The organism is Halanaerobium salsuginis, from assembly GCF_900114545.1.
GTDB lineage: Bacteria > Bacillota > Halanaerobiia > Halanaerobiales > Halanaerobiaceae > Halanaerobium > Halanaerobium salsuginis.
In genome coordinates, this window is the sequence record NZ_FOTI01000020.1 from 1 (window position 1) to 53,651 (window position 53,651).

A 53,651-nucleotide genomic window follows, 5' to 3' on the forward strand; every position below is an offset into this window, starting at 1 on the left:
GAAACAGGAAAACTCAGAAAAACAATGGGTGAAAAAGAATACATCAAAGAATGCAATCAGCGTGCTGGTGTAGAAGGAATACCTTCTGTATTCAGACGCAAATATGATGTCGATGAGATGCCGGTCAGGGGTGAAGTATGTCAAAAAATCTGGTTTGGCTTAAAAGTTGCAGCAGCAAACTTCAAAAAGCTGCTGAAAGGATTAGAACTGGCCACCTCCTGAACAAGGTAGATCTTTTTCACACTATATAATATTATTTTTACTTATAAATGAGAAATTTATTGCTTACAACCTTAAATATTTTTTTATTTAAGGATATTTATTTAGTCTTTTTGGGGGCAAACCATGCTATTATTTTGTTGATGTAGTTGTAAGTGCAATTAAGTAGAGGTGAGTTTATTAATGTATATAGAAGCCCCAATTGGCAAATGGATAGCAAAATTATATAAAGATCATGATCAGTTTGTAGATCAACTACTGGAAAAATATAATTTAAATCATAGTGAAGGCAATATTTTGATTTATCTTTTTCGAGATGGAGATGGGATTAATCAGAAAACGCTTCAAGAAAATTTGGGTGTTGATAAGGCTACTATTTCTAGAGCTATTCGCAGTCTATTGTTAAAGGAATATTTGAAAAAAGAAACTTCTCCCACTGATGGTAGAGTGAATTTAATTTATTTAACTGATAAGGCCAGGAGCAGGAAGCCTTTAATCAATAATATATATCAAGAATGGTTTAGAAAATTTTTAGATGATATTTCTGAAGAAGATGCTAGAACTGTTCTTAAAACCCTGCAGAAAATGTATCAAGTTGTTCAGAATTAATAAGTTTAGTGGAGGTGCAAGATGGAAAGAATATTAAAACACAATAAAGCAATAGTAATAATAATTTTTTTAATAACTATTTTTTTCTTATTTCAAATTCCGAAAGTCCAGATAAATAATGATATTGAAGTTTTTCTGCCAGACACTCATCCTGCCAAAGTTAGTAATGAAGAAATGAAAGATATTTTTGGAGAAAGTGATGGTATAGTAGCTGCTTTAAAAGTTGATCGGGGAACTATACTTGAACCTGAGAATCTAAAATATTTAAAAGAATTAACTGCTGGAATTGAAAAGATTAGTTATGTTGATGATGTTACTTCATTAACTAATGCTGATTTTATTGAAGGAACTCCAGATGGAATGATTGTGGATGACCTTGTTAAGGATTTACCACAAAATGATTCGGATAAATATGCAATTAAAGAAAAAATATTGAGTTGGGATATGTATAAAAATAATCTCTACTCTAGTGATTTTAAGTCAACTGAAATTTTAATAAAACTCAAAAAAGGTCTAAGTAATGATGATAAAGATGCAGCTTATTATCAAATTAAAAATTTGACTGATCAATATAAAAGTAAAGGTTTTGAAACATATATATCTGGCTCTACTGCTATTAATGTTTTAATGGGAGATAATATGCTGCAGGATGTTAAGTTTTTAATTCCCTTTATTGTAGCAGTCTTAATCATAGCGTTATATCTTTTCTTTAATAATATACTGGCAGTAGTATTGATTTTACTTACAGTAAGTATTAGCAGTATCTGGGCAGTTGGATTAATGGCTGCACTTGGTATAAGTTTGACTCTTGTTTCAACAGTTATTCCTGTTCTTTTAATAGCTGTTGGTAGTGCTTACGGAATTCATATTTTAAGTCATTATTATGATTATATTAGTGAGCATCCAGGAGAATTAACTCCAGAAGATCAGCAAAAAATTGTCTATCGAACTGTTAATAGACTGGGGAAAGCTGTTTTTCTGGCTGCATTAACCACTGTAGCTGGTTTTGGTTCACTTGCTTCAAGTGAAATAATTCCAATTAAAACTTTTGGGATTTTTACAGCAATTGGAATAGCAGCCGCTTTTTTAGTAGCATTATTCTTAATTCCGTCTTTGCTAATAATTATTTATGCATATCGTCATGATAAGTTAAAAGATAAATATCAAGCTCAAGATCATTTTAACAAAATGATTAATAAATTACACGAGTTCTATGCGGGACGCAGGATCGGAATTATTGTGACAGCTTTAGTTATTATTATTTTTTCGCTAATGGGCTTTAGTAAAATTGTAGTTGATACCCCTCTTATTGAAATGTTTAAAGAAAATACAGAAATCAGACAAGCTGATGACTTTATTAATCAGAATTTCTCAGGAACCAATATTATGAAAGTTATGGTTTCTGGTCAAAAATCAGGTGATTTAAATAATCCTGCTGTTTTAGCAGCTATGGATAAATTAGAGAAACATTTAAATAGTAAATTTCCTGAAGTAGGCAAAGCAACTTCGATTTCCGATTATATTAAGCGCATGAATCAGGTTATGCATTATCCAGCTGTAGAGAGCGATTCTGCTAGTCAAAATACTGCTTTAAGTAGTGAACAGGATGAAATTGAAGATAACAGCAGCAGTTTCTATCAGGGGACAGCAGAAAACTCTAGTTCTGATGATGGTTCAATTGCAGATCAAAGTTCTAGCTTTTATAGTGATTCTAGTTCTACTTCAGCAGAAGATAGTGGTTCTGATTATGATCTTGATCATAGTTCTAGTTTTTATCAGGAAGATGATTCATCTGCAGGTGAACAATCTAATAATTCTGGTCAGTTAGAACTTATTCCTGGTCCAGATAGAGAAAAAGAATTATCAGAGTATGACTTTATTAGCCTGCTTAACTCAGCGTTTATTAGAGCAGAAAATCTTAATCTGACAACTGATGAAATGCTTGCTCTTTTAAAGCAAGAATTGAATTATAAGGCAGCTGCTTATTATGAAATACCTACAGATTTGAATAAATATAATGCTGCTAGTCCACAGAATCTTAAAAACTTAATTTCTCAATACCTACTTTTATATTCAGGTAATGTTGATGATTTTATTAATGACCAGTTAGAACCAGATAAGGCACAAATATTAATTCAGCTAAATGACCCGAGTAATTTAACAGCTGCTAAAGTGCGAGAGGATATTTCAAATTATACAGCTGCTAATTTCCCTGCTAACTATCAAGTTGAAGTGTCGGGAAATGCAACTATGGCTCTGGAAGCCAACAATTTAATTGTCAGCAGCCAGACTAGAAGTATAGTAATCTCCTTTATTATTGTCTTTTTGTTGGTAGCAATCTCTTTTCGATCTTTACTGGCTGGTATTTATGGAATTATTCCGCTTGCCTTTTCATTAATTATTAATTTTGGTTTGATGGGACATCTAGGAATTAAGCTTGATGTAGGTACAGCTATGGTAGCCTCAATTGCGATTGGGATTGGAGTAGATTATACAATTCATTTTCTCCAGACTTATTATACAGAGCGTCAGGAGGAAGAAGATTTATTTATTGTAACGAAAAAAACTTTAGCTTCGACTGGAAAGGCAATTGTTTTTAATGCAATTTCTGTTGCAGCAGGTTTTTTAGTATTATTATTTTCAAACTTTTATCCTCTTGTCTATTTGGGCTTTTTAATTGCAGTGACAATGTTTACTTCTTCACTTGCTTCACTGACTATTTTGCCACTGCTGCTTAACTTATTTAAGCCTAAATTTATTAGTAAATAGACTTTACAAATTATTTAATTATATATCACTAAATTATTTAGCTTAATCTAAAGGAGGAATTTAAAATGAAAAAAAGAAATTTAACTTTGCTAATTACAGTTGTTTTGGCTGCTCTTTTATTAGGAACAGTTAGTAGTGCTGTTTTAGCAATTAGTGGTCGGGAAGTTATGGAAAATGTTGATAATCGTGATGATGGTCAGACTAGACATGCTTTAATGGGCATGGATTTAATTGATAGTAGTGGTCAAGTTAGAGATCGAGTTGTAGAAGCCTGGTCAAAAAAGATTGCTGGTGAAGATGATTTAAATCAAACTGTTATGGTCTTTCATGAACCAGAATCTGTTAAAAACACTCGGTTCCTGCAGATTGAAAACCAAGATACTGATGATGATCAGTGGATTTATTTACCTGACTTAGGCAGAGTAAGAAGAATTTCTGGTGGTCAAGGTGGAGATTCTTTTATGGGAACTGATTTCACATATGATGATATGAAATCAAGAGAAATAGATGATTTCACCTATAAATTATTAAAGGAAGAAAGCTTTAATAATTATGACTGTTATGTCGTAGAAGCAACTCCTAAAAATCCAGCTGATGAGCAGTATGCTAAAACAGTTTCCTGGGTAACAAAAGAGCATTTTATTCCTGTTAAAATAGAAATGTATGATAAAAGTACTGGCAAATTGTATAAAAGGATGATTGTTGATAGTAAGATAGAAAAAGTTGATGGAGTCTGGACTGTTTATTCTACTGTAATGAAAAATTTAGATTCTGGTCATCAAACTCATCTCTATGTAAAAGATAGAAATGGTAACTATCTACTTGAGTATAACAAAGATATTAGTGACAAAAGATTTACCCAGCAGTTTCTTAAAACAGGTAATTAAAGCTGATTAACTTAAACCATTACTGAGCAGAAAAGCTGTCTGCTTTTCTGCTCAGATTAATTGTTAAAAGTTTAAAACTTAAATTAATAATGGGGTGTAATTAATGTTAAAGAAAAAAAGTTTAATTTTTTGTTTGTTATTTGGACTGCTGCTAACTTTATCTTTACCAGGTATAGCATTTGATAATGGTAGTTTTTATGGTAGTGAAAAAACAGAGACTGAAATTAGTGGCTCGATTTCGCCTGAGTTAAGAATTATGTCTGATGATGGTGATATAGAGGAAAATTTAGGTGGTGAATTAGAATTTAATTATCCTGGTTCAACTAATCAATTTAAAGTTCTGATTGACTATCAATTAGGTGCAGCAGATGAAATTGACTTTAATGAATTATATTATAAGTATTCAGCTTCTAGTTATGATGTTTTAATTGGGAGACATCGTGTTATCTGGGGAAAAGGAGATAAAGTTCATGTTGTTGATAATCTTAATCCAGAAGATTTAAGTGATTTTATTAATCCTGATTATAAAGAACGTCAAATTGGAGAAGAAATGCTTAAGATAGACAAATATTTTAGAGGTGGTAATGCTGATCTGGAGTTTGTTTATACTCCTGATTTTGAAGGCAACAGGCTTGCTGATGATCCTGATAGTTCATTAGGGAATTGGGTTATTAATCCTTTTGCTTCTTTAATTAGCTTAAGAGAGTTATCAGCGGCTACTGGTTTAAGTCAGACTGATTTAATTAATGAAGTTGAAGATGCTATCGATGAGGAAAATAATCAATTTGGTTTAAGATTTACTGACAGCAGAGGGAGTATTGATTATGGATTTAGTTATTATAAAGGCTATTTACGTGATCCCAGCTACAATGTAGCTGCAGTTGCCAGTTCAGCTGCTTCCTGGTCAGGAGGATCTATCAGTAAATCTGAACTAAAAGAAGCTTTAAATAATGCCGATCTTCATTATGATTCGGTTGATATTTTTGGCTTTGAGATGGCTAAAGTCATTGCCTCCATTAATAGTCGTTTTGAATTAGCTTATTATAGAACCGATGATACAGATGGTGATAATCCACTAGTTAGAAACAATAAAATAGCCTGGGTTATCGGTGGAGATCGTGATCTGCCAATTAGCAATCTAAACTTAAATATTCAGTTTGCTGGAGAAAAAATACTTGATCATAGTGGTCTTTCACAGTTTGATATTGACTATGATGCTGATGATGATTATACAACAAATCGAGCTATTGTTAAATTGAAAGATAGCTATAATAATGAAAAAATAGAGCCAGAATTGACCTGGATTTATAACTTGGCTGGTCATGATTACAGTCTAGAAGCAGCAGTTAATTATGAGTTGAAACAAGATCTTGAGTTAGAACTTTCTCATAAGATTTTTAATGGTGATAATGATACTACATTCGGCCAATTTTCAGACAATGATTTTACTTCAATTGCTCTAAAATACAGCTTTTAATCTTACCCGGGGGAGGGGCCGGTTTTTAAAAATGTCTTTTAAAACTATTTATTAAACAAGTTGACATTTTAATGCTGGCTGGATATAATAGTTTTGTGAACTTTTTACAAAATAAATTATAATAAAGCTGAATAGCAGGAGGTGAATCATAAGATGGCTCATGTAATTTCAGATGAATGTATTATGTGTGGTTCCTGTGAACCAGAATGTCCTGTTGAATGTATCAGTGAAGGCGATACACAATACGAAATTGAAGCTGATGTTTGTATTGATTGTGGTGCTTGTGCTGCAGTTTGTCCAGTTGATGCAATCAGCCAGGCATAAATTTATATTTTGAAAAAACCGGGAGTCTTGCTTCCGGTCTTTTTCATTTTAATTAATGAGGTTTGGCTAAAATTTACATAATTAACTTTGTTCTGCTAAAAATTATTTTAATGTTATTTATAATAAATTTTATAAGAATATTTTTGCTTTAATTTAAAAGTAAAAAGAGCTAATTAAAGTAGTCGAGCAAATAAGCAGGAATTAATTTCAAGTTAAAGAATTTATAAAATAAGTAAGAGTTTAATAATTTAAACTGAGGAGATGAACTTTGGATGCAGGAATTAAAAAAGGTTGATCCTGAAATAGCTGCTATTATAGCAGAAGAAGAACAGAGACAGGCCCATAATATTGAGTTAATTGCTTCTGAGAATTTTGTTAGTCCAGCTGTTATGGAAGCTGCTGGTTCAGTTTTAACCAATAAATATGCAGAAGGCTATCCGGATAAAAGATATTACGGCGGCTGTGAAGTGATTGATCAGGCTGAAAAATTAGCAATTCAAAGAGCTAGAGAGATTTATCAGGCTGAACATGTTAATGTACAACCTCATTCAGGATCACAGGCAAATCAGGCTGTTTATTTTTCGCAGGTATCTGAAGGAGGAACAATTTTGGGTATGGACTTGACTCATGGCGGTCATTTAAGCCACGGCAGTCCAGTTAATATTTCAGGTAAATATTATAACTTTGTTCATTATGGCGTAACCAGAGAAAAAGAAATAATAGACTACGAACAGGTAAGAAGGTTAGCTGAAGAGCATCAACCAGAATTAATTGTCGCTGGGGCCAGTGCTTATCCTAGAGTTATAAACTTTAAGACCTTTAAAGAAATTGCTGACTCAGTAGGTGCTTTATTAATGGTTGATATGGCTCATATAGCCGGCCTTGTTGCAGCGGGTCTTCATCCCAGTCCAGTTCCTTATGCTGATTTTGTAACTACAACTACTCACAAAACACTTAGAGGCACTAGAGGAGGAATGATTCTCTGTAAGCAAAAATATGCTAAAGCAATTGATAAAGCAATTTTTCCTGGAATTCAGGGAGGGCCTTTAATGCATATAGTTGCAGCTAAAGCTGTGACATTTAAAGAAGCTTTAACTCCTGACTTTAAAAAATATCAAAAACAGATAATTAATAATGCCCGTAGTTTAGCAAACGCTTTAAGCAGTTATGGACTTAGATTAGTCTCCGGTGGAACTGATAACCACATGATGTTGGTTGACCTGACAAATATGAATTTGACAGGTAAAGAAGTAGAAGAAGCACTAGATAAGGTTGGGATTACTGTGAATAAGAATACAATACCTTTTGAAACCAGAAGTCCATTTGTAACCAGTGGAATTAGAATCGGTACCCCTGCTGTAACTACCCGGGGAATGAAAGAAAATGATATGGAACAGATTGCGAAATTTATTTTTGCAGTTTTAAAGAATATTGAAGCTGAACAGAAATTGGCTCAGTTAAAAGAAGAAGTATATGCATTCTCAGAACGGTTTGTAAAATAGCAAGTTAATTATAACTATAATATTAATGAGCCGGGCTATCCCGGCCATTTTTATAAGTAAAGGATGGTTAATATAATGAAGACTAAATTAATTGCATTTGATCTAGATGGAACTTTGTTGAATCAAGAACACCAGTTAGCAGCTAAAACAATTGAAGCAGTAAAAAAAGTTAGGGAAAAAGGGATAATTACGCTTGTAGCAACAGGTAGAATGTTTATTTCTGCTCTTCCCCACCTAGAAAAACTAGCTGTAAAAAGTCCTGTTATAACTTACAATGGTGCTTTAGTAATGGACCCTCAGAAAAAAGAAATAATTTATCATCAGCCAATTCCACTTGCAGTTGCTCGTCAGATTACAGAAATGGTAGAAGAAAATAATTATCATTTAAATATTTATCTTGATGATAAACTTTATGTAAAGGAGTTAAATAAATTTAGTGATGATTATGAAAAAATCTCTGGCATAAAATCAGAGCCTGTTGGCAATTTAGTTGATTTTATTGATCAGGATCCTACTAAAATGTTAATTGTTGAAGAAGACGAGCAGAAGCAGCAAGAAATAAATAAATTCTTAATTGATAATTTTGCCGATCAAATAGAAATTTCAGCTTCATTTAATTCTTTTATTGAAATGACTAAAAAAGGTATTTCTAAAGATGTTCCTCTGCAAAAAATAGCTGCTGATTTTGGAATAAAACAGGAAGAAGTAATGGCATTTGGTGATGGATTAAATGATTTAAAGATGATTGAGTGGGCTGGGCGTGGAGTAGCAATGGCTAATGCCAATCCTGTGCTGCAGGAAGCTGCCGATGATATTGCTCCTAATCATGATAAGCTGGGGATAGCTCGCTACTTAAAAAAAGAATTTAACCTTGATTTAGAGCTTGATTTAGCTTAATTAAAAATCATTCTTGCTATTTCCTATACATAACAAAAATAATTATGTTATAATTAATTGTAACCTGGCTTAATAAACGGAAGGTTTTTGGAGGGATTTAGTTGGAAATTTTTTCTGTGTTAAAATTTACTTTTAAAAAATATTATGAACATTTATTTAAATTAGTTTTTGTTGGTTTAAGCTGGTTTATTCTAACTTCTATATTATTATTTGTTGGATTTTTTGCTCTTTCAACAGGAGCTTATCCATTTTTGATTTTGCCAATTGTTTTAATTGGACCTCTACTTCTAACTGGCTTAGAAGCTGTTCATCTTGTTATAAATCAGGAGAGCGCCGGCTTTAAGAAGTTAATTAGTTATTTTAAGTCTAAATTTTGGCGGGGCTTTTTAGTTTTTTTAGTTACAGCTTTGATTTATCTAATTTTTATTGTTGATCTGAGATTTTTCTTAGTTAGAGGACAGGAAAATACCTGGTTATTGGCTTTTGCTTTTTTATTTGCTTATTTAGTAATTTACTTTTCTATTTATCAAGCTTATCTCTGGGGATTATTGATCGTTCAGTCTGAGCAATCGATAAAAAATATTTTAAAAAATGCGCTGGTTATCAGTCTGGATAATCTTTTATTTTCACTGCTCTGGTTGTTAGCTTTAGTTATTTTAGCTGGACTGTTAATTGTGACAGGAATTGGTTTGCCGCTTGCATTTATGGGAATATTAGGTATTCTACTTATCAAAGGATGCCAGGAAATGCTGGCCAAGTATTAAAATAAAGATAATGAATTTGAAAGGGGTTTGTAATGAAAGAATATTATTTAGGACTTGACTTAGGCGGAACAAAAATTTTAACCGGATTGGCTGATCAAGAGGGGAATATTATTGCTCGTTCTCGTAGAGATACAGAAGCAGCTGCTGGTGAAGAAACTATTATAAAAAACATGATTCTAACTATTGAAGATGTGTTGGCTAAGGCTGAAGTAAACAAAGATCAGATTGTTAGCCTTGGTATTGGTAGTCCTGGTCCCCTCGATGCTACTAAAGGAATTATAATTGAAAATGCTAATCTTCCCTGGAAAAATGTTCCCCTGGTTAAAAAGATGGAAGCAGCTCTTGGTATAAAAACTTTACTTAAAAATGATGCTAATGCAGCAGCTTTAGGTGAAAAATGGTTTGGGGCTGGACGAAAAGTTGATAATATGGTCTATATTACTATTTCAACTGGAATTGGGGGAGGAGCAATTATTGAGCGGGAGCTATTTAATGGTACAAATGATAATGCCTGTGAAATCGGTCATACTGTAATTGATCCTGATGGACCCCTTTGTGGCTGTGGCAAACATGGTTGTCTCGAATCATTTGCTTCTGGTACTGCAATTGGTAAAAGAGCAAGAGAAGCAGCAGCAAAAGGATTAAGTAAAGAAATGCTTGAATTAGCAGATCAAATAGTTGAAGATATTAATGCAGTAATTTGTGCTCAAGCTGCCTATCAAGGTGATGAAGTAGCTCAAGAAATATTTAAAAAAGCTGGTTATTATTTAGGTATTGGCCTGGGAAATGTAATTAATATTTTTAACCCAGAAATGATAATTTTAGGGGGAGGAGTAATGAAAGCCTCTGATTTATTTCTGGCTGAAGCACTTGCTACAATGAAGAAGACAGCTCTTTCTGGACCATTAGAAATAGTCAGTGTCAAGGAGGCAGAATTAGGTTCAGATATTGGTTTAATGGGAGCCGTTGCAGTTGCTATGGAAGATAGGCTAGTTAAAAATGGCTAATTATGATAAAGTATTAGTATTAGATATTTTTAATCGTTTTGATCTGGAAATTAAAGCGGGTCGTTCTGGAATTAAACGCGAAATAACAGTTAGTGATATTAAGCGTCCTGGTATAGAGTTGGCTGGCTTCTGGAAACACTTTGTTCCCGAAAGAGCTAATTTAATTGGACGAACAGAGATGTCTTTTTTGCGGGCTCTGGAAGCAGATCTTCTAAAAAAAAGAATTGATGAATATGTTGCTTATAATCCGGTTTGTATTATAGTTGCCCGGGGAGAAAAGATCCCCGACTATTTGCTTAAACGAGCAGACGAAAGTGGAATTCCAGTTTTATTAACTAATATCTCTACAACTAGATTTAGCAGTATGCTGCTTAACTATCTGGAAGAAAAATTAGCACCAGTTCGAGTAATCCATGGTGTATTGGTTGATATTTATGGAATTGGAGTTTTAATTCGTGGAGAAAGCGGGATTGGTAAAAGTGAAACCGCTATCGAATTAGTTAAAAGAGGGCATCGCCTGGTAGCTGATGATATAATTGAGATTAAAAAAATTGGTGAGCTGCGTCTTGCAGGCAGTGCTCCGGAAAATTCTCGTTATTTTTTAGAAATGCGGGGAATAGGAATTATTAATGTTAAGACGCTTTTTGGAGCAGGAGCTGTTAAAAATGAATCGCCAATTAATTTAACAATAAAGTTAGAACGTTGGGATGAAAATAATGAATACGAGCGGTTGGGAATTGATACAAGAAAAACAACGATTATGGATCTTGATATTGATGAGATAATAATTCCTGTTAAGCCAGGTCGTAATTTGGCCCTTGTTTTAGAGGTAGCTGCCATGAATTACCGCATGAAATCAATGGGATATAATGCTGCAGTTGATTTTACTGAAAATATAATGAGAAGATAATTAACTGCTTATTTTGAGGTGAAAAAATGACTTTTAGCAGCAGAAATTCAATCAGATTAACTTTGCTGTTTTTAATACTTTTATATTTTTTGTCGTGTCTATCTATAGCAGCAGCTGCTGAAAATAAAGTTATTTTTAATCAGCTGGATGGAGTTGGTGATGACTATGGCCCGGGAAAATATCAATATCCACGGAACCATATTTTCCAGAATAAAGGGCATCTATTTGATATAAAAAGTTTAACCATTCTGGAATCAGCAGATAACTTTTTGTTTCAAATTAATTTTTCAAAGTTGACTGATCCCTGGCAGGGAGAATTTGCTTTTTCTTTACCTTTAATCGAAATTTATCTTGATAATCAGCCTGGTGGTACAAATAAATTATTTCATACAGGAGCCAATGTTACTTTACCGGCTGATTTTAATTGGAATAAATTTTTAAAAATAAGTGGCTGGTGGGTTAGAATTTTTTCTCCTGATAGTCAGAAAGAGAATTTGATGGATATTAGTAAATTATCGTTTATTGATCCTTATTCAGCAGAAGATGTTAATCTTATTAGAAACGGTAATCAGCTTAATTTAACTATTCCTAAGACTGAACTTAAATCACTTGATAATAGCAAATTGATTTTATTGGTAGGTAGTTTTGACCCTTTTGGTTATGATCATTTTCGTTCGCTGGCTCCAGTGCAAAGATCCTGGCAAATTTATACTGGTGGTGAACTTAAAGTTGAAAAGGCGCCACGGGTAATGGATATTTTGTTACCAGAATCTTTAAATCAAAAAGCTATTTTAAATAAAGAAATGCCGGTAGTTCCATATCTTAAAATTAAGCCAACTTTTCAGCTTAAAGCAGATAAATTAATCGATTTTTTTGCTTATCAAAATTTGCTAGTTTTATTTTTATTATTAATCTATTTAATATTGATGACTATTATTTTCTTGAAGTACAGCAGTAAATAATATATTTCTGCTAATTATTATGAGGTGAAATCATGAAATCTGATCAAATGAACTTTGCCAGAGATATTCTGGCAGAAGTTTCGCGAAGTTTTGCTTTGACAATACCTATGCTTGATGAAGAAATAAAAGATGAAGTCTTATTGGCCTATTTGCAAGATAGAATATTAGATAATTTTGAAGATGAAGTACAAAAAATTGAGCTTGATCTGCAAAAAAAGTTAATGGATACAGTTAGCAGAATTTTTTCGCCAGAGAACTATGATAGGGCTTCTGATTTTAAACTAATTAAAGATAAGGCAGCTTTAATTGCAGATCAAAGTCTGCAGCGTTTAACAGTTAATATTGATCAGCTTTATCAGCTTTATAAAAATATGTCAGCAGAAATCCAGATTATTTCTCATAAATGGCTGGCTGAAATGAATCAAGGTATGCAAAAGTTTTTAACTAAAAAAGTTGCTACTTTTGCTGATCTTAATGAATACTGCTACTATGTAGCTGGTACTGTTGGTGGGTTTTTAACTGAAACTATTATTGAAAAATTCGCTATCACTGGCCAGCAAAGAGAAGTCCTGCTTGCTAATTTTAATGAAGCTGGTCTTTTTTTGCAAAAAATTAATTTGATTAGAGATATTAGAGAAGACTTAATAAACAGAGATAAACATTTCTGGCCTTTAGAAGAATTATCTGTTTCGGAAGCTGATTTAAGAGATCCTGCTCAAAAAGAAAAAGCACTGCAAAGTTTAAATTTAATGTTAGATGATTTAACAGATCACATTCCTGCTCTGCATAAATATTATTTAGCTCTGCCAGCAGAGCTGAGTGGTTATAAAAAGTTTTTTGCTGTTAATAATGGACTTGGACTGGCAACAGTTGATAAATTAAGAGATAATCCAGCTGTATTTTATGGGAAGAAACCTGTTAAGGTAGCTAAATTATCATTTTTAAATATTATTCGTAAGCCAGAAAAATATTTTTTACGCCATTGTGCACCTTATCTTAATTAAGCAGCTAAAAAGCCAGAAAGGGGTTAGTTTTTACTATGGAGTTTCTGTTAATTACCGGAATGTCTGGAGCAGGGAAGTCGCTTGCTTTAAATTATTTTGAGGATCGAGGCTATTTTTGTGTTGATAACTTACCGCCAGCTTTAATTTCAAAATTTGCTGAACTATGTTTGCAATCTGATTTGACAAAGATTGCTCTGGTTAGTGATATTAGAGGTAGGGAATTTTTTAATGAATTATTTAGAGAACTTTCTCAATTAGAAGAATTGGGATTAAATTATAATATATTATTTTTAGAAGCCTCTGATGATATTTTAATCAGACGTTATAAAGAGAGCAGACGGCGCCACCCCCTCGATAATGAAGGACGTATTTTAGAAGCGATTGCTCGTGAAAGAAAACTTCTGGAGGAACTGCGGGGAAAAGCAAGTAAAATAATTGATACAGGGGAATTGAAAAAGGCTGAGTTGGAAGAAGAACTTAATCAGCTTTATTTTTCTGATCAGGATAATAATCTATTGCATATTAGTTTAATCTCTTTTGGTTTTAAATATGGAATACCACGTGATGCTGATCTGGTGATAGATGTTCGTTTTCTGCCTAATCCTTATTATGTAGAATCACTGCGTTATCAGACTGGTAATGACCAGGAAGTTCAGGATTATGTTTTGAAATGGCCGGTTACTGAAAAATTTTATCAAAAATTTTTTAATTTAGTTAATTTTCTCTTGCCTGAATATCAAAAAGAAGGCAAGAGTCATTTAGCAATTGCAATTGGTTGTACAGGTGGAAAACATCGCTCAGTAACAACTGTAAATAAGTTGGCTGAATTTTTGGATAAAAAAAGTTATAATTTGAGTATTGAGCACCGAGATATTAATAAATAACTATAAGGAAGTGTAAATATGAATCTGCCCAAATGGTTTTTTCCAGGCCTGGGTGTTAAAAGATGGTTTTTTTTAATCATTTTTTCTTTTTTATTAATTAGTATGGGGATTACTCCTCTGCTAGGATTTGATTTAAGTAATTTTTTAGTCAGTCAGCTGGCTATGTTATTAGCACTTTTTTTTGGTACATATACTGCTTTAATTTTAAAAATAAGTGGAATTATGCTAATTATTGTTGGTTTAGTTTTAATTTATTATTCTTTACGTAAAATTAAAGTAGAACTTAATACTCATATTACTCCTAACCAGGAAATTTTTGATTTATTATATGAAAAAAGAAAATCTAATAAAGGTCCAGAGATAGTCGCTTTTGGTGGTGGAACAGGTTTATCTAATTTGCTGCGGGGTTTAAAAAATTACAGTGATAATTTAACAGCAGTTGTAACAGTTGCTGATGATGGAGGGAGTTCCGGACGGTTAAGAGATGAAATGGGAATTCTTCCTCCGGGTGATATTCGTAATTGTTTGGTGGCTTTAGCTGATCGAGAGCCATTAATGGAAAAATTATTTCAGCATCGTTTTCAGGCAGAAGGAGAATTAGCTGGTCATAGTTTTGGCAATCTTTATATTGCTGCTATGACTGAAGTTCTGGGTGACTTTGAAGAAGCAATTAGAGCTTCCAGTAAAGTTTTAGCAATTAGAGGTAAAGTGTTACCTGCTACAAATGAAGACATTAAATTAGGGGCCATTTATCATGATCAAGAAAAAAGAATTGGTGAGTCTGCAATCCCTGTCTATGATAAAGAAATTAAAAAGGTTTTTCTTTATCCGGAAAATGCCAGCACAACTCCTGAAGTGAAAATATCAATTCAGCAGGCAGATGTAATTATTATAGGACCGGGCAGTCTTTATACAAGTATTTTGCCTAATTTGTTAGTTAAAGGAATAGTTAAGGCAATAAAACAAAGCCAGGCTCTTAAAGTTTATATTTGTAATGTAATGACTCAACCTGGTGAAACCGATAATTATACAGCTGCAGATCATGTGCAGGCTTTAATAGATCATTGCGGACCTGACCTTTTTGATTATATTATCGTTAATAATCAATCTGGCTCTGCTGAACTAAGGAAAAAATATGAAGCTGAAGGTGCTTTTCCAATTGTAATTGATCGTGATCGTTTACAAGAGCAGGGAGTTAAGGTTATCGAAGCTGATCTCTTAAAAAAAGATAGTTATTTACGCCATGATCCACTTGAATTGGCAAAATTGATTTTTGAATTAAGTAAAAAAATTAATTAGTAATTTTTAAAAGGGTGGTAGAATGTCTTTTACTGATCAAGTTAAAGAGGAATTAACTAGGAAAGATAAACGTAGTTATTTAGAACAATTAGCGGAGCTGGCAGCTTTAATTAGGGTAGATGGCTCAATTCAAATTTTAAATAAACATCTTGCTGTTAAAATTATGCTTTATCATGGTAATCTGGCCCGGAGAATTTATTCACTTATAAAAGACCGTTTTGGTTTTAATATGGAGATCAGGGTAAGAAGAGATAGAAGGTTTAATTTAAGCAACCGCTATGAGATTATTGTTACTCCTCAGCCTGGAGTTAGAGAATTTCTGCTGGAACTTGGCTTTTTAACGCCAGCCAATAAATTAGTTTTTCATATAAAAGAAGATTATCTTGCTTCTCGTAAGCTGGTGCAGGCTTATTTGAGAGGGCTCTTTTTAGGAAGTGGTTCAGTTAATAGTCCTCAAAGTGAGTATCATTTAGAATTTCGCTGTGAAAGATCTAGTTTAGCTGCCGATTTAAAAGAATTGCTGGCTCGTTTTAATTTAGCAGCTCATCAGACTGAACATCGTGGTAATTATGTAATTTATTTTAAAAGCTATGCCGAGGTTGTTAAAGTTTTAAATATTATTGGAGCTCATCAAGCGATGCTAAAAATGGAAAATGATCATATTGTCAAGGAATTAAAGAATAATGTAAATCGCCGAGTTAATTTTGAAACTGCTAATCTAGAAAAATCAGTTGCTGCTGCCATGGATCAATTGGAATATATAGATATTATAGAAAGAGAACAAGGGCTGGAATCATTAACTGCTGGTTTACAGGAAATAGCTATTTTGCGTCGGGAAAACCCTTACGCTTCCCTGAAAGAACTTGGCGAATTGATAAACTTGAGCAAATCAGCTGTTAATCATCGACTGCGTAGAATTAAAAAAATTGCTCAAAAATTAACTTGAAATTTTCCCTGAAAATGATATAATACATGTGGAAGTAAAAAGTTTGCAATTAAATTAAAGATATTTTGATAATAATTTGTACAGTTGCTGATTTTATGGGTTAATCAGCTTTGTTTTTGGCTTTATCGGGACAATATTGTTCCGATTGGACAAAAACGTTCCAGCTGGGAGGTTAAACATGAATAAATTGTTTAAAATTCAGCAAAAAATTGTACCTGAGATTGTTAAAGTAGCTCAACAGAGGTATAATATTCTAAGAGGTATTTATTATAACCAGCCAATAGGGAGAAGAGCTCTGGCCAGGATACTTGATCTCAGTGAACGAAAAATTAGAAATGATCTTGAGTTTTTTGAAAAAAATGCTTTAATAAAAATTACTCCTGCTGGTACCCAGATTACTAGAATTGGGGAAGAATTTTTGATAGAATTAGATGAGTACATTAAAGAACTGCGCGATATTAATCAGCTTGAGAAACAATTAGAGAATATTCTGGATATAAAAAAAGTTAGATTAGTTAATGGAGCAGTTCCTAAATCTGACTTAAAGGCAGAAATTGGCAGGTTAGCTTCTCAGTTATTAAAGCAGGAAATAAATGATAATGATATTCTTGCTGTAACTGGAGGAACTACCCTGGCTTTAGTAGCTGCAGAAATGAGTTATAGTTCTTCAGCCAGAAATGTAACAGTTGTTCCAGGACGTGGTGGTCTGGGAGAAGATGTTGAAATTCAGGCTAATACTATAGCAGCTAAAATTGCCAAGAAGCTAGGTGGTAATTATCATCTGCTTCATCTACCAGATAACATGGCTGAAGAGAATATTTATCACATAGCTAAAGAGCCAGCAATCAAAAAAACACTTGAAATGCTAAAAAAAGCTAATATTTTAATTCACGGAGTAGGAACAGCCCGTGATATGGCAAGGCGACGCGGCATGAAAGCAGTAGAAATTGCTGATTTGATTGGATCTGGCGCAGTAGGAGAAGCTTTTGGTTTTTATTTTAACTCAGCCGGAGAAATTATATATTCTACAACCAGTGTTGGTTTAAATCTAGAAGATTTAAAAACTATTAATAAGGTAATAGTGGTTGCTGGCGGGGAAAATAAGGCTGAGGCTATTATAGCTGCTGTGTCTTCAAAATACCAGGATATTTTAATTACAGATGAAGTAACAGCCCGCAGAATTATCTCACTTAAAGGGGGGTGAGGCCAGAGACAGGCTGCAGAACCAAAATCAGCAAAATATCTTTAGTAAAACTTCTTAAAATCTTTGTTTAGTAAATTAATTTAAATGTTTCAATTTAAAATGTTTCGTTATATTACTAAGGAGGAATTAATAATGGGTAAAAAAGTAGCAATTAATGGATTTGGAAGAATTGGAAGAGCATTTCTACGTTTAGTTGAAAAAAGAAATGAAGATTTAGAAATTGTAGCAATTAATGACCTGGTAAGTGTAGAAAATCTTGCTTACTTACTTAAATTTGATTCTGTGCATGGTCGCTTTGATGGTACTGTAGAAATTGAAAATAACAATCTGGTTGTTAATGGCAAAGAAATTAAAGTTTCTGCTGTTAAAAATCCTGTTGAATTACCATGGGACGAAATGGGAATTGATATTGTTGTTGAATCTACAGGTGTTTTCCGTAAAAGAGAACAGTTAATGCAACATATTGAAGCTGGTGCTAAAAAAGTTTTATTAACAGTTCCTGCTAAAGATAAAATTGATAACACAATTGTATTAGGTGTAAATGATGATGATTTATCTGATGATGATCTGATCGTTTCTAATGCATCATGTACTACTAATTGCCTGGCTCCACTGGCTAAAGCTTTAAATGATGCTTTTGGCATTGAAAAAGGTTTAATCACTACAGTACACGGTTATACTTCCAGTCAAGGTATTTTAGATCTACCTTCCGGAAAAATTAGAAGAGGTAGAGCTGCTGCTGAAAATATTATTCCTACTACTACTGGTGCAGCAATTGCAACAACAAAAGTATTACCTGAATTAGATGGTAAAATTGATGGTATGGCTATTAGAGTTCCAGTACCTGATGGCTCCTGCGTTGATGGAGTATTTACTTTAAATAAAGATGTAACTGTTGAAGAAGTAAATGCTGCTTTAAAAGAAAAAGCAGAAGGAGAAATGAAAGGTATTCTTGGCTATACTGAAGAAGAATTAGTTTCCAGAGATATCCTTGGTCAGAGAGAATCATCTATGGTTGATGGTCTTTCCACAATGGTTGTTAATGGTAATATGGTTAAAGTTATTTCCTGGTATGATAATGAATTAAGTTATACTAACCGGGTTGTAGATTTAGCATTAAAACTGTAATAGATTATTAATTAATTTTCAGGGACAGGTCAATGACCTGCCCCTGGAATTATGTCTGCTTATTTAAAATTTTTTTGCTTATTTAATTTTAAAATACTGCTTAACAATACTAATTAGTAATCACTAATTAATTAACGGGGGTATCTGAAATGAAAAAAACATTAAAAGATATGGATTTTAAAGGTAAAAAAGTATTAGTTAGAGTTGACTTTAATGTCCCTTTAAAAGATAGAGAAGTGACTGATACAACTAGAATTGAAGCTGCTTTACCTACCATTGAATATTTAATTAAAGAAGGAGCAAAATTATTATTAATTTCTCATCTTGGTCGTCCAGGTGGGGAAGCTAAAGACGAACTAAGAATGGATCCAGTTGCTAAAAAACTGGCTAATTTATTAAACAAAGAAGTTAAAAAAGTTGATGATTGTATTGGGGAAGATGTAGAAAAAGCTGTGGCAGATTTAAAAGATGGTGATGTTCTAGTTCTCGAAAATAGCCGCTTTTATCCAGGTGAAAAGAAAAATGATCCTGAGTTTGCTAAACAGCTGGCTTCCTTAGCTGATATTTATGTAAATGATGCATTCGGAGCTGCTCATAGAGCACATGCAACTACAGTTGGTGTAACTGAATATTTACCTTCTGCTGCTGGATTTCTAATGCAGAGAGAGCTTAATGCTCTGGGTGAAGTAATGGAAAATCCTGCTAGTCCTTTTGTTGCAATTATGGGTGGGGCTAAAGTTTCTGATAAAATTGATGTAATTAAAAATTTAATTACTAAGGTTGACTCTTTAATTGTTGGAGGAGGTATTGCAAATACTTTCTTATTAGCTAAAGGCTATGAGCTTGGTGATTCTTTAGTTGAGGCTGATAAAGTAGATCTAGCTAAAGAACTAATGGCTGAAGCAGAGGCTAAAGGAGTGAAAATTGTACTGCCAATTGATGTAGTTATTGCAGATGATTTTTCTAATGAAGCTAATACTAAAGTTGTTCAAGCAGATCAAGTTCCAGCTGGATGGCAGATTTTAGATTGTGGTGGCCCGGAAAGTTTAGAACAATATAAAGCTATTATTAAAGATGCTAAAACAGTAATCTGGAATGGCCCACTAGGCGTCTTTGAAATGGAAAAATTTGCTCATGGAACTATTGAATTAGCTAAGGCACTTGCTGAATCTGATGCTCATTCAGTTATTGGTGGTGGTGATTCTGCTGCTGCAATTAACAAGGCTGGAGTTGCTGATCAAATGAGCCATATTTCTACTGGTGGAGGAGCTTCTCTAATGTTTTTTGAAGGTAAAGAATTACCTGGTGTAGCTGCTCTGGATGATGTTGAGTAAAATATTTAGCGCTTAATTATAGTTAATTTAAAAAATAATAACCGGACTTAAAGACTGTCTTTATGGCAAGTTTTGAGGAGGAAAAAATATGCGTAAACCATTTATTTGTGGTAATTGGAAAATGAATAAAAATGTTGCTGAAGCAGAAACAACAATTAACGATTTAAAAGATAAAGTTGCAGGAATAGATAATGTAGAAGTTGGTATCTGCTCAACTGCTCTCTGCTTAACAACAGTTAAGAGGGCTGCAGCTGGCAGTGAAATTGTAACTGGAGCAGAAAATATTTATTGGGAAGATTCTGGTGCTTATACTGGCGAAATTTCCGCTAAAATGCTGGCTGATAGTGAAATTGAATATACAATTATTGGTCACTCTGAACGCCGTCAACTTTTTGGTGAAAGTGATTATGAAGTTAACTTAAAAGTCAAGTCTGCTCTTAAACATGGTATTAAACCAATTGTATGTGTAGGAGAAACTCTGGCCGAAAGAAAAGCTGATCAAATAGAAGCTAAAGTTAATTTTCAGGTTGATGCTGCTCTAAAAGGATTATCGGAAGATGAAATTACAGATGTTGTTATTGCTTATGAACCTATCTGGGCTATCGGAACTGGAGAAACAGCTTCGGCTGAAGAAGCAAATCGGGTAATTGCTCTTATTAGAGAAAATATTAGTCAGAGCTATCCAGAGGCTGCCAAAAAAGTTAGAATTCAATATGGTGGCAGTGTCAAACCCCATAATGTAGAAGAAATTATGTCTCAACCAGAAATTGATGGTGCTTTAGTTGGGGGAGCCAGTTTAGAGGCTGACTCTTTTGCTGAAATGATAACTAAAACAGCCGCAATTTATTAATAGAAGCTAAAAAAGTTTAATCAGCCGCAGTTTATCATGCTGAAATTAAACTAAGATTTAAAGAAAATTATTTAGTAAGCTGGCCTATAATTAAATAAGGCTATAAGGAGGTTTATTATGACAAGACCAAAACCATTAGCTTTAATAATCATGGATGGACTTGGAATTAACGAAAATGCTGAGGGTAATGCTGTTTATCTGGCAGATACACCTTATCTAGATAAAATTAACCGGGAATATCCTCATTCTGTTTTAAAACCTTCTGGAGAAGCAGTTGGTTTACCAGAAGGACAGATGGGTAATTCAGAAGTTGGCCACTTAAATATTGGTGCTGGCCGAATAGTTTATCAAGATTTTACTAGAATCAATAAAGCAGTTGCTGAAAATAAATTAATTGAAAATGAAGTTTTACAGAAAGCAGTAGAAAATGCTAAAGCTAAAGGAACAGCTCTACATCTAATTGGTTTACTTTCTGATGGTGGTGTACACAGCCATATTAAGCATCTTTTTGGTTTAATTGAAATGGCTAAAAATGCTGGTCTGGAAAAAGTATTTATTCATCCTATTCTTGATGGTAGGGATACTCCACCAGCTAGTGGTACAAAATATTTAAAAGAACTGCAGGAAAAATTGGCTGAGCTTGAGCTTGGTAAAATTGCAACTGTAAGCGGTCGCTATTATGCTATGGATAGAGATAATCGTTGGGATAGAGTAAAAAAGGCTTATGATGCAATGGTTAGTGGAGAAGGAATTCAAGCTGCTGATCCAGTTCAGGCTGTAGAAGAATCTTATGCAGATGATGTAGAAGATGAATTCGTTGTTCCTGTTGTAATTAAAGAAGATCAACAACCAGTTGCTACGATTAAAGATAATGATTCTGTTATATTCTTTAATTTTAGAGCTGATCGAGCTCGTCAATTAACAAGAGCTTTAGCTTTACCTGATTTTTCAGAGTTTGAGCGTGCTGCTGATCATCCAGAAAATTTATATTATGTAACTATGACTGAATATGATGAAGAGTTTAACTTACCAGTAGCTTTTGCTCCAGTAGAAATTAAGGATGGCCTGGGTGAAATTTTAAGCAGAGAAGGACTTAAACAGCTCCGAATTGCTGAAACAGAAAAATATGCCCATGTAACATTCTTTTTTAATGGTGGAGTTGAAGAACCAAACAAGGATGAAGATCGTTTGCTTGTTTCTTCTCCAGATGTTGCAACTTATGATTTGCAGCCAGAAATGAGTGCTCCTGAAGTAACTGAAAAATTACTGGCAAAAATTGAGGCTGATGAATATGATGTGATTATTCTTAATTATGCTAATGCAGATATGGTTGGTCATACTGGATATTTAGATGCAGCTATTCAAGCTGTAGAAACAGTAGATTCCTGTCTGGCTCAGGTAATACCTGCTATTTTAGCTAAAGGTGGTCAAGCTTTAATAACAGCTGATCATGGTAATAGTGAAAAGATGAAGGATGGCTCAGGAGATCCTTTTACTGCCCATACTTCTAACTTAGTACCCCTCTACTATATAGGTGGGCCTGAGAATACTGGTATTGCTTCTGGTAAACTAGCAGATTTAGCACCAACAATGCTCGACATTTTAGGAATTGAAAAACCTGAATTAATGACAGGTGAATCATTATTGCTTACCGATAAATAATTATTATAATTATTTAAAAATAAACTAAAAAGAAATGTTTGTCAAATTATAAGGAGGTCAATTTAAATGTTAAACACAACAATTACAGATGTTTATGCACGCGAAATCCTGGATTCACGCGGTAATCCGACTGTAGAGGTAGAAGTAGTCCTGGAAGATGGAGTAATGGGCAGAGCTGCTGTTCCTTCTGGAGCTTCAACTGGTGAACATGAAGCAGTTGAATTAAGAGATGGTGGAGATCGCTATCTTGGTAAAGGAGTTTTAAATGCTGTCAAAAATGTTAATGAAGTTATTGCTCCCGAAATAATAGGTTATGATGTTAGAGAACAAATTGAAATTGATAACTTAATGCGTGAGCTTGACGGTACATCCAATAAAGGAAAATTAGGTGCTAATGCTATTTTAGGTGTTTCAATGGCTGTAGCCAAAGCAGCGGCAGAAGCAACTGGTAATTATCTTTATAACTATATTGGTGGTATGAATGCTAAAACTCTACCTGTTCCAATGATGAATATTTTAAATGGTGGAGAACATGCTGATAATAATGTTGATTTACAGGAATTTATGATTATGCCTGTTGGAGCTACTAGTTTCCGGGAAGCTCTCAGAATGGGATCTGAAGTTTATCATAATCTGAAAAAAGTTCTGCAGAAAAAAGAACTAGGTACAGGTGTAGGTGACGAGGGTGGTTTTGCACCTGACTTATCATCTAATGAAGAAGCTTTACAGGTTATTGTTGAAGCTATTGAAGCTGCTGGTTATGAGCCTGGCGATGATTTTTATATTGCACTTGATCCTGCTGCTTCTGAATTCTACAAAGATGGTAAATATGTATTAGCTGGTGAAGGTGTAGAAAAAACATCGGAAGAAATGATCGATTTCTATGAAAATCTAATTGATAAATATCCTATTATTTCAATTGAAGATGGCTTAGCAGAAGATGATTGGGAAGGTTTTGCTAAAATGACTGCTAGATTAGGCGATCGCCTGCAAATAGTTGGCGATGATCTCTTTGTAACTAATGTAGAAAGATTAAGCAGAGGAATTGCTGAGCAAAGTGCTAACTCTATTTTAATTAAAGTAAATCAAATTGGTTCTTTAACTGAAACATTAAATACAATTCAGATGGCAACTAGAGCTGGTTTCACTTCTGTAGTTTCTCATCGTTCCGGTGAAACAGAAGATGTAACTATCTCTGATCTTGTAGTAGCAATGAATACAGGCCAAATTAAAACTGGTGCTCCTGCTCGTTCCGAAAGAGTTGCTAAATATAATCAATTGCTAAGAATTGAAGAAAGTCTTGGTGAAGCAGCAGAATTTGCTGGTAAGGATGCTTTCTTTAACTTGAAATAATTGTTTAATAAAGTATTAGATTAAATGCTTAGTTTTAAGTAAAATTATATCAACTAATCAAAAAATAGTTTGATTTTCAACCGGACAGAATTTATTCTGTCCGGTTTTTATTATATAGCAGCAAAAAGTAATTATTTAATTAAAATAGTTCGAATAATCACAAAAAATATATTTTTCTAAAATAAAGCGTAAAAATAGGTTAGTTTCACTAATAAAAAAACGCTGTTTTATAGTCTAAAATAAATTTAAAGAATTTTTAAAATAATCGCTAAAGTGCTTGAAATTACGGGGATTGGAAACTGTTTTCCCTATTAAATTAAGAGCTTTTTTTAGCTTATAAACATTGTTTTTTAGGGCTTAATATGTTAAAATTAAGACTGGGTTAGATAATAGGTAAGTAATCGTATCTATCTTAATACTGGAGGTGAAAATTAATGTTTGTTCTTAAAATTTTACACTTTATTATAGCTATTGCAGTAATAGTTGGAGTTTTATTACAGTCAGGTAAAAGTGCCGGTTTGTCAGGTGCAATTGATGGGGGAGCTACTACTTTTTTTGGTAAATCTGGTAGAAAGATGGAAGATAAAATTAGTAAAGCTACAACCATAGCTGCAGTTCTTTTTATGCTCAACTCACTTATTTTAGCAATAATGTAATCCTGAAAATTTTATTTACCAGTCAATTTTAAAATTTTTTAAATTAAATAATTTGATAATTAGTTGCTTAGCTTATTCTAATTGGGCTAAGTAATTAATTTAGATAAATTGCTAAAATTAGTAATTATTTTCAAAAATTATATAAATTAATGAGGAGGTTGGTGCATGAATTTTTTAACACCTCTGGCAGGGATAATTGCTTTAATATTTGCTTTTATTCTGACCGGAAAAGTAAAAAAATCTAGTATTGGAAATGACAGAATGGCAGAATTATCAAGTGCGATCAATGAAGGGGCAATGGCTTTTTTGGGTCGTGAATACAAAATGCTTTCTGTATTTGTAATTGTTGTGGCAATTGTTATGGCACTTGTACCAAATTTGGGCTGGCAGACAGCAATGTCCTTTGTTTTAGGAGCGCTTTTTTCTGCTCTAGCTGGTTTTATTGGTATGCAGATTGCTACACAATCAAATGCACGGACAACTAATGCTGCTCAATCTGGACTTAATGCGGCATTAAAAGTTGCTTTTGCTGGAGGATCTGTAATGGGAATGTCAGTTGTAGGACTGGGAACCCTTGGACTAGGTATTCTCTACATATTCTTTGTCAATAACGTTGAATTTATTCGTGGTTTTGCTTTCGGGGCAAGTTCAATTGCTCTCTTCGCTAGAGTTGGAGGAGGAATTTATACTAAAGCTGCTGATGTAGGGGCAGACTTAGTTGGTAAAGTTGAAGCAGGTATTCCAGAAGATGATCCCCGTAATCCAGCTGTTATTGCTGATAATGTTGGCGATAATGTTGGTGATGTTGCTGGTATGGGAGCAGATTTATTTGAGTCATATGTAGGTTCCATTGTTGCAGCTATGACATTAGGCGTTACACTTGGTGAAAACTTTGTTATTTTACCTATGTTATTAGCTACTCTGGGTATTATTGCTTCTATTATTGGAACTAGATTTGTCAAAGCTAAAGAGGGTGGAAATCCAGCTAAAGCACTCGAAAGAGGAACTTTGACAGCAGGTGGAATAACAATTATTGGCGCTTACTTTTTAGTTAATTCTCTAACCGGCCAGTTAGGAGTTTTTATTGCGATTATTGCGGGTTTAATTGCTGGTACTTTAATTGGACGGATTACTGAATATTATACATCAGAACATTATGGACCAGTTAAACATATTGCTCGTCAGTCTCAAACTGGAACTGCTACTAATATTATTAGCGGTTTATCAGTTGGAATGAGAAGTACTATGATGCCAATTTTAGTTATAGCAGTTGCTATTTATTTAGCTTATACATTTGCTGGTTTATACGGTATTGCAATGGCGGCTGTAGGTATGCTTTCTACAACAGGTATTACTCTATCTGTCGATGCTTATGGACCAATTGCTGATAACGCAGGTGGAATTGCTGAAATGGCAGAGCTTGATCATTCTGTACGAGAAATAACAGATAAATTAGACTCAGTTGGCAATACAACCGCTGCTATGGGAAAAGGTTTTGCAATTGGATCAGCTGCTTTAACAGCTTTATCCCTATTTGCAGCTTTTTCGCAGGCAGTTGGCCTGGAATCAATTAGTCTAACTAATCCACAGGTTATTATTGGTCTATTTATTGGTGCAATGCTGCCTTTCCTTTTCTCTGCTATTACAATGGAAGCTGTTGGCAAAGCTGCTTCAGAAATGATTGAAGAAGTTAGACGTCAGTTTAAAGAGATGCCTGGAATTATGGAGGGAACTCAAAAACCTGATCATAGAAGATGTGTTGACATTAGTACAACAGCTGCTTTAAAAGAAATGATCTTACCGGGACTATTAGCTGTAATTGTACCAGTTGTAGTTGGTCTCTGGAATGTAAGGGCTTTAGGTGGTCTGCTTGGTGGTGCACTTTCTTCTGGAGTATTATTAGCTATCATGATGGCTAATGCTGGTGGTGCCTGGGATAATGCTAAAAAATATATTGAATCAGGTGCTTTTGGTGGTAAAGGTACAGATACTCATGCTGCTTCAGTTGTGGGCGATACAGTAGGAGATCCATTTAAAGATACTTCTGGACCTTCTTTAAATATACTGATTAAATTAATGACAATTGTTTCACTTGTATTTGCTCCTTTATTCATGTAAAATTAACTTAGTAGTAAAGGATTTAATTACCCTCCCTGTAGTTAATTACTACCTGGAGGGTTTTTTGTTAAATATGGTGATTTTATTGCGAAGGGTAGTGATTAGATGGTGCCGGATGTAGATGACAGAATGTGTTTTGCCTGTGGTAAAGAGAATCCGATTTCGCTTGCTTTAAAATTTGAAAGGATATCAGAAACAGAAGTTGAAGCTAAGTTTACACCACAACCTATTCATCAAGGTTATACAGGAGTAATTCATGGTGGTATCTTAGCTACATTACTAGATGAAGCAATGGCTTATGCAGTTGGTGAAAGAGGTATCAAGGCTTTTACAGCTGAATTAAATATTCGCTATAAAAAACCAGCTCAAGTTGGAGAAAAATTAGTGATTAAAGGTGTTTATAAAAATTCTCATTTAAGCAGGATTGCTCGAATTCATTATACTTCTGCTTTTATTTATGATCAGTCTGGTAATTTAAAGGCAAAAGCAGAGGCTAAATTTGTCGAAGGTAATTAGAAGCTTAAAAAAGACTGGGGATGATTATTAATGAGTGCTAGAAGTGAACTTTTAAGAAAATTACGAGATGATGTCCATCGTCCATTAAGTAAACAGGAAATTTTTCAGGAATTTTCAATACCAAAAGATCAACAAAAAATATTTGCTGATTTATTAAAAGAATTGATTAAATCTGGTCATATATTTAAAAATTCAAAAGGACTTTATGGGGTTCCGGAAAAGTTTAATTTAATTGGGGGTAGAATTGAAAAAACTGCTTCTGGGAATGCCTTTTTAATTCCAGATGATCCTGAAAAAGATGATATTTATATTGCAGCAGCTAATATGAATGGTGCAATGCATAATGATAAAGTATTTGTCCGCTTAATTCGCTCTGGTAGAGGTAAAAGTCAGGCTGGAGAAGTAGCAGAAATTATTGAACGGGTTAATCAGAAAATAGTTGGTAATCTGGAAAAGTTTAAAAATTATGGCTTTCTAATTCCAGATAATAAAAGAATTTGCAATGATATTTTTATTCCACCTGATGCTTTAAATAAAGCACATAATGGTCAGAAGGTTGTAGCTAAAATTACTCGTTGGCCAGAAGGTAATCGTAATCCAGAAGGTAAAATAATTGAGATACTGGGAGATAAAGATGAACCTGGAGTTGATATTGAGGCAATAATCAGGCAGCTTGATCTACCTGGAGATTTTCCAGAAGCTGTTTTAAAAGAGATTAAGCATATTTCTGATACAGTTGATCCAGAGGTTTTAGAAAATGAAAGTGAACGCCTTGATTTAAGAGATTTAAAACTTGTTACAATTGATGGTGCTGACGCTAAAGATTTGGATGATGCAGTTTCGATTGAGAAAATTGAATCTGATGTTTATCGTTTGGGAGTGCATATAGCTGATGTTAGCCATTATGTCAGACCAGGCAGTGAACTTAATGAAGAGGCATTTTCGCGGGCCACCAGTATTTATCTGGTAGATCGTGTTATACCTATGCTGCCCCGGAAATTATCAAACGGTATTTGTAGTTTGAATCCAGCAGTAGAACGTTTAACTATGTCGGTTTTTATTGATTATAAATTATATGGTAAATCCGGTATTGAAATTATTGATCATAAAATTGCAAAATCATTGATAAAATCAAATCATCGCCTGACCTATGATCAAGTTCAGCAAATTTTGACTGGAAAATCAGCTGAGTTAAAGGATAAATATAGTGATTTTGTCGAAGAACTTGAAATGATGAATGATTTACGTAGCCGTCTGCGTAAAAATAGATTTGAAGAAGGTAGTATGGACTTTAATTTTACCGAGGTTAAAGTTAAACTTGATCAAGACGGTAGACCGGTTGATCTTGTTAAAAGAGAGCATCGGGAAGCAGAACAGTTAATTGAAGAATTTATGATTGCTGCTAATCGAGTGGTGGCAGCTGAAATGGCCTGGAGAGAACTGCCTTTTATTTATCGAGTTCACGAATCACCTGATCTTGATCGAATGCAGCAGTTTAATGAGTTTATCCATAATTTTGGTTATTCTTTAAAAGGAATTAAAAATGGGATTCATCCTAGATCTTTACAGAAAATTTTAGAATCTGTGCGGGGAACAAAAGAAGAAAAAATAATTGAAACAGTTTTATTGAGATCTCTTAAAAAAGCTGTTTATTCAGAAAAAAATATTGGTCATTTTGGTCTGGGAATTACTCATTATACTCATTTTACTTCTCCAATTAGAAGATATCCAGACTTAATTGCACATCGGATAATTAAGGAAACAGTTACTAGAGGCTATCTAAGTGAGCAGCGTCAGGAAGAATTAGAAAATCTCTTACCTAAAATAGCAGATCAGTGTTCACTTCAGGAAAGAAGAGCTATGGAAGCTGAGCGTGACTCAGTTGATTTGAAAAAAATTGAATTTATGGAAGATAAAGTTGATCAGGAATTTACTGGGATCATTAGTGGAATAACTGGCTTTGGTATTTTTGTTGAATTAGAAAATACTGTTGAAGGCTTAATCCATATTAAAAATTTAAAAGATGATTACTATCTTTATGATCAAGAAAAATATCATTTGATTGGAGAAAGGACAAAGAAAATTTTCCGAATCGGTGATGAATTAAAAGTCAAGGTGGCCCGGGTTAATCGGGATAAACGGGAACTTGATTTTAGTTTGGTTGAAAAATTAAGTTAAGGATGTGTTAGTGATGGCAAAAAATAAAGCAAAGGATATTGAAATCATTAGTCGTAATAAAAAAGCTCGCCATGATTTTTATATAGAAGAAGTTTATGAAGCAGGTATTAAATTAAAGGGAACAGAAATTAAATCAATTCGTAATCATCGGGTTAATTTAAAAGATAGCTTTGCTCTAGTTGAGCAGGGAGAAGTTTATTTGCATAATATGCATATCAGTCCTTACAAAGAAGGAAACCGTTATAACCATGAGCCGGAACGTAAGCGTAAACTGCTGCTGCATAAAAATGAGATTAGAAAATTAATTGGTTATACAACCCAAAAAGGATATACGCTTGTCCCTTTAACTATTTATTTAAAGAAAAACCTCTGTAAAGTTGAATTAGCAGTAGCCAAAGGGAAGCAGCAGCATGATAAACGACGCGATTTAGCTAAAAAAACAGCTAAAAGAGAGATCGAAAAAGCATTTAGAAGGCAGCAAAAAGGTGATTATTAAAATTAATTTGACATTATCTGACCTTTAAGTTATAATTATTATGCAAAATTGAATAATTGCTGAAATTCGGGGGTGTTCTGGCTTCGCCTGGATAGTGAACCTTTTGGAAGCGGGTCGAGGAGTTCCTTTCACTCGCTAAAACACTGGAAACTATAAAATTATCTGCAAACGATAATAATTACGCTTTAGCTGCCGCGTAGGTAGTTAACGCCTGAGTGAGTCCTGTCTGTGGAATCGTCTCAGGTGTCATATAAAGCAGACTTACTTTATTCTCTTGTCTGGGTGAATAAAGGACATTAAATTCAGGCTGGCATTAAATAATCCAGTCCAATGGAGTGTTTAATGTAAGACTAATAATTGGACTACACTCGTAGAAACTACTGGGTGAGCTATTCAGTACGTGGGTTCGACTCCCACCACCTCCACCATTAATATCCACAATATAACCTATGCCTATGGTTATTTTTTGATTTAATTTTCTTATAAATTATATAAGTAGTTAACGAAAGTTTTAAAGGTCTTTAAATCGACCTGTTGACTTTCGTTTTTTTATGTCTACAAATATTTTTTTAATAAAAATATTAACTTAACTAAATTATGAGCAGGAAATTTAACTTTTACATTTAATTATTGTATTATATATTTAATTAAATAAAAATAACTAATGTTTAAGTTGGATTTAAGGATAAACGATTTATAATTATTTTGATCAGTTTAAAATTCATAAGAGGAGGCTGAATTTTAATGCAGGGTTTAAGTTTAAATACAATGGTTTTAAATAACAGCCTATTTAATTATTTACTGGCTTTGCTTTTTTTACTGATAGTTTATGGAGTAATTAAATTATTTGATAGATTTATTTTAGCTAGAATGAATCTCTTAATTAAAAAGTTTTCAACCTCGTTTGCTATTTTATTGAGGAAAATTATAAAAAAAAGAGCTTACCCTCTATTATATATCTTGGCTATTTATTTAGCTGTTCATCAATTAAGTGTAGTAAATAGGGCAGCCAGGTTTATAAATTATATCTTAATGATTTTAACAGTTATTTTGACAGTGCTAGCTCTGCTTGATTTATTAGTTTATAGTTTAAAAAAATATTGGCAAAAGAGGCAGCAGAGTTATGAACAGCAGAAATTATTGGGAGCTACAGTCTTTTTAATTAAAACTTTAGTCTGGATTATTGCAGCTTTATTTATTCTGGATAACTTAAATATAGAGATAACTGGTCTGGTTACCGGGCTTGGTATTGGTGGTGTAGCAATTGCTTTTGCTGCTCAAAATATTTTAACTGATTTATTTAATTATATAACCATTTTTTTTGATAAGCCATTTGATATTGGAGATTTCATTATTACTGGTGATTATAAGGGGTCTATTGAACATATTGGTATTAAAACAACTCGAATTAGAAGTTTAAGTGGGGAAGAGATTATTATTTCTAATACTGACTTAGTTAATTCGCGGATTAATAATTATAAAAGAATGCAGAAAAGAAGAATTAACTTTAGTTTTGGTTTAACTTATAATACTTCTTTAGAAAAGTTAAAAAAAGTTCCTCAGCTTGTCCAGGAAATTATAACTTCACTTGATAAAACAGAGTTTGATCGAGCTCATTTTGCTGAATATGCAAGTTCTAGTCTGCTTTTTCAGGTGGTTTATTATGTTACTGATAGTGACTATAAACTTTATATGGATATTCAGGAGCAGATTAATTTTGCTTTAAAAGAAAAATTTAATCAATTAGGCATAGAGTTTGCCTTCCCAACTCAAACAATTTATCTAGCTAATCAGTCTGAACAAATTTTAAATCAGGAAGTTAGCACAGTTGAAAATAGCAGAGGAGAAAACTAATGTTAGTAGCAAGTTGTGAAATTAAACTATATTTAGCAGGAGCGATGACGTTAAAAGATAAACGTCAAATAATAAAGAGTCTGCTGCAGAAAACTAAGAATAAATTTAATTTCTCTGCAGCAGAAGTAGGAGCACAAGATTATATAAAGTCTGCTGTTTTAGGAGTTGCCATGGTTGGTGATGATTATAATTATTTGCAGAGTAAAATGGATAAATATCTAAACTTTATCGAATCTTTTCCAGAGTTTTTATTAACAGATTTCGAGATAACAATTAGCTGAGAGTTCGGATTGATTAATTAAAGAAGCTGCTTGCTGATCAACAATGAGAGTAATTCTGGGATGACTCTGAAGTAAAGAAGCTGGAACTTGGGTTGATATTTTACCATTAACTGTTTTAGCAATAGCTTCTGCTTTGTTTTTGCCGCTAGCCAATAAAATTATTCTTTTAGCCTTAAGGATTGTAGCCATACCCATCGAAATAGCCTTTTGAGGAACCTCATCTTTACTTGCGAAATAGCGACTATTTGCTTTAATTGTTTCTTCAGTTAATTCAACTATATTGGTAGCAACATTTAGTTTTTCAGCTGGCTCATTAAAACCTATATGACCATTTTCGCCGATACCAAGCACCTGGAGATCAATTCCACCAGACTGTTTAATTTTATTTTCATAATTTTGACATTCCTGAATTAGATCACTACTTGAGCCATCAGGAATATTTATATTTTCTGCTTTAATATTTATATCTTTAAAAAAGTTATGCTGCATATAGTAGTGGTAGCTGTTTTCATTTTCTGCTGCCAACCCACAATATTCATCTAAATTAAAGCTTTGGACTCGTTTAAAATCAACCTCACCTTCACGGTACATTTCAATTAATTTATCATACATAGCAAGAGGAGTTCCGCCTGTTGCCAGGCCCAGAATACTATTTGCTTTTAAAGTAATCTGACTAGATAACATGAGAGCTGCCTTTTTACTCATGCTGTGATAATCTTTTTCTACAATTATTCTCATTCAAATCAATCCTTTCTTATCAATTTTTACTTAAATTAAAATTTTAATTCAACTATATTTGATAAATTAAGTCAGATTAAAATTAAATTTAAATTTATAATTATTATTTCTGTAATAAGCAGAAGTAAATTCTACTAACTGTTCTTGAGCATCGAAGCTTGACTGCTCAAAATAAAGTCCTAAACTGCCAGCTTTTAAATCCATTTTTTGAGCTATCTGATCATTAAACATAATTGCTTCTACTTCAGCTTCGACATTAGTCAATTTAAGCTTATATTTATCTTGAATCAATTGATAGAGTGAGCTATTACTAAGTTCTTGCTTACTAAGCTCAGGGAACAAATAACTGGGAAGATAGGTGTTTTCCAGTAGAAAAGGGTGAGCTTCAATTATTCTCAGCCTTTCTAGATGATATACTTTATCGTCTGGCTGACAGTTCAACTTTTCAGCCAGTTCAGCTGCCGGTATTATTTCAAATTTGAGCAGCTTAGTTTTATAATCTAATCCTTTTTTTTGCATTTCCTGACTAAAACTTAAAAGAGGAGAAATGCTATAGTTATCCTGGTAATCAGTAATAAAAGTTCCACTACCCTGTTTTCTGATGAGATAGCCACTATCTACCAGAATATCAACCGCTTTTTTTACTGTCATCCGGCTAATATTATTATATTCTGCTAATTCCCTTTCAGCTGGTAATTGTTCTCCAGCGGTAAATTCATCTGCCTGGATAGCAGCTAGAATATTTTCTTTTAACTGGTAATAAAGAGGGAGAGGACTGCTTTTATTTATTTTTTTCATAGTTAAAAACCTCCTTAAAACAAGAGTTTATTAAAATCAATTATTATAGATAAATATACAACATGTGGTCTATACCAATTATAATAGAGAAAAAAGTATTTTGCAAGTAAATTAAAACTTAAAAATAATACCGATCAGAGCAGCAAAAACTATGTAAAAAATCGGATGCTTTTTCAGCTTGCGAATTGCAATAAAAATTATAATTAAGAGCAGAAGTGCTTTATAATTAAAAAAATGACTAAAATCATTAGATAAATTTTCAAAGTAAAAAATATTTCCTGCAGCCAGACTAAAGGCTGCTGAAGCAATTAATCCTGCTACAGCTGGTCTAATACCAGTAAAAGCGGACTTAACTAAAGGATGCTGATTAAATTTTTGAAAGTAATGAGCAATAATTGTAATAATTATAATTGAAGGAGCAGTTAAACCCAAAGTAGCGATAATTCCCCCTGCTATACCAGCAGTATTAAAACCAATAAAAGTAGCTGTATTAATTCCAATTGCCCCAGGTGTTGATTCGGAAATAGCAATCATATTTAGAAGCTGATCTGTAGTTAACCAGCCATATTTAATAATAAGATTTTGTAAAAAAGGTAATGCTGCCAATCCGCCTCCCAGAGCAAAAAGACCTACTTTAAAAAATTCTAAAAAAAGAATAAAATAAATCATTTATCTTTATCTCCTTTTTGATAAGTTTTAAATTCTGATTTTAAATTCCCCGACCAGTATTGAATTATAATTCCTAAAAAGGCTGAACTTAGAATAACAAAAACAGGAGAAATATTGAGGAAACTTAGACTAAAAAAAGCAGCTAAAAAAATTAACATACTCAAATGACTTTTATCTGATTTTTGCCACATTTTGATTACTATATCAATAATCAAAGCTACTACAGCTATTTGTATTGCTGCAAAAGCATTTTGCAGCACCGCTAACTGCTGAAACTTTTTAAAAAAAGCTGCTATAAATGTAATGATAATTAGTGAGGGACTGATAAAACCCAATGTAGCAGCTAGAGCGCCTTTTATTCCTTTTAAACTATAACCAGTCATTGTAGCAGTATTGACTGCTATAATTCCAGGTGTGCTTTGCCCAATTGCATAATAGTTTAAAATATCCTCTTCTGTAATCCAATTCAAATTATCAACTAGTTCTTTTTTTATAATAGGCAGCATGGCATATCCGCCACCAAATGTAAAAGATCCTATTTTAAAGAAAGTAATAAATATTTTACTTAAATTTTTCATAAATAGCTAACCTCCTTAGTTAATCTCTAACTAAATATTATAACATAAGCAGAAAAATTTATGAAATTTTATTCTCAGGCAGGAATATTGTTAGTAACTTAGAATAAATTAAATAATGTAAAAAAATTAGTGTTAAGAAAAAGTGGGGTGGATTAGAGTGAAATTACGAGCTAAGTTTAGTTTGTTTTTTTTAATTGTTATAGTTTTTAGTCTGAGTATTAATTCTCTTGCTCTAGAAGTTAAATTTAAAGATAATGATTTTTCACTTAAACCGCAGGTGATTACAGAACAGACAATGGTTGTATTAGATAATCTGCAGCCAGAGCTTGATTTTACTCTCCACAATTTAGAAGCAGGTCGTTACTTATTAATTTATGGTGGCCATTTCTATATGCTTAATGTGGACAGCAAAGTTATTAAAACAGAAAATGGTGAATTAGAATTACCTAATAAAATATTACAGGTTAATCATAAACTGTTGGTTCCAGTTTATTTTATTGACTTATTACCTGAACTGGAAGTGGAAGCTGCTAATCTTAATTAAATTTTTAATCTAGCTATTAATTTTATTTGTCCGGCAATAAAAGGGAAAAGGACTTTTTTAGAGAACTATTTATAGTAAGCAGAAAAATTTATTATTTTTAGATTTGAAAGGGGGATATTTATGGCAGAATTTGTAGGAATTGTAGTAATTATCTGGGCACTTGTTTACTTTTTTAATAGAATGGCTCCGTAATAAAGATAAAAGGGAGGAATTTAAAATTTCTCCCTTCTTTTCGTATATCTGTTAAGTTTAGCAGTTAGACTCAATTAGGGTAATTATTGAGAACAGCTAGGTATTTATTGGAGTAGAATTGAGGGATAAAACTGGATGAATTATTTAGTTCAAAAATTTAAAATAGTATTTTTGCTTTTAAGAAAAGATCTTAAGGAATCATTGCAGAATCGAACTGCTTTAATTGTAATTTTTTTGCCTTTATTTGCTTCTTTAATGTTTTCGGTAGTTAACAGCCAGCAGCTGGTGCGTGATTTTGAAATAGGAATAACTGGTCAGAAAAGCAGTAGTTTACAGCAATTTGTAGCTGATAATTATAGTAATATTAAATTCAAAAATTATCGACAATTTACAGCCGGAAAAAGAGATGCGGCAGCTGGTAAAATTGATGCTTTAATAGTTTATGAGCAAGGACAGACTAATTCAAATGATCATTACCAAATTTATCTTGATAGCAGAGATACAATCAATTTTTTTATTTTAAAAGAAAACATTACTGATTTACTGCAGCAGTATTATAAATTAGATAATCAGCTTAATTTAGAATTTGCTCCAGTGACAGAATTTGATAGTGTTAGCTCTATTTTGCCAATCTGGATTACAGTTACGATTACTATGATTGGTTTGATGCTTATTTCTGGTTCACTGGCTGAAGAAAAAGATAATAAAACTTTAGCAGCTTTACTGGTAACACGAGTTAATATTTGGCAGTTGATTGCAGCTAAAAGTTTACTGGCAGTTATTTTAAGTTTAATTACTGCTTTTTTAATGGGGCTTTTGAATAATTTATTGGCTGTAGGTTTTGCTTCAATTTTATTATTTATCCTGACAGTTTTTCTGGCAGCACTAACTTTTAGTGCTCTGGGTTTATTAATTGCTTTTATTAGTGGCTCTCAAGCTGCAACAAGATCAATTTCTACAATTATTTATTTCCCAATTATATTCCCAGCTTTAATTGCTGATCTCTCACCCTTGACCCAAAAATTAGCTAGTTTTTTTCCAAGCTATTATCTTTATCAGGCACTTGATAAACTATTAGTTTATCGAGGTAATCAGTTTGCTGTTTTAGGACCGCTAGTTAGTTTATCATTATTTGCACTTTTATTTTATTTTATTATTTATTTTTATTTAAGAAAGGCTGATACTATTGCTGATTAAATTCCAAAAAAACTTACTGCTTATTTTTGGCTTATTGATAATTATTTTATTAAATTTAGTTGGAAATCCAGCTTTAGCCCGGGAATTCAATTCAGAAATTGACTTTGTAGAGTATATTTATCATGAATATAGTATAGAAAATTTTGCAGTGGTTTATCAAAACTTTGTACCAGAATTAAAAGCAATTTTGACTAAAGAGGAATATCTTAAATTTCAACAAAAAAATTTCTCTAAATATGAATTAGAATACAAAGATATTGAAGTTGGATCCAGCAGCCAGATTAATCAACAGCAAATAGCTTCCGAATTTACTTATACAGCAGAAGTTTCTTCAAATAAGCCAAAATTTTATGCAGTTGAAGTTAAATATTTGCTTGAATTTAATCGTTTTGGAAGAAGAGAAAAAGAAACTGATAAAAAAGTTTATGTTCAGCAGACAGAATCTGGCTATCAACTTTTTTGGGACCCAGAACCTATCTTAGGAGAGAGTGAGGCAGCTGAAGATGAGTGAGTTCAGTCTTGCTACTGTTAATTTAAAAAAATCTTTTGCTGAGCAGAAAGTTTTAAAAGGGATTAGTCTGCAGGTTAAGCGAGGAGAGATAATGGGTTTATTAGGTCCAAATGGAGCTGGTAAGACGACTTTAATTAAAATTATTATTGGTATTTTAAACCCTACTGCTGGTCAGGTTAAATTATTTGGCAGTAAGCAGGGACGGAATATCAGTGAAGATATAAAAGCTAAAATTGGAGTTGTTTTCGAAGAAAGTAATTTATATGAACGTTTAAATGCTTATGATAATTTAAAATTATTTGCTGGAATTAATGGAGTTTCTTTAAAGAGGGTTAATAACTTATTGGCTGAATTTAAACTTGAAACAGCAGCTAAGCGAGCAGTCAAAACTTATTCTAAAGGTATGAAAAAGAGACTGATGATCTGTCGGGCCTTATTAGCTGATCCAGAATTACTTATTCTTGATGAAGCAACAGGAGGACTTGATCCTATTTCAGCGGAAATAATTAGAAATAAAGTCCTGGAACTAAAAAAACAGGGTAAGAGTATCTTGATTAGTACTCATTATCTAGAAGAGGCCGATCGTTTATGTGATCGGGTTGCTTTCATTAGTCTGGGGAATTTAATTGCAGTTGATAAACCAGCAGTATTTAAAGATAGTCTGCATAAAAATTTTCTTGAACTCAGTTTTGCTTATCCGGCAAGTAATAATTTTGAATTAAGTGAAAGATTAAAATCGTTTTTAAAACCAGGAGAAGAATATCAGCTGGAAGATGAATCATTTAAGTTATGGTTAATAATTGATCAAACAGTACTTAAGCGGGCTGTTAAATTAAATGAAGAATTTAAACTATTAAATATTAACCGAATTGAAGCAGATTTACAAGATGTTTTTAAGCAGGTTAATTTATAAAATTAGTTAGGAGCTGGGATTATGGTTAAATTTTCAGCTGATTTTGAGTTTTTGTTTTATAATCTCGATCAAATTGCTTATACCTTTACTAAGCCAGGTGTATTTGGTATAGTCAATGAGAATATGGCTGAGTTTTGTGGCTGTTCGACTGCTGATCTAGAGGGCAGTAATCTTGAAAGTATTATTGAAATAGGCAGAGCTGCAGAAATAAAGGATTTACAGAAAAATTTATTTATTAACGGTCAGCCTGAAAAATCAAGGCTTGAAATTGAGCTTTTAGAAGAAATAAGGACAGTTGAAATAGAAACTATTCCTCACGTAAATGAGCAGGGGAAAGTTGATTTTTTATTGTGTCTGGCTGATGATATTACCAAAAAATTGGAACAGGATAAACAACTTTATCGTAATAAAAGACGTTATCGGAGTATTTTTAATCAGGCTCCCCTTGCTTTTGTAGTTTCTGATCAGCAGACAAGAATAATTGATTGGAATCAGAAAGCGGAAGAAATTTTTGGCTGGCAAAAAAATGAAGTTATCGGTCAAAACTATAATTTAATTATTCCAGAAAATTTGTATGGTGAATTGACTGATTTTATGGAGTCTGTTCTTGATGGTGCAGATAGTTATCATATTAATCGTAATTTAACTAAATCAGGCCAGGAAATCTATTGTGAGTGGAATAGTGCTGTTATTAGAGATAGAGATAATAATATAATTGAAATTATTTCAATAGCCAATGATATTACAGGGAAATTAGCTGCTGAAAGAAAAATAGAAAATCAAGAAGAAGAATTAAAATATAGTGAGCTGCGTACTCAATTTTTTGCCAATATATCTCATGAATTAAAAACTCCGCTTAATTTAATTTTTTCTAGTCTTCAATTATTTAGTTTTCATTTAAAGAGCGGTAATCCAGCAGCTAAAACTGATAAATTTTATAGTTATCTAGCTTCAATTAAAAACAATGGTTATCGTTTGCTGCGTCTGGTTAATAATTTGATTGATATTACTAAAATAGATGTAGATTCTTTTAAACTGCATCTGGCTAATTTTGATATTGTAAAATTAAGCCGTTCTGTTGCTCATTTAGTTAGGGATTATATGCAACAGAAGCAGAGAAATTTTCGCTTTGAAACAGAAGTTGAAGCAAAGATAATTGCCTGTGATCCTTTTAATATTGAGCGAGTTATTCTGAATTTGTTATCTAATGCAGTTAAATTTAGTGATCAGGGAGATGAAATTTTATTTAAAGTTAAAGAAGAAAAAAATTGGATAGTCTTAACTTTTCGCGATACTGGTATGGGAATTAGAAATGAAAATAAAGAGATTATTTTTGAACAATTCCGCCAGGTTGATCAGAGTTTCCATAAAAAAAGAGAGGGCAGCGGGATTGGATTGGCTCTGGCAAAGTCGATTATTGAAATGCATGCTGGTAAAATAGAGGTTGAAAGTATTTTTGGGATTTATACTAAGTTTAGTGTTTATTTACCAAAAGTTAAGCTTGATCAGCCAAAATCTGGTCAGAAAAGTTATTCACCTGATAATTTGCTTAATAAAATAGAGCTAGAATTTAGTGATATTTATAATCTTTAAGAAGGAGGAAATCCCTTGGCAGCAGAATTAAAACAGATATTTATATTTTTAGCTATTATATTTTTAATAATTTTTATTGCCCCAGCTGTTTTAGCGCAGAATTCAATATTTTTTAATGGAGAGAATATTACTGCTCAGATTCATACTATTAATCAAAATGGAGAACTTTTGATTAAAGCCAGGGATTTAGCAGAATTATTGAATACAAAATTAAGCTGGCAGCCTGCTCTTAAGTCTTTAGAAATGAAATCTGAAGGAGTAAATATTAAATTAATGGCAGCCAGTACTTATATTCAGATTGGAAATAATGCAATTAAAACAAAGTCTGGTTTACAGCTAGTTGATAATCAAGCCTATGTACCACTTGCCAAAACAATTGAGGCTTTTGGCTATTTATTAGAATATCAGCAGGATAATCAGGAACTTTATATTTATCAACCAGAAACAACAATTCGTGACGTTAGCTGGCAGGAAGATGGTAATCAACTGCGGATAAAAATGAATGAAATAACCCCTTATCGAGTCTTACATAGTGAGGATGGCCGTACAATTACTATTGAGATTGATAAGGCAAGAATCGATAAAGAATTTAGTGATAATGTTTCTAATAATAATTATTACCTTAAAGTAGTTAATGTACCTAATCGCGCTCTCCTACGTTTAATAATAAAAAGCAAAAATCCTATTCCTTTTCAGCTTGATGGAGGTGTTTATGAAACTGATGATGCTTTAATTCTGAGTTTCTTACCTCAGCTGAAGAGAATCTACTTTAATGCTAATAATGAGTTGAATATTCAGGCTACAGGTGAGATTGGTGATCCAGAAATTGAATATTTAAATGATGGTCAGGAAATGCTGGTTGATATACCCTCTGTAGTAACTGGTAACTATCAGCTTGATCTACAGGATAATCCTTTAGTAAAATCAGTTAAGGTTATTCAAAAAAGTCTTGATCCAGTTGTGTTAAGAGTTAAGGTTCAATTTAGTAAAGGAGAAGTTTTTCAGCCTTTAAATAATGTAAATAGTAATATTTTAAGTTTTAGACCGGGCCAGCGGGCTCAAATAACAAATTTAGATTATCATTCTGGTCAGCTGAGTTTTTATGCCAGTTCAGCTCTTAAACCAGAGCTTTTTCTATTAACTAAACCACCGCGTTTAGTAATTAACCTTTTTAATACAGAGCGAGGAAGCGGGGTTAGAGATCAGTTAAAGATAAATGATTCTAAATTAAAAAGAGTCAGGACAGCCCGCTTTGATGACCAGACTGTACGATTAGTAGCAGATTTAGCCAGTCTGACTAATTATGAATTAACAGAGCATAAAGAAAGTGGCTTATTTAAATATACTATTAGCTTTAAAAATCAGTTTAAGTCAATTACCAGCCAGGCAAATCAAAATTATCAGTATTTAAATATTGATTTAACTGGTAAGACTGATTATGAAATTAAAAAATTTAATTATCCTCATCGGCTAGTAATTGATTTTAAAAATACTTATAATAATCTTGATCAGCTTAAGCTGCCAGAATACTATGCTCCTCTGGTTAAAGATATCCGCAGTAGTAATTATATGTTGGAAGGAGAGGAAGTTACCAGGCTTGTTTTTGAACTTAGTAATTATTATAGTCATAAGATTGAAAGTCCACCTGGTAGTTCTCAGATTAAAATAGCTCTGGCACGTAAATATTTCAATGAGTCTGAAAAAATAGAGCCGCAAATTAAAGATCATTTGATTGTAGTTGATGCTGGCCATGGTGGGTTTGATCCTGGAGCCATAGGTAGAAATGGTTTAAATGAAAAGAGCTGTAATTTAGCAATTGCTTTAAAAGTCAGAAATATTTTGAAGGCAAAGGGACATAACGTACTCTTGACCAGGAGCAAAGATAATTTCTTGTCTCTGCAGAAAAGAGTTAAGTTTGCTAATAAAATTAATGCAGAAATATTTGTAAGTATCCATGCTAATTCCTTTACTAATCCCAGCTCTGGTGGTGTAGAAACTCATTATAATAATGCTAATCCAGCCAGCCGCCTTTTTGCGGAGAAGATCCATGATAAACTTGGGCGATCACTTGGAATAAACGATCGGGGTATTAAAGAAAGTAATTTTTATGTAATTAAATATACAAAAATGCCTTCTGTTCTAGTAGAAGTTGCTTTTCTTTCCAATCCTCGTGAAGAAAAATTACTTGGCAGTAGTAAATTCCAACAAAAAGCAGCAAGTTTGATTGTTGATGGAATACTTGATTATTTAGAGGAAAAAGAGGGGCGGTAGAAATGCAGTTTAAATTAAATTTAAATCCTGGTCAGAAACGTAAAATATTATTAATTATCAGGCTTTTGCTTTTAGCTGCTGCTTGCTTTTATCTGCTTTTTTTACTGAAAAATAATTTTCTGATAGAAGATAATCAATTCCAGCTTTATTTTGCCAATCAAGCTGGAAGTTTACTTGTTAGTGAAAAAAGAGAATTAACAATAGCTGAAGATAAATACAGGGCTTTAGTAGCAGCTTTAATTGAAGGCCCTCAAACTGCAGATTTAGAAGCTACAATACCAGCTGGAGTTAAACTAATTGATTATCAGATAAAAGCCAAAACAATTACTTTAAATTTTAATACTGCTCTACGAGATAATCATTCTGGAGGCAGTGCTGGGGAAACATTAACTGTTTATTCGATTGTCAATACTTTAACTGCGCTGTCCGAAATAGATCGAGTAACTATTTTGATTGATGGGCAGCAGATTGATTCACTGGTTGGTCATCTTGACTTAAGCCGACCTTTAAGATACAATCAAAAACTGGTTGCAGGAAATTGATTTTAAATTAATAGGAGTTGGTTGTGTTGGACGATGTTAAAAGGCCAATTGGTCTGTTGGATTCAGGGGTTGGAGGGCTAACTGTAGCCAGAGAAGTTTTTAAGCTGCTGCCGGAAGAAGATATAATCTATTTTGGCGATACTCTACATCTTCCTTATGGACCCAAAGATTTAGATTTAGTTTGTGATTATGTAGAAAAAATTATTCGCTATTTAATTACAGAAAAGAAAGTTAAGGCAGTTGTTATTGCCTGTAATACTGGAACTTCAGCAGCTTTATCTTATATGCAAAAAATATTTGATATTCCAATCTTTGGAGTTATTAATGGGGCTGTTGAAAAGGCGGTTAATCTTTCTAAAAATAGTAAAATTGCTTTGATTGGAACTGAAGGTACAGTAAATAGTGGGGCCTATCAAAAAGCTATTTTTAATTTAGCTGAGAAAGATCAGGTTTTTGCCCGATCATGTCCTGAGTTTGTTGAGCTGGTTGAAGAAGGAAAGTTTACCGGGCCAGAAGTTAAATCTACAGCAGAATTTTATCTTGAGCCACTAAGGGAGGCAGGAGTTGATGTCTTAATTTTAGGCTGTACTCATTTTCCTTATCTAACCGCTGTAATAGCAGAGGTAATGGGAGCTGAAGTTAAACTGGTTAATCCAGCCTATGAGGTGGCCCGGGAAGTTAAATTAAATTTAATTTTAAATAACTTAGTTCGTAATTCTGCTGCTGTATCAGGCCAACATCAATTTTTAGTTAGTGATTTAAGTAGAGTCTCACAAGATTTTTTACAGCATGGCAGAGAATTTTTGCAATTAGATGAATTAAATTTTAAAGAAGATAATATTTTTAGGAATTAGTTTTTAGATTAATTTGGGAGGTAAAGATAATAATGCGTAAAGATGGTAGAAATGAAGCTGAATTGAGAGAAATTGAAATTACCAGAAATTATACTAAATATGCTGAAGGATCTGTTTTAATAGAAACTGGGGATACAATAGTTTTATGTAATGTTTCAATAGAAGATGGAGTTCCTTACTTTTTACGGGGGCAAAATAAAGGTTGGTTAACTGCTGAATATTCTCTTTTACCAAGAGCTACTCAGGAGAGAAATATTAGAGAAGCTGCCCGCCGCAAATTAAGTGGTAGAACCCAGGAAATACAGCGTTTAATTGGCCGCAGTTTAAGAGCAGTGATAGATTTGAATAAAGTAGGAGAAAAGACAATTTGGGTCGATTGTGATGTTTTACAGGCGGATGGAGGTACTAGAACTGCTTCTATAACAGGTGCCTATGTTGCCCTGGTTGATGCTATTAATTATTTACTTAAAGAAGGTCAGTTAAAAGAAAATCCTCTAACTGATTATATGGCAGCGACTAGTGTGGGAATTGTAGATGGTAAACCACTGCTTGATCTATGTTATGAAGAAGACTCTCAAGCCCAGGTAGATATGAATATGGTAATGACTGAATCAGGTGAAATTATTGAGATTCAGGGTACTGCTGAAAAATATCCTTTTACTAGAGATGAACTTAACAGGCTTTATGATCTGGCTGAAAAAGGAACTGCTGAATTGATTGAAATGCAAAAATTGGCTCTAGTTGGTGAATAAGGTGAAAACAAAAATTATTATTGGTAGTGGTAATCAACATAAAATTTCCGAGATCAAAAATTATTTTTCTGATTTAGAATTGGAGTTTGTAGGGCTTGATCCAAAACTAGATTTACCAGAGGTAATTGAAGATGGTAAGTCTTATCAGGAAAATGCTCTAAAAAAAGCCAGGCAGAGAGCTCAGGAATTAAAGCAAATTGTTCTGGCCGATGATTCTGGGCTCTCAGTTGATTATCTTGCTGGAGCACCTGGGATTTATTCGGCTCGTTTTGGCGGCGAAGATCTTAGTGATAGGGGAAAATACCTTAAGTTGCTAAAAATGCTGTCAGGAGTGCCTACAGAGCAGAGAACGGCTGCTTTTATTTCTGTTCTAGCTTTAGTTGATCCAATTAATAAAATTGAAATAGTAGTAGAAGGACGTTGTGAGGGATTAATTGCTGAGCAACCAGTTGGAGAAAATGGTTTTGGTTATGATCCTATTTTTTATCTACCTGAATATGATAAAACAATGGCGCAATTTAGCCAGTCAGAAAAGGCTGAAGTAAGTCATCGCGGTCGTTCACTGCTGAAAATGAAAGAGGAGTTAAAAGCTAGATATATGGAGTAAAAAGAAGTATTGAAATTTTATTTACTTCTCAAAGCATTTAAATGCCGTTTTTATTTTTGACCAAAAGCGGCATTTAATATATACTATTAATTGCTGTCGCGGAAAAAGTTTTTTTCTGAGACAACTTTAATATCGGAGCGTGGCGCAGTTTGGTAGCGCACCTGCTTTGGGAGCAGGGGGTCGAAGGTTCAAATCCTTTCGCTCCGACCATTTTATTTTTTTGCGGGAGTAGCTCAGTTGGCTAGAGCATCAGCCTTCCAAGCTGAGGGTCGCGAGTTCGAGTCTCGTTTCCCGCTCCAGCGCCCGTAGCTCAGCCCGGATAGAGCAACGGACTTCTAATCCGTAGGCCACAGGTTCGAATCCTGTCGGGCGCGCCATTTAAAAGACTTACATGACAGCCTTTGTGGCTGTCTTTTTTATTTTATTAAAAAATTTTATTCAAAGCAACAAATTAATGTTTAACTATTAATATATTATTTTTAATTTTGCAGGATTTTTTTATCCTGGCTTGAAATAATAAGTAGAAGTAAATTATATTTAATTTCAGGTTAGTTTATAGAGTTTTATAGTTAAATTTATTAAATTCTGAGGCAAATTTATTTGCTTTACTTTTTGCGAACCTTGATAACTGTAGTTACATCATATTTGGTCAGGATGGTCAAAGTCGCGGTATTTAGCTAAAAAAGACTGTTTTTGCAGTCAAAAATCATAACTTTTAGCCGAATAAAATTCTAAGCAAATAGTTATTATAGCCGTAATAACAGGCAAGTTACTAAAAAACGGGTCTAATTACTAAATCCATTACAACAAGGATTGAAACAAAGCTTCAATAACTGGTGCTAAATAAGGAACTCCAGTCTAATTACTAAATCCATTACAACAAGGATTGAAACTTGATCTAAAAGTTTCAACACAAACTGAAATTATCTTAGTCTAATTACTAAATCCATTACAACAAGGATTGAAACAACTGATTTTGCATATCCTCGCTCATTTGCTTAGTTGTCTAATTACTAAATCCATTACAACAAGGATTGAAACTCAAAGCTATTTGAATATCCAATCTTTTCTTCAGGTCTAATTACTAAATCCATTACAACAAGGATTGAAGTTTAGCGGAATGTTCTTGAGTAGTATTGATCTAATAACTAAATATGTCATAATAAGATAATTTTAAATTGATGCCATCCAAATCAGGATGGTATTTTCTTTTTTTATGGACATAATTACTTAAATGAGATAAACTTAAGCTAAGTTATTTTTAGCAAAGGGAGGTTCTAATATGGGATATACCTTGATTACAGGTGGTTCAAGTGGGATAGGTTTTGAATTGGCACGTACTTTTCTTAAACATGATCACCGGGTTATTATTGTTGCATCACGTCAAGACAAGCTCACAGAAGCTCAAGAAAAACTACAGAACGAATTTGGTCGAGAAGTATTAATTTACCAACAAGATCTGGCAAAGTTAGGAGCAGCTGCAGAGCTTTACCGCCGCTTAAAGTCTGCTAATTTAAGTATTGAAATACTGATTAATAATGCTGGAATTGGTAAAATAGGTGCAACAGAGAAGATAGATTTTCAGGATGATGAAAAAATGATGATTTTAAATATAATTAATTTAGTTGAATTATGTAAATTATTTTTAGCGGAAATGTATCAAAATAAAAAAGGCAAGATTCTAAATGTTTCTTCAATGGGGGCCTTTCAACCTGGACCATATACTAGCACCTACTTTGCCAGTAAATCATTTGTTTTAAGTTATAGTAAAGCAATCCACTATGAAGCTAAAAATAAAGGGGTTCAGATAAGTACACTCTGTCCAGGTACAACCAACACTAATTTTTTTAACCGTGATGGTATGGAAACTCCTCCATTTTCTATGTCAGCAGAAAGAGTGGCTGAATATACATATAGTAAGTTTTTTCAAGGTAAGGAAGTTATTATTCCAGGTGTTTTAAATAAAGTAATTAGATTCTTACCAGAAAAATTAAAGAGTTTTTTTGTTGCCAGAATTAAAGACTATTAATTATTACTAAGTTTTTAGTTTATTTTATTTTTTAAAATTTTAGAATGAGATTAAAATATAGGTGAACTTAAATATAATTGTAAAGGAGCTTTATTAATGGAGAAAAAATTTGCTGCTGATCTTTATGTAGATCGGATAAGCTCAAAATTAGCAAAGCTAGCTGATCCAGAATCAGCTATTAAAATGAGTAATTATATGCAGAAAAAGTTTGATTTTTTCGGAATTAAAGCTCAACCAAGAAGAAAAGCAGTTGGTGAATTTTTTGAAAAAGAACAGCGACCTGCTTATAATAATATAGAATTAGTAATAAAGAAAATGTGGTCTTTACCAGAACGGGAATACCAATATGTTGGGACTGAACTTCTCATAAAATATCAACAGCAGTATCAGCTGGATATTATTGATTTATTTGAATTTATGCTGCTTAATAAGTCATGGTGGGATACGGTTGATGTAATTGCTAAAAAATTGATCGGTTCTTATTTTAAAACATTTCCTGCTCAGATTAAACCATTTACTGATCGTTGGTTGGCCAGTGATAATATTTGGTTACAAAGAACTTGCTTATTATTTCAATTAGCTTATAAAGAAAAAACAGATCAAGCTTTATTATTTAATTTATGTTTTTCTTTACAAACAAGTCAAGAATTCTTTATCCAAAAAGGAATGGGTTGGGCATTGAGAGAGTATTCTAAAACTAATCCTTCTGCAGTGGAAAAGTTTATTAAAGTAATAAAATTACCAACTTTAACAATCAGGGAGTCTCTAAAAATAATTAAAAAGAGAAAATAATATTAAAATAGTCAGGGTGATTAAAAAATGGAAAAAGTATTATTAGCTGGTGCAACTGGCTATCTTGGCAGTTATATTTTAAAGGAGCTGCAGGAGAGTGATTATGCTGTTAAAGTAATTGTTCGCAGTCCAGAAAAATTGCCTGTTGATATTAAAAATATTGAAGTAATTGAAGCTGAATTAACTAAGCCAGCAACTATTAAAAATTGCTGTCATGATGTTGATTATGTTATTTCTACAGTTGGTATTACAAGACAAAAAGATGATTTTTTATATATGGATGTTGATTATCAGGCTAACAAAAATTTGCTGCTTGAAGCCAGGCGGAGTCAGGTAAAGAAATTTAGCTATATTTCTGTTTTTAAAGGGCAAGAATTAAAAAATTTAAAAATGTGTGCAGCTAAAGAGCGTTTTGTAGAAGAATTAAAAAATTCTGGGCTTGATTATTGTATCATTAGGCCAACTGGATTTTTTTCTGATATGGCAGATTTTTTTAAAATGGCAAGTAAAGGGAGAATTTATTTATTTGGTGATGGTAAGTTTAAATCTAATCCAATTCATGGTCAAGATTTAGCACCACTTTGTGTGTTGTCTTTGCAGCAAAAAGAGCAGGAAATAATTATTGGTGGACCTGATATATTGACTCAAAATGAAATTGCCCGGCTAGCCTATAATGCTCTGAATAAGGAAATTAAAATAACTCATTTGCCAGACTTTTTAAGAAAGTTTAGTTTGTTTTTAGTAAGAACATTTACTTCAGAAAAATTTTATGGTCCAGTTGAGTTTTTCTTGACTGTACTGGCAATGGATATGGTAGCTCCTAAAAGAGGAGAAAAACATCTTAAAGATTTTTATGATGAATTGGCACAGAAATAATGGTAGTTTAAATTGGAATATGGATATTTTTAAAAAAATAATTATTTATAAAAACTTCTTATTAATCTGAATATAGGGAGTTTTTAATAATTATGCAAAGGATAATTATTACTTTTCTTGAATATTTATTATATTGTTTATTTTTATATTTATATATGATGTTAATGAAATAAAGTTCGTTAAGATCTTTATTTTTAAGGGATTAATGAAAGTTAGTTCATGAATAAGTGAGTTATGTGAAATTGAAATAAAGGTGGTAAGAATAATGAGTAAATTAGAAAAAAAATATAATAAATATTTCTCTGGTTTATATCAAATTAATAAGTTAAATAACAAAAAAGAGAAGATTTATCATTATACAAATATAAATGCTATAAATAGTATTCTAGAAAATAAAAAATTATGGTTAACAAAGGCTGACTATATGAATGATAAACAAGAATACATTTATGCTATAGAGAAAATCAAGAAATTATGTTATGAAAACTTTAGATTTAATGGTAAATGTATGAATAAAATATTCGATTATATAGTAAAACCAAATCAATTTGAATATGGTTCATTTATTATATCTTTTTCAAAAGATTATGATTCGTTACCTTTATGGTCTTATTATTCAAATATGGAAGGTTATAATATTGGATTTATTTCAACTGATTTATTTTCGCTAACCAAAAAATCAGTTGAAGTTTTATTTAATCAAAATATTGGTAGATCAGATGCAAAAATAGGAAAAGATTTTAACATCATAATTGATGATGTCATTTATGATGAGGATATGCAGAATGAGATTATTATGGAGATAATTAATCGAATGGGTAATGTATATAATGATTATAAAAATAATAATATTAGCGAATACTATACTAATAAACTATTAATAAATTTAGCAAAAACTCTACAAAAGTTTACTATTTTTTTTAAACAAGAAACTTTTAAATCAGAAAAAGAAAGTAGAATGATTGTTACTTTTGAAGACCAAAGTATTATAAAGAAAGTAATAGAACATAGAATTTCAAATGGGGCTTTAATACCCTATATTGAAATTGATTTTAATGTAATTCCAATAAACTCATTGACTATTGGACCAAGAAATTCTATTGATATCGCTGAAAAAGGTTTAAGTTCTTTTTTGTATCATCAAGGTTATAAAGATGAAATTGAAGTAAAAAAATCAAAGATACCTTTACGATATTAGTGAATTATTAAGTTAAAATATTTCAACTTCACATAACAGAGCATTGGCGCTGACTAAGCTTGTAGCTAAGCTGTAAAACGGCCGTCGCCCCTCGGGACATGACTTTTGTCACATCTCTTGCAGCTGCTTAAGCTGAAAATGTTGAGGGAAGGCAAGAGATGCGCCAACCTAAAGACCAGGACAGCCACGTCGCAAATGCTCAGGACGTTATGTGCAATATGCTGCAGTTTCCTAGTATTCTTGCTGGGGTATAAGTCAAAAAAGCAGGCACCTCCTTGGACCTCCTACTTTTTTGACTAAGGAAATATACTAATAAATAATCGATATAAATTTTACATGATATTTTTTAAATTAATGTTTTTAGTGGAGGTTAGTAAATGAGTAAAAATATAGATTTGCGGACTACTTTCAACAAAGTAACAACACTTTATGATTCAGTTAGACCACATTACCCTGAACAACTTTTTGATAATTTAATAGAAACTGCTCAGTTACAAAAAGATGCTAAACTTTTAGAGATTGGTCCTGGAACTGGCCAGGCAACCAAACCTTTCGTTAAACGAGGATTTAATATTACTGCAGTTGAACTAGGGAATGATCTTGCAGACTTTGTTCGAAAAAAGTTTGCAGATAACAATAATTTCAAGGTTATTACAGGAGCTTTTGAAAATATTGATCTAAAAGATAAATCTTTTGATTTAATCTATTCTGCAACTGCTTTTCACTGGATAAAATCAGAGATTAAATTTAGTAAACCATATGAGATATTAAAAAAGGGTGGTCATTTAGCAATTATTCATACTAATCATGTTTCAAAAGAGAAAGAAGATAAATTTTTTTATGCTTGTCAGCCTATTTATAAAAAATATAAACCCGGTGGAAAATATAATGACAAATTAAAACCAATATTAGAAAAAGAACTTAAACCAAAAGAATATGATAATAATTTTTTTGAACAAGTACTTTTTGAAACATATCCTGTTGATATCAGTTATTCTGCTGATGAGTATATTAAGTTATTAAATACATATTCACCAACACTATCAATGGAAACAGAGCAACGAAATAAGTTTTTAAATGAGATTAAAGAACTAATAAATAATAAATTTGATGGAAATATAGAAAAGAATTTTGCAATGAGCTTAACTATTTTAAGAAAAAAAGATAGTCAATGAAGTTGTTAAAGCATTAATCAAATATAAAAAGATAAGAGTAGTAAATATGCTTAACCGCAGGACAGATTGGGTCCCTCCTCGGACCTCCCAATCTGCCTGCTAGGCAGCATACAGCACATAACATGGGATTGGCGTCATGCCTTCTGTCATAAAGCTTGCAGGTTAACTAATTACGGATACGAAAAAGCAAGCTTTACGCCAGTTCCTGCGGAATCAGGCACGAGCGCAAATCCCAGTAACGTTATCCGAAATAACTATAACCAAGAGAGGAGTTAAAAAGTGTATATTAAAGAAATAGCTATATCAGGTTATAAAACTTTAGTAGATTTTAAATTTGAAGAGATACAAGAAGGTTTAAATATATTAGTTGGAAAAAATAATGTAGGAAAAAGTAATATTTTAAAGGCTCTTGAAATTTTTTTTACTCGTCAAGGTACTTTAAGAAAAGATGAGATTGCAAATTCTTTTGATTCATTTTTAAATAATAGAGATAACATTTATATGGAAATTGTTTTTGCTAATGCTTCCAATATGTTTAATAATAATGAAAATGAGGTAAGTTTAAAAATTGATTTGAATGAAAATAATAGAAAATATATGTTAAAAAAACAAGGCAAATATATAAATATGTCTAAAAATAGCTTTTTTAAAAATAATCCAAAATATATTTATTTTGGTGATTTAAATGAAATTAATTTTAATTCAGATGATTTGCAGCAACTATATTCTATAAATAATTCAAATGAAAGAAGAAAAATTGAAACTAATGCTTCTCAGTTTTTACAATTTATTTTAAATACAAACATTAATATTTCAATTAATATAAAAAATGATAATACCTATAGCATTGATGTAATTGATAGTTACGGAAATAGTAATTTATTATCGAATAAAAGTTCTGGTTTACAACAATTAGTTTACTTAGGATTAGTTTTTTCTTTTAATTTATTGAAAAAACCAGAAAATATTATTTTAGGTATTGAAGAACCTGAATCTAATTTACATACTTCATTACAAAAAAGACTTTTTAAAAGAATAAGGGAGATTTCTGAAGCATATTCTATACAAATTTTTTTAACAACACATTCTCCAATTTTTATTGATAAATTTAATCATAAATCTGTCCATCATGTTAAAAGAAATAATAAAATGCATACAAAAGTATTAAAAGAAAGTTATAGAAATAATTGGTTTGACATAAGAAAGGACTTAGGTTTAGGTGTTAACGATTCGCTATTTGTAGGAGAATTTAATTTACTTGTTGAAGGACCTACTGAAAAAATTATATTCCCAAAAATAATAAAAATATTACATGATAAAGATTTAATTAGTTTTAGTGAAGAAGATATTAATTTGTTAAGTGCTCAGGGAGCTTCTAACTTACATTATTTTTCTAAATTAATATCTCAAATGGAATTACCAACTATTGTTTTAGTAGACAAAGATCAAGAAGGAAATAATGCAAAAGATAAAATTGAAGAAGATAATTTTTTTAACAAGTTAAGGGTTATCTCGTTAGATAAAGAAGAATATGAAGAATGTGAAATTGAAGATTTAATTAGTGATGATATATTATTAAAAAGTATAAATGAGTTATATAATAGCTCATTAAATAATGAAGATCTATTAAAAGCTCGAAAAAATGAACATCATGAAGAGGCAGGTTTAATAAAGTTTTCAAAGGCATTTAAGAAACTTGATCTAGAAAAAGATAGAGATTTATCTAAATTAAACCTTGCAACAAAAATAAAAAGCAATTTAGATGAAGAATCTGATTTAAAATTAATTCAACAATTTTTTATAGAAATGGATAGTTTTTATAAAGAGTTTATGTAATATAGTTACTTCGGATAACATGGGATTAGCGTCATGCCTTCTGTCATAAAGCTTGCAGGCTAACCAATCACGGATATGAAAACGCAAGCTTTACGCCAGTTCCTAGCGGAACCAGGCACGAGCGCAAATCCCAGTAACGTTATACGAAATAATAACTGAACATCGGCAAATAAGAGAAAAAGATAAAAGAAGGGTTGGATCATCGCTTACTGCTATGAACTAGCTCCTCCAAATGAAGAAAATAATCACTGCAGATTTCAAGTGGTTTTAACAATAGACTTGGACAATTATAATTTACAAAATTATTTACATATATCAAAGAATAAATTAGTCACTGATTGATCTTCACGCACTTCGTGAAGATTTAATATAGTGCAGAATATACGAAGTACTAGCTGGTTAAGAGTTAATATCATTGTTCAGTAAGTTGAAGAAAGATAAAATATTTTACGCAGCCAGTTATTACAGCGCATAACATGGGATTGAAGATTTCGCTTCGCTCCATCCAAATTCGTTCGGTAAGGGCGGTCGCCCTAGACCTCACGAACTTCTTAAATCCCAGTAACGTTATACGCAATAATAACTAAACATCAGCTAAAAAGATAAAAGATAAGGTTTGAGCATCGCTAACTATAATTCATTAACTTTCTCCATTAAAGAACTAATAATTAATATTTTTTATAAGGTGTTAACAATAAACTTGGGGGATTATAATTCAAAAAGTTTTTTACATATAGCAAAAAGTAAATTGGTCACTGTTAGATCTTCACGAACTTCGTGAAGACTCAATATAGTAAATGGTTAATGAATTTTTTTAGCTGGTTAAGAATTGATATCAGAATTCAGTAAGTTGAAGTTAAGTACAAATTTTAACGAGGCAAGTTATTACAGCGTAT

The 53,651-nt window shown here is 32.4% G+C and carries 49 protein-coding genes, 3 tRNA genes and 1 other RNA gene; 49 read left to right on the top strand and 4 right to left on the bottom strand.

Translation table 11 applies throughout. The annotated features are described in order from the left end of the window. The 30 genes from BMZ74_RS07655 to BMZ74_RS07800 all read left to right on the top strand — a co-directional run. On the top strand, window positions 1-222 hold a 222-nt coding region (locus BMZ74_RS07655), incomplete at its 5' end, for a transposase (protein ID WP_177181395.1). 180 nt (window positions 223-402) lie between these two features. After that, a complete protein-coding gene (locus tag BMZ74_RS07660; RefSeq protein WP_089861664.1) occupies window positions 403-828 on the top strand; it encodes a MarR family winged helix-turn-helix transcriptional regulator in 426 nt (141 codons plus the stop codon). Between the two features lie 21 nt (window positions 829-849). Beyond that, a complete protein-coding gene (locus BMZ74_RS07665) occupies window positions 850-3,597 on the top strand; it encodes an efflux RND transporter permease subunit (RefSeq protein ID WP_089861665.1) in 2,748 nt (915 codons plus the stop codon). A 65-nt stretch (window positions 3,598-3,662) separates the two neighbouring features. Continuing rightward, window positions 3,663-4,484, top strand: coding sequence for an outer membrane lipoprotein-sorting protein (locus tag BMZ74_RS07670; RefSeq protein ID WP_089861666.1), 822 nt, complete (start codon window positions 3,663-3,665; stop codon window positions 4,482-4,484). 103 nt (window positions 4,485-4,587) lie between these two features. Next, window positions 4,588-5,961, top strand: a complete 1,374-nt coding sequence (locus BMZ74_RS07675; RefSeq protein ID WP_089861667.1) for a DUF1302 family protein — start codon at window positions 4,588-4,590, stop codon at window positions 5,959-5,961. A gap of 153 nt (window positions 5,962-6,114) precedes the next feature. Continuing rightward, window positions 6,115-6,285 (top strand): DUF362 domain-containing protein, encoded by a 171-nt coding sequence (locus BMZ74_RS07680; protein ID WP_089861668.1) that lies wholly within the window; start codon window positions 6,115-6,117, stop codon window positions 6,283-6,285. 272 nt (window positions 6,286-6,557) lie between these two features. Next, on the top strand, window positions 6,558-7,787 hold the full coding sequence (locus tag BMZ74_RS07685; protein WP_089861669.1) for a serine hydroxymethyltransferase: 1,230 nt from the start codon (window positions 6,558-6,560) through the stop codon (window positions 7,785-7,787). A gap of 75 nt (window positions 7,788-7,862) precedes the next feature. Continuing rightward, a complete protein-coding gene (locus tag BMZ74_RS07690) occupies window positions 7,863-8,684 on the top strand; it encodes a Cof-type HAD-IIB family hydrolase (RefSeq protein WP_089861670.1) in 822 nt (273 codons plus the stop codon). Window positions 8,685-8,785: 101 nt separating this feature from the next. Then, window positions 8,786-9,448 carry a YesL family protein gene (locus BMZ74_RS07695; protein WP_089861671.1) on the top strand — a complete coding sequence of 221 codons (663 nt, stop codon included), beginning with the start codon at window positions 8,786-8,788 and terminating at the stop codon, window positions 9,446-9,448. 32 nt (window positions 9,449-9,480) lie between these two features. Then, window positions 9,481-10,455: an ROK family protein gene (locus BMZ74_RS07700; protein WP_089861672.1), complete on the top strand. Its 975-nt coding sequence runs from the start codon at window positions 9,481-9,483 to the stop codon at window positions 10,453-10,455. Beyond that, window positions 10,448-11,365 carry an HPr(Ser) kinase/phosphatase gene (hprK, locus tag BMZ74_RS07705; protein WP_089861673.1) on the top strand — a complete coding sequence of 306 codons (918 nt, stop codon included), beginning with the start codon at window positions 10,448-10,450 and terminating at the stop codon, window positions 11,363-11,365. The genes BMZ74_RS07700 and hprK overlap by 8 nt, the downstream gene beginning before the upstream one ends. An 89-nt stretch (window positions 11,366-11,454) precedes the next feature. Further along, complete coding sequence (locus tag BMZ74_RS07710; RefSeq protein ID WP_245750852.1) at window positions 11,455-12,327, top strand: glucodextranase DOMON-like domain-containing protein; 873 nt, start codon at window positions 11,455-11,457, stop codon at window positions 12,325-12,327. Between the two features lie 32 nt (window positions 12,328-12,359). After that, window positions 12,360-13,331, top strand: a complete 972-nt coding sequence (locus BMZ74_RS07715; RefSeq protein ID WP_089861675.1) for a squalene/phytoene synthase family protein — start codon at window positions 12,360-12,362, stop codon at window positions 13,329-13,331. Between the two features lie 35 nt (window positions 13,332-13,366). Further along, complete coding sequence (gene rapZ, locus BMZ74_RS07720) at window positions 13,367-14,215, top strand: RNase adapter RapZ (RefSeq protein WP_089861676.1); 849 nt, start codon at window positions 13,367-13,369, stop codon at window positions 14,213-14,215. Between the two features lie 18 nt (window positions 14,216-14,233). After that, complete coding sequence (locus BMZ74_RS07725; protein WP_089861677.1) at window positions 14,234-15,514, top strand: gluconeogenesis factor YvcK family protein; 1,281 nt, start codon at window positions 14,234-14,236, stop codon at window positions 15,512-15,514. A gap of 22 nt (window positions 15,515-15,536) precedes the next feature. After that, window positions 15,537-16,460, top strand: coding sequence for a DNA-binding protein WhiA (whiA, locus tag BMZ74_RS07730; RefSeq protein WP_089861678.1), 924 nt, complete (start codon window positions 15,537-15,539; stop codon window positions 16,458-16,460). A 178-nt stretch (window positions 16,461-16,638) separates the two neighbouring features. Continuing rightward, window positions 16,639-17,664 (top strand): sugar-binding transcriptional regulator, encoded by a 1,026-nt coding sequence (locus BMZ74_RS07735; RefSeq protein ID WP_089861679.1) that lies wholly within the window; start codon window positions 16,639-16,641, stop codon window positions 17,662-17,664. A gap of 132 nt (window positions 17,665-17,796) precedes the next feature. Continuing rightward, complete coding sequence (gap, locus tag BMZ74_RS07740; RefSeq protein ID WP_089861680.1) at window positions 17,797-18,792, top strand: type I glyceraldehyde-3-phosphate dehydrogenase; 996 nt, start codon at window positions 17,797-17,799, stop codon at window positions 18,790-18,792. Between the two features lie 149 nt (window positions 18,793-18,941). Then, the gene (locus tag BMZ74_RS07745) at window positions 18,942-20,126 is read left to right on the top strand and encodes a phosphoglycerate kinase (protein WP_089861681.1); all 1,185 of its coding nucleotides are present in this window, start codon (window positions 18,942-18,944) and stop codon (window positions 20,124-20,126) included. 88 nt (window positions 20,127-20,214) lie between these two features. Further along, window positions 20,215-20,976: a triose-phosphate isomerase gene (gene tpiA, locus BMZ74_RS07750; protein WP_089861682.1), complete on the top strand. Its 762-nt coding sequence runs from the start codon at window positions 20,215-20,217 to the stop codon at window positions 20,974-20,976. Between the two features lie 117 nt (window positions 20,977-21,093). Then, a complete protein-coding gene (gpmI, locus tag BMZ74_RS07755; RefSeq protein WP_089861683.1) occupies window positions 21,094-22,638 on the top strand; it encodes a 2,3-bisphosphoglycerate-independent phosphoglycerate mutase in 1,545 nt (514 codons plus the stop codon). A 66-nt stretch (window positions 22,639-22,704) separates the two neighbouring features. Further along, window positions 22,705-23,991 carry a phosphopyruvate hydratase gene (gene eno / locus BMZ74_RS07760; RefSeq protein ID WP_089861684.1) on the top strand — a complete coding sequence of 429 codons (1,287 nt, stop codon included), beginning with the start codon at window positions 22,705-22,707 and terminating at the stop codon, window positions 23,989-23,991. A 434-nt stretch (window positions 23,992-24,425) separates the two neighbouring features. After that, window positions 24,426-24,647, top strand: a complete 222-nt coding sequence (secG, locus tag BMZ74_RS07765) for a preprotein translocase subunit SecG (protein ID WP_089861685.1) — start codon at window positions 24,426-24,428, stop codon at window positions 24,645-24,647. A 165-nt stretch (window positions 24,648-24,812) separates the two neighbouring features. Beyond that, window positions 24,813-26,765: a sodium-translocating pyrophosphatase gene (locus tag BMZ74_RS07770; RefSeq protein ID WP_089861686.1), complete on the top strand. Its 1,953-nt coding sequence runs from the start codon at window positions 24,813-24,815 to the stop codon at window positions 26,763-26,765. Window positions 26,766-26,870: 105 nt separating this feature from the next. Beyond that, window positions 26,871-27,281, top strand: coding sequence for a PaaI family thioesterase (locus tag BMZ74_RS07775; protein WP_245750853.1), 411 nt, complete (start codon window positions 26,871-26,873; stop codon window positions 27,279-27,281). A gap of 30 nt (window positions 27,282-27,311) precedes the next feature. Further along, window positions 27,312-29,459 (top strand): ribonuclease R, encoded by a 2,148-nt coding sequence (gene rnr / locus BMZ74_RS07780; RefSeq protein ID WP_089861687.1) that lies wholly within the window; start codon window positions 27,312-27,314, stop codon window positions 29,457-29,459. 13 nt (window positions 29,460-29,472) lie between these two features. Continuing rightward, window positions 29,473-29,955: an SsrA-binding protein SmpB gene (gene smpB, locus BMZ74_RS07785; RefSeq protein WP_089861688.1), complete on the top strand. Its 483-nt coding sequence runs from the start codon at window positions 29,473-29,475 to the stop codon at window positions 29,953-29,955. A 68-nt stretch (window positions 29,956-30,023) separates the two neighbouring features. Next, window positions 30,024-30,383: a transfer-messenger RNA gene (gene ssrA, locus BMZ74_RS07790) on the top strand. 316 nt (window positions 30,384-30,699) lie between these two features. Then, window positions 30,700-31,809 carry a mechanosensitive ion channel family protein gene (locus BMZ74_RS07795; protein ID WP_089861689.1) on the top strand — a complete coding sequence of 370 codons (1,110 nt, stop codon included), beginning with the start codon at window positions 30,700-30,702 and terminating at the stop codon, window positions 31,807-31,809. Beyond that, complete coding sequence (locus BMZ74_RS07800; protein ID WP_089861690.1) at window positions 31,809-32,090, top strand: DUF503 domain-containing protein; 282 nt, start codon at window positions 31,809-31,811, stop codon at window positions 32,088-32,090. Before BMZ74_RS07795 ends, BMZ74_RS07800 begins: the two co-directional genes overlap by 1 nt. On the opposite strand, the gene nagB is transcribed toward BMZ74_RS07800, so the two are convergent. The 4 genes from nagB to BMZ74_RS07820 form a co-directional block, all read right to left on the bottom strand. Beyond that, complete coding sequence (gene nagB, locus BMZ74_RS07805; protein ID WP_089861691.1) at window positions 32,061-32,828, bottom strand: glucosamine-6-phosphate deaminase; 768 nt, start codon at window positions 32,826-32,828, stop codon at window positions 32,061-32,063. The two genes, BMZ74_RS07800 and nagB, sit on opposite strands and share 30 nt — an antisense overlap. A 66-nt stretch (window positions 32,829-32,894) precedes the next feature. After that, window positions 32,895-33,626, bottom strand: coding sequence for a GntR family transcriptional regulator (locus tag BMZ74_RS07810; RefSeq protein WP_089861692.1), 732 nt, complete (start codon window positions 33,624-33,626; stop codon window positions 32,895-32,897). Window positions 33,627-33,737: 111 nt separating this feature from the next. Further along, window positions 33,738-34,295, bottom strand: a complete 558-nt coding sequence (locus BMZ74_RS07815; RefSeq protein ID WP_089861693.1) for a chromate transporter — start codon at window positions 34,293-34,295, stop codon at window positions 33,738-33,740. Then, complete coding sequence (locus BMZ74_RS07820) at window positions 34,292-34,873, bottom strand: chromate transporter (protein ID WP_089861694.1); 582 nt, start codon at window positions 34,871-34,873, stop codon at window positions 34,292-34,294. Before BMZ74_RS07820 ends, BMZ74_RS07815 begins: the two co-directional genes overlap by 4 nt. A gap of 157 nt (window positions 34,874-35,030) precedes the next feature. Between BMZ74_RS07820 and BMZ74_RS07825 the strand changes: the two genes are divergently transcribed. The 19 genes from BMZ74_RS07825 (at window position 35,031) to BMZ74_RS07915 (ending at window position 52,755) form a co-directional block, all read left to right on the top strand. Then, the gene (locus BMZ74_RS07825) at window positions 35,031-35,417 is read left to right on the top strand and encodes a hypothetical protein (RefSeq protein WP_089861695.1); all 387 of its coding nucleotides are present in this window, start codon (window positions 35,031-35,033) and stop codon (window positions 35,415-35,417) included. A 327-nt stretch (window positions 35,418-35,744) separates the two neighbouring features. Further along, a complete protein-coding gene (locus BMZ74_RS07830) occupies window positions 35,745-36,806 on the top strand; it encodes an ABC transporter permease (protein WP_089861696.1) in 1,062 nt (353 codons plus the stop codon). Beyond that, window positions 36,796-37,317, top strand: a complete 522-nt coding sequence (locus tag BMZ74_RS07835) for a hypothetical protein (RefSeq protein WP_089861697.1) — start codon at window positions 36,796-36,798, stop codon at window positions 37,315-37,317. Before BMZ74_RS07830 ends, BMZ74_RS07835 begins: the two co-directional genes overlap by 11 nt. Beyond that, window positions 37,310-38,230 (top strand): ABC transporter ATP-binding protein, encoded by a 921-nt coding sequence (locus BMZ74_RS07840; protein WP_089861698.1) that lies wholly within the window; start codon window positions 37,310-37,312, stop codon window positions 38,228-38,230. The genes BMZ74_RS07835 and BMZ74_RS07840 overlap by 8 nt, the downstream gene beginning before the upstream one ends. Before the next feature lie 21 nt (window positions 38,231-38,251). After that, window positions 38,252-39,823, top strand: a complete 1,572-nt coding sequence (locus tag BMZ74_RS07845; RefSeq protein ID WP_089861699.1) for a sensor histidine kinase — start codon at window positions 38,252-38,254, stop codon at window positions 39,821-39,823. Window positions 39,824-39,838: 15 nt separating this feature from the next. Continuing rightward, window positions 39,839-42,094: an N-acetylmuramoyl-L-alanine amidase family protein gene (locus BMZ74_RS07850; RefSeq protein ID WP_089861700.1), complete on the top strand. Its 2,256-nt coding sequence runs from the start codon at window positions 39,839-39,841 to the stop codon at window positions 42,092-42,094. A gap of 2 nt (window positions 42,095-42,096) precedes the next feature. Continuing rightward, window positions 42,097-42,636, top strand: a complete 540-nt coding sequence (locus BMZ74_RS07855) for a GerMN domain-containing protein (RefSeq protein ID WP_089861701.1) — start codon at window positions 42,097-42,099, stop codon at window positions 42,634-42,636. A gap of 23 nt (window positions 42,637-42,659) precedes the next feature. Continuing rightward, window positions 42,660-43,490, top strand: a complete 831-nt coding sequence (murI, locus tag BMZ74_RS07860) for a glutamate racemase (RefSeq protein ID WP_089861702.1) — start codon at window positions 42,660-42,662, stop codon at window positions 43,488-43,490. A gap of 32 nt (window positions 43,491-43,522) precedes the next feature. Then, window positions 43,523-44,242, top strand: coding sequence for a ribonuclease PH (gene rph, locus BMZ74_RS07865; protein ID WP_089861703.1), 720 nt, complete (start codon window positions 43,523-43,525; stop codon window positions 44,240-44,242). A gap of 1 nt (window position 44,243) precedes the next feature. Next, window positions 44,244-44,849 (top strand): XTP/dITP diphosphatase, encoded by a 606-nt coding sequence (locus BMZ74_RS07870; protein ID WP_089861704.1) that lies wholly within the window; start codon window positions 44,244-44,246, stop codon window positions 44,847-44,849. A gap of 133 nt (window positions 44,850-44,982) precedes the next feature. Next, window positions 44,983-45,059, top strand: a tRNA-Pro gene (locus BMZ74_RS07875). Window positions 45,060-45,071: 12 nt separating this feature from the next. Next, window positions 45,072-45,148: transfer RNA gene (locus BMZ74_RS07880), tRNA-Gly, on the top strand. Next, window positions 45,149-45,226 (top strand) — tRNA-Arg (locus tag BMZ74_RS07885). A 905-nt stretch (window positions 45,227-46,131) separates the two neighbouring features. Further along, on the top strand, window positions 46,132-46,878 hold the full coding sequence (locus tag BMZ74_RS07890; RefSeq protein ID WP_089861705.1) for an SDR family NAD(P)-dependent oxidoreductase: 747 nt from the start codon (window positions 46,132-46,134) through the stop codon (window positions 46,876-46,878). Between the two features lie 96 nt (window positions 46,879-46,974). Continuing rightward, complete coding sequence (locus tag BMZ74_RS07895; RefSeq protein WP_089861706.1) at window positions 46,975-47,670, top strand: DNA alkylation repair protein; 696 nt, start codon at window positions 46,975-46,977, stop codon at window positions 47,668-47,670. Window positions 47,671-47,697: 27 nt separating this feature from the next. Then, entirely contained in the window at window positions 47,698-48,546 is an 849-nt protein-coding gene (locus BMZ74_RS07900; RefSeq protein ID WP_089861707.1) for an SDR family oxidoreductase, read from the top strand. Between the two features lie 265 nt (window positions 48,547-48,811). Continuing rightward, window positions 48,812-49,744 carry a DUF2971 domain-containing protein gene (locus tag BMZ74_RS07905; RefSeq protein WP_089861708.1) on the top strand — a complete coding sequence of 311 codons (933 nt, stop codon included), beginning with the start codon at window positions 48,812-48,814 and terminating at the stop codon, window positions 49,742-49,744. Window positions 49,745-50,121: 377 nt separating this feature from the next. Beyond that, on the top strand, window positions 50,122-50,919 hold the full coding sequence (locus BMZ74_RS07910) for a class I SAM-dependent methyltransferase (protein ID WP_089861709.1): 798 nt from the start codon (window positions 50,122-50,124) through the stop codon (window positions 50,917-50,919). A gap of 279 nt (window positions 50,920-51,198) precedes the next feature. Beyond that, window positions 51,199-52,755: an ATP-dependent nuclease gene (locus tag BMZ74_RS07915; RefSeq protein ID WP_076543404.1), complete on the top strand. Its 1,557-nt coding sequence runs from the start codon at window positions 51,199-51,201 to the stop codon at window positions 52,753-52,755. The last annotated feature ends 896 nt before the right edge of the window (window positions 52,756-53,651 follow it).

Excerpts from the sequence above, each read along its gene's own strand:
- whiA (WP_089861678.1), top strand. The coding sequence starts at position 15,537 with ATGTCTTTTACTGATCAAGTTAAAGAGGAATTAACTAGGAAAGATAAA.
- BMZ74_RS07660 (WP_089861664.1), top strand. The coding sequence starts at position 403 with ATGTATATAGAAGCCCCAATTGGCAAATGGATAGCAAAATTATATAAA.
- BMZ74_RS07775 (WP_245750853.1), top strand. The coding sequence starts at position 26,871 with ATGGTGCCGGATGTAGATGACAGAATGTGTTTTGCCTGTGGTAAAGAG.
- BMZ74_RS07715 (WP_089861675.1), top strand. The coding sequence starts at position 12,360 with ATGAAATCTGATCAAATGAACTTTGCCAGAGATATTCTGGCAGAAGTT.
- BMZ74_RS07910 (WP_089861709.1), top strand. The coding sequence starts at position 50,122 with ATGAGTAAAAATATAGATTTGCGGACTACTTTCAACAAAGTAACAACA.
- BMZ74_RS07795 (WP_089861689.1), top strand. The coding sequence starts at position 30,700 with ATGCAGGGTTTAAGTTTAAATACAATGGTTTTAAATAACAGCCTATTT.
- BMZ74_RS07820 (WP_089861694.1), bottom strand. The coding sequence starts at position 34,873 with ATGAAAAATTTAAGTAAAATATTTATTACTTTCTTTAAAATAGGATCT.
- BMZ74_RS07810 (WP_089861692.1), bottom strand. The coding sequence starts at position 33,626 with ATGAAAAAAATAAATAAAAGCAGTCCTCTCCCTCTTTATTACCAGTTA.
- eno (WP_089861684.1), top strand. The coding sequence starts at position 22,705 with ATGTTAAACACAACAATTACAGATGTTTATGCACGCGAAATCCTGGAT.
- BMZ74_RS07665 (WP_089861665.1), top strand. The coding sequence starts at position 850 with ATGGAAAGAATATTAAAACACAATAAAGCAATAGTAATAATAATTTTT.
- BMZ74_RS07745 (WP_089861681.1), top strand. The coding sequence starts at position 18,942 with ATGAAAAAAACATTAAAAGATATGGATTTTAAAGGTAAAAAAGTATTA.
- rnr (WP_089861687.1), top strand. The coding sequence starts at position 27,312 with ATGAGTGCTAGAAGTGAACTTTTAAGAAAATTACGAGATGATGTCCAT.
- BMZ74_RS07675 (WP_089861667.1), top strand. The coding sequence starts at position 4,588 with ATGTTAAAGAAAAAAAGTTTAATTTTTTGTTTGTTATTTGGACTGCTG.
- BMZ74_RS07735 (WP_089861679.1), top strand. The coding sequence starts at position 16,639 with ATGAATAAATTGTTTAAAATTCAGCAAAAAATTGTACCTGAGATTGTT.
- tpiA (WP_089861682.1), top strand. The coding sequence starts at position 20,215 with ATGCGTAAACCATTTATTTGTGGTAATTGGAAAATGAATAAAAATGTT.
- BMZ74_RS07855 (WP_089861701.1), top strand. The coding sequence starts at position 42,097 with ATGCAGTTTAAATTAAATTTAAATCCTGGTCAGAAACGTAAAATATTA.
- BMZ74_RS07840 (WP_089861698.1), top strand. The coding sequence starts at position 37,310 with ATGAGTGAGTTCAGTCTTGCTACTGTTAATTTAAAAAAATCTTTTGCT.
- BMZ74_RS07680 (WP_089861668.1), top strand. The coding sequence starts at position 6,115 with ATGGCTCATGTAATTTCAGATGAATGTATTATGTGTGGTTCCTGTGAA.
- BMZ74_RS07845 (WP_089861699.1), top strand. The coding sequence starts at position 38,252 with ATGGTTAAATTTTCAGCTGATTTTGAGTTTTTGTTTTATAATCTCGAT.
- BMZ74_RS07800 (WP_089861690.1), top strand. The coding sequence starts at position 31,809 with ATGTTAGTAGCAAGTTGTGAAATTAAACTATATTTAGCAGGAGCGATG.
- BMZ74_RS07815 (WP_089861693.1), bottom strand. The coding sequence starts at position 34,295 with ATGATTTATTTTATTCTTTTTTTAGAATTTTTTAAAGTAGGTCTTTTT.
- nagB (WP_089861691.1), bottom strand. The coding sequence starts at position 32,828 with ATGAGAATAATTGTAGAAAAAGATTATCACAGCATGAGTAAAAAGGCA.
- rph (WP_089861703.1), top strand. The coding sequence starts at position 43,523 with ATGCGTAAAGATGGTAGAAATGAAGCTGAATTGAGAGAAATTGAAATT.
- rapZ (WP_089861676.1), top strand. The coding sequence starts at position 13,367 with ATGGAGTTTCTGTTAATTACCGGAATGTCTGGAGCAGGGAAGTCGCTT.
- gpmI (WP_089861683.1), top strand. The coding sequence starts at position 21,094 with ATGACAAGACCAAAACCATTAGCTTTAATAATCATGGATGGACTTGGA.
- BMZ74_RS07830 (WP_089861696.1), top strand. The coding sequence starts at position 35,745 with ATGAATTATTTAGTTCAAAAATTTAAAATAGTATTTTTGCTTTTAAGA.
- hprK (WP_089861673.1), top strand. The coding sequence starts at position 10,448 with ATGGCTAATTATGATAAAGTATTAGTATTAGATATTTTTAATCGTTTT.
- BMZ74_RS07770 (WP_089861686.1), top strand. The coding sequence starts at position 24,813 with ATGAATTTTTTAACACCTCTGGCAGGGATAATTGCTTTAATATTTGCT.
- BMZ74_RS07725 (WP_089861677.1), top strand. The coding sequence starts at position 14,234 with ATGAATCTGCCCAAATGGTTTTTTCCAGGCCTGGGTGTTAAAAGATGG.
- BMZ74_RS07890 (WP_089861705.1), top strand. The coding sequence starts at position 46,132 with ATGGGATATACCTTGATTACAGGTGGTTCAAGTGGGATAGGTTTTGAA.
- smpB (WP_089861688.1), top strand. The coding sequence starts at position 29,473 with ATGGCAAAAAATAAAGCAAAGGATATTGAAATCATTAGTCGTAATAAA.
- BMZ74_RS07905 (WP_089861708.1), top strand. The coding sequence starts at position 48,812 with ATGAGTAAATTAGAAAAAAAATATAATAAATATTTCTCTGGTTTATAT.
- BMZ74_RS07900 (WP_089861707.1), top strand. The coding sequence starts at position 47,698 with ATGGAAAAAGTATTATTAGCTGGTGCAACTGGCTATCTTGGCAGTTAT.
- secG (WP_089861685.1), top strand. The coding sequence starts at position 24,426 with ATGTTTGTTCTTAAAATTTTACACTTTATTATAGCTATTGCAGTAATA.
- BMZ74_RS07670 (WP_089861666.1), top strand. The coding sequence starts at position 3,663 with ATGAAAAAAAGAAATTTAACTTTGCTAATTACAGTTGTTTTGGCTGCT.
- BMZ74_RS07690 (WP_089861670.1), top strand. The coding sequence starts at position 7,863 with ATGAAGACTAAATTAATTGCATTTGATCTAGATGGAACTTTGTTGAAT.
- BMZ74_RS07700 (WP_089861672.1), top strand. The coding sequence starts at position 9,481 with ATGAAAGAATATTATTTAGGACTTGACTTAGGCGGAACAAAAATTTTA.
- gap (WP_089861680.1), top strand. The coding sequence starts at position 17,797 with ATGGGTAAAAAAGTAGCAATTAATGGATTTGGAAGAATTGGAAGAGCA.
- BMZ74_RS07685 (WP_089861669.1), top strand. The coding sequence starts at position 6,558 with ATGCAGGAATTAAAAAAGGTTGATCCTGAAATAGCTGCTATTATAGCA.
- BMZ74_RS07895 (WP_089861706.1), top strand. The coding sequence starts at position 46,975 with ATGGAGAAAAAATTTGCTGCTGATCTTTATGTAGATCGGATAAGCTCA.